Source organism: Nonomuraea sp. NPDC049158 (assembly GCF_040648335.1).
Classification (GTDB): domain Bacteria; phylum Actinomycetota; class Actinomycetes; order Streptosporangiales; family Streptosporangiaceae; genus Nonomuraea.
In genome coordinates this window covers 1-50386 of record NZ_JBEZDM010000058.1, presented here as the reverse complement: position 1 = coordinate 50386, position 50386 = coordinate 1, and the positions used below count along the sequence as shown (strand labels likewise).

The 50386-nt window shown below is 70.4% G+C and carries 48 protein-coding genes and 2 pseudogenes; 28 read left to right on the top strand and 22 right to left on the bottom strand.

The genetic code is table 11. From position 1 onward, the window contains the following. The 6 genes from AB0B61_RS54315 to AB0B61_RS54290 form a co-directional block, all read right to left on the bottom strand. Positions 1–417 (bottom strand): Gfo/Idh/MocA family oxidoreductase (locus AB0B61_RS54315; RefSeq protein WP_358449640.1); only part of this gene is annotated, 417 nt, incomplete at its 3' end. A gap of 147 nt (positions 418–564) precedes the next feature. Continuing rightward, positions 565–1530, bottom strand: a complete 966-nt coding sequence (locus AB0B61_RS54310; RefSeq protein WP_358449638.1) for an aldo/keto reductase — start codon at positions 1528–1530, stop codon at positions 565–567. A 52-nt stretch (positions 1531–1582) separates the two neighbouring features. Continuing rightward, entirely contained in the window at positions 1583–2788 is a 1206-nt protein-coding gene (locus AB0B61_RS54305; protein ID WP_358449636.1) for a mandelate racemase/muconate lactonizing enzyme family protein, read from the bottom strand. 42 nt (positions 2789–2830) lie between these two features. Continuing rightward, the gene (locus AB0B61_RS54300) at positions 2831–3673 is read right to left on the bottom strand and encodes a carbohydrate ABC transporter permease (RefSeq protein WP_358449634.1); all 843 of its coding nucleotides are present in this window, start codon (positions 3671–3673) and stop codon (positions 2831–2833) included. Then, on the bottom strand, positions 3670–4479 hold the full coding sequence (locus AB0B61_RS54295) for a sugar ABC transporter permease (protein ID WP_358449632.1): 810 nt from the start codon (positions 4477–4479) through the stop codon (positions 3670–3672). The genes AB0B61_RS54300 and AB0B61_RS54295 overlap by 4 nt, the downstream gene beginning before the upstream one ends. Positions 4480–4550: 71 nt before the next feature. Continuing rightward, positions 4551–5795: a sugar ABC transporter substrate-binding protein gene (locus AB0B61_RS54290; RefSeq protein ID WP_358449630.1), complete on the bottom strand. Its 1245-nt coding sequence runs from the start codon at positions 5793–5795 to the stop codon at positions 4551–4553. 323 nt (positions 5796–6118) lie between these two features. On the opposite strand from AB0B61_RS54290, the gene AB0B61_RS54285 reads away from it, so the two are divergent. Further along, positions 6119–6880 carry a GntR family transcriptional regulator gene (locus tag AB0B61_RS54285; RefSeq protein ID WP_358449628.1) on the top strand — a complete coding sequence of 254 codons (762 nt, stop codon included), beginning with the start codon at positions 6119–6121 and terminating at the stop codon, positions 6878–6880. Positions 6881–6982: 102 nt separating this feature from the next. Here the strand turns inward: AB0B61_RS54285 and AB0B61_RS54280 are convergent, their stop codons facing one another. Both AB0B61_RS54280 and AB0B61_RS54275 read right to left on the bottom strand, forming a co-directional pair. After that, positions 6983–7747 carry a hypothetical protein gene (locus AB0B61_RS54280; RefSeq protein WP_358449626.1) on the bottom strand — a complete coding sequence of 255 codons (765 nt, stop codon included), beginning with the start codon at positions 7745–7747 and terminating at the stop codon, positions 6983–6985. After that, on the bottom strand, positions 7738–8337 hold the full coding sequence (locus tag AB0B61_RS54275) for a papain-like cysteine protease family protein (RefSeq protein ID WP_358449624.1): 600 nt from the start codon (positions 8335–8337) through the stop codon (positions 7738–7740). The genes AB0B61_RS54280 and AB0B61_RS54275 overlap by 10 nt, the downstream gene beginning before the upstream one ends. 224 nt (positions 8338–8561) lie before the next feature. Between AB0B61_RS54275 and AB0B61_RS54270 the strand changes: the two are divergent. Together AB0B61_RS54270 and AB0B61_RS54265 are read left to right on the top strand one after the other, a co-directional pair. Then, a pseudogene (locus tag AB0B61_RS54270) lies at positions 8562–8870 on the top strand (class I SAM-dependent methyltransferase); the annotation flags it as partial. Positions 8871–8913: 43 nt separating this feature from the next. Beyond that, positions 8914–9156, top strand: a complete 243-nt coding sequence (locus tag AB0B61_RS54265; RefSeq protein WP_358449622.1) for a hypothetical protein — start codon at positions 8914–8916, stop codon at positions 9154–9156. 41 nt (positions 9157–9197) lie between these two features. Here the strand turns inward: AB0B61_RS54265 and AB0B61_RS54260 are convergent, their stop codons facing one another. The 6 genes from AB0B61_RS54260 to AB0B61_RS54235 form a co-directional block, all read right to left on the bottom strand. After that, positions 9198–9761 (bottom strand): hypothetical protein, encoded by a 564-nt coding sequence (locus AB0B61_RS54260; protein WP_358449620.1) that lies wholly within the window; start codon positions 9759–9761, stop codon positions 9198–9200. Positions 9762–9902: 141 nt separating this feature from the next. After that, complete coding sequence (locus AB0B61_RS54255) at positions 9903–10160, bottom strand: hypothetical protein (protein WP_358449617.1); 258 nt, start codon at positions 10158–10160, stop codon at positions 9903–9905. Then, positions 10157–10609: a hypothetical protein gene (locus AB0B61_RS54250; protein WP_358449614.1), complete on the bottom strand. Its 453-nt coding sequence runs from the start codon at positions 10607–10609 to the stop codon at positions 10157–10159. The genes AB0B61_RS54255 and AB0B61_RS54250 overlap by 4 nt, the downstream gene beginning before the upstream one ends. Before the next feature lie 21 nt (positions 10610–10630). Beyond that, the gene (cydB, locus tag AB0B61_RS54245; protein WP_358449612.1) at positions 10631–11518 is read right to left on the bottom strand and encodes a cytochrome d ubiquinol oxidase subunit II; all 888 of its coding nucleotides are present in this window, start codon (positions 11516–11518) and stop codon (positions 10631–10633) included. A 1-nt stretch (position 11519) separates the two neighbouring features. Further along, positions 11520–12863, bottom strand: coding sequence for a cytochrome ubiquinol oxidase subunit I (locus AB0B61_RS54240; protein ID WP_358449610.1), 1344 nt, complete (start codon positions 12861–12863; stop codon positions 11520–11522). Between the two features lie 134 nt (positions 12864–12997). Continuing rightward, on the bottom strand, positions 12998–13936 hold the full coding sequence (locus AB0B61_RS54235; RefSeq protein ID WP_358449608.1) for a polysaccharide deacetylase family protein: 939 nt from the start codon (positions 13934–13936) through the stop codon (positions 12998–13000). Between the two features lie 365 nt (positions 13937–14301). On the opposite strand from AB0B61_RS54235, the gene AB0B61_RS54230 reads away from it, so the two are divergent. From AB0B61_RS54230 to AB0B61_RS54210, 5 genes and pseudogenes are all read left to right on the top strand, one after another. Beyond that, positions 14302–14601, top strand: a complete 300-nt coding sequence (locus AB0B61_RS54230) for a hypothetical protein (protein WP_358449606.1) — start codon at positions 14302–14304, stop codon at positions 14599–14601. Beyond that, a pseudogene (locus tag AB0B61_RS54225) lies at positions 14577–14828 on the top strand (hypothetical protein); the annotation flags it as partial. The gene AB0B61_RS54230 and the pseudogene AB0B61_RS54225, both read left to right, overlap by 25 nt. A gap of 9 nt (positions 14829–14837) precedes the next feature. Next, positions 14838–15545, top strand: a complete 708-nt coding sequence (locus AB0B61_RS54220; RefSeq protein ID WP_358449604.1) for a carbon monoxide dehydrogenase subunit G — start codon at positions 14838–14840, stop codon at positions 15543–15545. 182 nt (positions 15546–15727) lie between these two features. Further along, on the top strand, positions 15728–16624 hold the full coding sequence (locus AB0B61_RS54215) for a hypothetical protein (protein WP_358449602.1): 897 nt from the start codon (positions 15728–15730) through the stop codon (positions 16622–16624). Positions 16625–16716: 92 nt separating this feature from the next. Continuing rightward, positions 16717–17388: a DsbA family oxidoreductase gene (locus AB0B61_RS54210; protein ID WP_358449600.1), complete on the top strand. Its 672-nt coding sequence runs from the start codon at positions 16717–16719 to the stop codon at positions 17386–17388. Positions 17389–17433: 45 nt separating this feature from the next. Here the strand turns inward: AB0B61_RS54210 and AB0B61_RS54205 are convergent, their stop codons facing one another. Further along, positions 17434–18303: an LLM class flavin-dependent oxidoreductase gene (locus tag AB0B61_RS54205; protein WP_358449598.1), complete on the bottom strand. Its 870-nt coding sequence runs from the start codon at positions 18301–18303 to the stop codon at positions 17434–17436. A 59-nt stretch (positions 18304–18362) separates the two neighbouring features. Between AB0B61_RS54205 and AB0B61_RS54200 the strand changes: the two genes are divergently transcribed. Then, positions 18363–18767, top strand: a complete 405-nt coding sequence (locus tag AB0B61_RS54200) for a MarR family transcriptional regulator (protein ID WP_358449596.1) — start codon at positions 18363–18365, stop codon at positions 18765–18767. Between the two features lie 84 nt (positions 18768–18851). Here AB0B61_RS54200 and AB0B61_RS54195 read toward each other — a convergent pair whose 3' ends face one another. Further along, the gene (locus AB0B61_RS54195; protein ID WP_225289409.1) at positions 18852–19487 is read right to left on the bottom strand and encodes a thymidine kinase; all 636 of its coding nucleotides are present in this window, start codon (positions 19485–19487) and stop codon (positions 18852–18854) included. A 76-nt stretch (positions 19488–19563) separates the two neighbouring features. Between AB0B61_RS54195 and AB0B61_RS54190 the strand changes: the two genes are divergently transcribed. From AB0B61_RS54190 to AB0B61_RS54165, 6 genes are all read left to right on the top strand, one after another. Continuing rightward, the gene (locus AB0B61_RS54190) at positions 19564–19935 is read left to right on the top strand and encodes a hypothetical protein (protein WP_357941211.1); all 372 of its coding nucleotides are present in this window, start codon (positions 19564–19566) and stop codon (positions 19933–19935) included. Positions 19936–19941: 6 nt separating this feature from the next. Then, positions 19942–21948 carry a hydantoinase/oxoprolinase family protein gene (locus AB0B61_RS54185; protein ID WP_358449593.1) on the top strand — a complete coding sequence of 669 codons (2007 nt, stop codon included), beginning with the start codon at positions 19942–19944 and terminating at the stop codon, positions 21946–21948. Next, on the top strand, positions 21941–23749 hold the full coding sequence (locus AB0B61_RS54180; RefSeq protein ID WP_358449591.1) for a hydantoinase B/oxoprolinase family protein: 1809 nt from the start codon (positions 21941–21943) through the stop codon (positions 23747–23749). Before AB0B61_RS54185 ends, AB0B61_RS54180 begins: the two co-directional genes overlap by 8 nt. A gap of 62 nt (positions 23750–23811) precedes the next feature. After that, positions 23812–24699 (top strand): Gfo/Idh/MocA family oxidoreductase, encoded by an 888-nt coding sequence (locus AB0B61_RS54175; RefSeq protein ID WP_358449589.1) that lies wholly within the window; start codon positions 23812–23814, stop codon positions 24697–24699. A 131-nt stretch (positions 24700–24830) separates the two neighbouring features. Continuing rightward, positions 24831–25835 carry an NAD(P)-dependent oxidoreductase gene (locus AB0B61_RS54170; protein WP_358449587.1) on the top strand — a complete coding sequence of 335 codons (1005 nt, stop codon included), beginning with the start codon at positions 24831–24833 and terminating at the stop codon, positions 25833–25835. Between the two features lie 37 nt (positions 25836–25872). Then, positions 25873–26928, top strand: coding sequence for a dihydrodipicolinate synthase family protein (locus tag AB0B61_RS54165; RefSeq protein ID WP_358449585.1), 1056 nt, complete (start codon positions 25873–25875; stop codon positions 26926–26928). An 86-nt stretch (positions 26929–27014) separates the two neighbouring features. Here the strand turns inward: AB0B61_RS54165 and AB0B61_RS54160 are convergent, their stop codons facing one another. Next, entirely contained in the window at positions 27015–28220 is a 1206-nt protein-coding gene (locus AB0B61_RS54160; protein ID WP_358449583.1) for a hypothetical protein, read from the bottom strand. A 59-nt stretch (positions 28221–28279) separates the two neighbouring features. Here AB0B61_RS54160 and AB0B61_RS54155 point away from each other — a divergent pair, with 59 nt between their 5' ends. The 5 genes from AB0B61_RS54155 (at position 28280) to AB0B61_RS54135 (ending at position 33423) form a co-directional block, all read left to right on the top strand. Then, on the top strand, positions 28280–29428 hold the full coding sequence (locus tag AB0B61_RS54155; protein ID WP_358449581.1) for a DegT/DnrJ/EryC1/StrS family aminotransferase: 1149 nt from the start codon (positions 28280–28282) through the stop codon (positions 29426–29428). Positions 29429–29530: 102 nt separating this feature from the next. Beyond that, on the top strand, positions 29531–30772 hold the full coding sequence (locus tag AB0B61_RS54150; RefSeq protein ID WP_358449579.1) for a sugar ABC transporter substrate-binding protein: 1242 nt from the start codon (positions 29531–29533) through the stop codon (positions 30770–30772). 2 nt (positions 30773–30774) lie between these two features. Further along, the gene (locus AB0B61_RS54145) at positions 30775–31641 is read left to right on the top strand and encodes a sugar ABC transporter permease (protein WP_358449577.1); all 867 of its coding nucleotides are present in this window, start codon (positions 30775–30777) and stop codon (positions 31639–31641) included. Continuing rightward, on the top strand, positions 31638–32447 hold the full coding sequence (locus AB0B61_RS54140; RefSeq protein ID WP_358449575.1) for a carbohydrate ABC transporter permease: 810 nt from the start codon (positions 31638–31640) through the stop codon (positions 32445–32447). Before AB0B61_RS54145 ends, AB0B61_RS54140 begins: the two co-directional genes overlap by 4 nt. 10 nt (positions 32448–32457) lie before the next feature. After that, a complete protein-coding gene (locus tag AB0B61_RS54135; RefSeq protein ID WP_358449573.1) occupies positions 32458–33423 on the top strand; it encodes a dihydrodipicolinate synthase family protein in 966 nt (321 codons plus the stop codon). Here the strand turns inward: AB0B61_RS54135 and AB0B61_RS54130 are convergent. Next, the gene (locus AB0B61_RS54130; protein ID WP_358449642.1) at positions 33408–37397 is read right to left on the bottom strand and encodes a S8 family serine peptidase; all 3990 of its coding nucleotides are present in this window, start codon (positions 37395–37397) and stop codon (positions 33408–33410) included. The two genes, AB0B61_RS54135 and AB0B61_RS54130, sit on opposite strands and share 16 nt — an antisense overlap. 137 nt (positions 37398–37534) lie before the next feature. Between AB0B61_RS54130 and AB0B61_RS54125 the strand changes: the two genes are divergently transcribed. Beyond that, complete coding sequence (locus AB0B61_RS54125) at positions 37535–38503, top strand: helix-turn-helix domain-containing protein (RefSeq protein WP_358449571.1); 969 nt, start codon at positions 37535–37537, stop codon at positions 38501–38503. Between the two features lie 25 nt (positions 38504–38528). Here AB0B61_RS54125 and AB0B61_RS54120 read toward each other — a convergent pair whose 3' ends face one another. The 3 genes from AB0B61_RS54120 to AB0B61_RS54110 form a co-directional block, all read right to left on the bottom strand. Beyond that, on the bottom strand, positions 38529–40499 hold the full coding sequence (locus tag AB0B61_RS54120; RefSeq protein WP_358449569.1) for a hypothetical protein: 1971 nt from the start codon (positions 40497–40499) through the stop codon (positions 38529–38531). 66 nt (positions 40500–40565) lie between these two features. After that, a complete protein-coding gene (locus AB0B61_RS54115; RefSeq protein ID WP_358449567.1) occupies positions 40566–41300 on the bottom strand; it encodes an amidohydrolase family protein in 735 nt (244 codons plus the stop codon). Then, positions 41297–42094 (bottom strand): amidohydrolase family protein, encoded by a 798-nt coding sequence (locus tag AB0B61_RS54110; protein WP_358449565.1) that lies wholly within the window; start codon positions 42092–42094, stop codon positions 41297–41299. Before AB0B61_RS54110 ends, AB0B61_RS54115 begins: the two co-directional genes overlap by 4 nt. 83 nt (positions 42095–42177) lie before the next feature. Between AB0B61_RS54110 and AB0B61_RS54105 the strand changes: the two genes are divergently transcribed. The 5 genes from AB0B61_RS54105 to AB0B61_RS54085 all read left to right on the top strand — a co-directional run bounded on the left by AB0B61_RS54105 (position 42178) and on the right by AB0B61_RS54085 (position 47598). Continuing rightward, positions 42178–44154, top strand: a complete 1977-nt coding sequence (locus AB0B61_RS54105; protein WP_358449556.1) for a hypothetical protein — start codon at positions 42178–42180, stop codon at positions 44152–44154. 10 nt (positions 44155–44164) lie between these two features. Further along, complete coding sequence (locus tag AB0B61_RS54100; protein WP_358449554.1) at positions 44165–44863, top strand: amidohydrolase family protein; 699 nt, start codon at positions 44165–44167, stop codon at positions 44861–44863. Next, the gene (locus tag AB0B61_RS54095; protein WP_358449552.1) at positions 44860–45603 is read left to right on the top strand and encodes an amidohydrolase family protein; all 744 of its coding nucleotides are present in this window, start codon (positions 44860–44862) and stop codon (positions 45601–45603) included. The genes AB0B61_RS54100 and AB0B61_RS54095 overlap by 4 nt, the downstream gene beginning before the upstream one ends. 67 nt (positions 45604–45670) lie before the next feature. Further along, positions 45671–46888 carry a DegT/DnrJ/EryC1/StrS family aminotransferase gene (locus AB0B61_RS54090; RefSeq protein ID WP_358449550.1) on the top strand — a complete coding sequence of 406 codons (1218 nt, stop codon included), beginning with the start codon at positions 45671–45673 and terminating at the stop codon, positions 46886–46888. A 35-nt stretch (positions 46889–46923) separates the two neighbouring features. Next, positions 46924–47598 carry a histidine phosphatase family protein gene (locus AB0B61_RS54085; protein ID WP_358449548.1) on the top strand — a complete coding sequence of 225 codons (675 nt, stop codon included), beginning with the start codon at positions 46924–46926 and terminating at the stop codon, positions 47596–47598. A gap of 5 nt (positions 47599–47603) precedes the next feature. Here AB0B61_RS54085 and AB0B61_RS54080 read toward each other — a convergent pair whose 3' ends face one another. Continuing rightward, positions 47604–48134 carry an AAA family ATPase gene (locus AB0B61_RS54080; protein WP_358449546.1) on the bottom strand — a complete coding sequence of 177 codons (531 nt, stop codon included), beginning with the start codon at positions 48132–48134 and terminating at the stop codon, positions 47604–47606. A 78-nt stretch (positions 48135–48212) separates the two neighbouring features. Between AB0B61_RS54080 and AB0B61_RS54075 the strand changes: the two genes are divergently transcribed. Together AB0B61_RS54075 and AB0B61_RS54070 are read left to right on the top strand one after the other, a co-directional pair. Then, complete coding sequence (locus tag AB0B61_RS54075; protein ID WP_358449544.1) at positions 48213–49370, top strand: CoA transferase; 1158 nt, start codon at positions 48213–48215, stop codon at positions 49368–49370. Positions 49371–49440: 70 nt separating this feature from the next. After that, the coding region (locus AB0B61_RS54070; protein WP_358449542.1) for a carboxyl transferase domain-containing protein at positions 49441–50386 on the top strand (946 nt) is incomplete at its 3' end.

Sequence of the window (50386 nt, the reverse complement as noted above, 5' to 3'; positions counted from 1 at the left end):
TGCGGCGCCATGAAGCGATCGACGTCGGCGGGCAACCACACCCCGATTTTCACCCCAGCAGGGCAAGCGCGCAGCGCTAGGAAAGACTTTTACGGTCAGGGCGAGCGGCTTGTCGACGACGACGTGCAGTCCTTCGTCGAGCGCGCGGCGGGCCAGCTCGACGTGGGTGTCGTTCGGTGTGCACACCACGGCGAGGTCGCAGTCCCCGGCGAGCGCGAACGCCGCATCGGCGTCGGCCACGACTTGGGCGCCGGGATGGGCGGCGCGGGCCGCAGCGGAACGGGCAGGGTCGGACGTCACGATAACGTCGATCGTGTAGTCGCCGCCGGCGGTGAGCAGCGGGCCGTGGAACACCTGGCCCGCCAGGCCGTAGCCGAAGAGCAGGACACGCAGCGGCTGCGCGGGGGCATGGGACATGGGAGTTTCCTCGTCGTCGGTGCTGATCGTCGGAGAACGAACGTCAGGGGGCAGGTGGCCGGGGCTTGAAGTTCGCTAGGCGGGCAGAATGACCCGATCCGGGAGATCGTCAGGAGGGCGGGGAGTGATCGGGTCTCAAGGAGGTCGTCAGGCGGGCAGGGTGGCCGGGTCGATTTGGGCCGTGATGACGTCCAGGTCGGCCCAGAGCGCCTCCGGTATGGCCGTCGACGCGAGCCCGACCGCCTGCTCGACGCGTTCCGGACGCGACGCGCCGATGATGGTGCTGGCGATCCGCCGATCGCGGGTCGAGAACTGGATCGCGGCCGCGGCCAGCGGCACCTGGTGGTCGCGGCAGGCTGCTTCCATCTCCTCGATCGCCTGGAGGAGTTCGGCCGGCGCCTCCCGGTAGGCGTAGCGCTGTGAGGCGGTGGCGCCCGCCGCGAGGATTCCGCCGCCGAACACGGCGGCGTTGACGACTCCGAGCCCCATCGACGTGGCGAGGTCGATGAGCGGCCCAGCCGACCGGTTGACCAGGGTCCACCGGTTGTGCGTGAGGACGACGTCGAAGAACCCGGTGCGGACGTACCGCTCGATCGTCGCGAGCTCGCCGCCGGCGACGCCGATCGAGCGGGCGATGCCGCGCTCGCGCAGGTCCCTCAGCACGTCCACGGGTCCGCCGGGCTCCATGATCTGGTCGAAGTCGTTCTTCTCCGGATCGTGCAGGTACAGCAGCGGCACCTGGTCGAGTCCGAGGCGGGTCAGGCTCTCCTTGATCGACCGCCGGGCCTGCGCTCCGTCGAACGTGCCGGAGTCGAGGTCACGGGCGATCTTCGTCGACAGGACGTACCCCTCGGGCAGGCCACCGGCCTGCCGGATCGCCGCGCCGATGCGGCGCTCCGATTCTCCCGCGCTGTACGCGGCCGAGGTGTCCAGGGCGCGGACCGGTCCCCGGAGGGCGGCCAGTGCCGTGGCGATGCCCGTCTCCGGGGATACGTCGCGGCCGAAGTTGCCCGGCATCGAGCCGAGAGGTGCGCCACCGATCGTCAGCGGCGTGATGTGCAGCCCGGTCGCACCCAGCGGACGGGTGGGGGCCTGGTGGTCGGATTCGCGCATAAGTCTCAGCTCCGTGGGATCCGGTCGAAGTGGTTTGATTCGCGCATAGGGCTCAGCTCCGGGGGATCCAGTCGAAGAAGTGGTGGTCTGCCGGGTCCATGTGGGCCAGCGCCGCGTCACGGTCGATGTCGATGCCGAGACCCGGTGCGGAGCCGACCGTGATGAACCCGTCCATGACGATCGGGTCCGGCAGGCCATGGACGATCGAGTACCACCAGTCCTGGGTCGGGACCGGGTACTCGAAGGCGATGAAGTTGTCCGGGAGCGTCGCGCACACCTGTACCAGGGCCGCCAGCCCGAACAGCCCGCTGCTGACGCCGTGCGGAGCGATCTCGATCCCGTGGAGGTCGGCGTACTCCGCGACCCATTTCAGCTCCGCGATGCCGCCGACGTCGCCGGGATCGGGCCCGATGACCCGTACGGCCTGGGTCGAGATCAGCTCTTTGTAGTTGTTGCGCAGGTAGATCTGCTCGCCGGTGTGTGTCCGTACGTTCGTGGCCCGGGTGATCTCCCGATACTGGGCGGCGTCGACCCAGGGCACGCCGTCGCCGCTGAGCAGGTCCTCGGCCCACACGATGTGGAGCGGTTCGAGCGCCCGCAACACCGTGATGGCGTCCGGGACGGTGAATCCCGGCCCCATGTCGAGCGCCAGACCGCGGCCCTCGCCGAGCACGTCTTTCATCGCCTGGACGCAGGCGACGATGTGAGCGATGCCCTTCTCTGTCAGCATGCCGCGGTTCGGGTGCTTGGGGCCCTCGCGTAGGTCCCCGTAGAAGAAGTCCGACACGTTCGGCGCCATGAAGCCGTGGAAGCCGACGCCCTCCTTGAACAGGGTGAAGCCTTCCGGCGCGGCGGCCATGACGGCCATCGACGCGGCGTAGTCCTCGGGCTCGTGGCCCAGCAGGGGAGGTCGTACGCCTCCGTTGTAGACGCGGACGCGGTCGCGTACCTTGCCGCCCAGCAGCTTGTGCACGGGCAGGCCGGCCGCCTTGCCGGCCACGTCCCACAGGGCGATCTCGATCGCGGAGACGATGCTGCCCCAGGGCTTGAAGCCGCCGAGCCGGCGGATCCGCAGCATGCACCGCTCGACGTCGGTGGGGTCCTGGCCGAGCAGGAGATCCGCATATACGCCGATGAGGTGCTGGATCGGCGGCTTCGAATGCTCGATCTCGCCGAAACCCTCGATGCCCTCGTCGGTGACCACGCGGACGATCGGACTGTCCCCGATGACTGCGCAGCGGACGTCAAGGATCTTCATAAGTGTCAGTGCTCTCTCTTCGAAGCGCGGTTCGGCCGACCGTCAGCCCTTGACCGCGCCGCTGGTCAGTCCGCCGACGAGGTAGCGCTGCAGCGCGATGAAGACGATGACCACGGGAACGGTCAGCACGACGGAGGCCGCCATCGTCGAACCCCAGTCGACGTGGTACTCGGTCGCGAACTCCGTCAACGCCACGGGCGCGGTCCGCGCGGAGTCCGACGCGGCGAACACCGAGGCGAACAGGAACTCGTGCCAGGACTGCAGAAAGGCGAACATGCCCGCGGCGGCCAGCCCTGGCGCGGCGATGGGGAGTGTCACATAGCTCACGGCGTCCAGCCGCGAGCAGCCGTCGATCTCCGCCGCCTCCTCGATCTCGATCGGGATCGCCGTGATCTGGTTGCGGATCATCCACGTCACCAGGGGTACGGTGATCGTGAGGTGGACCAGCGCGAGCCCGATCGTCGTGTCCAGCAGCTGCATCCCGTTGACCATCTTGTACAGCGGCAGCAGCAGCACCGTCAGCGGCACCAGTTGCCCGATGAGGATGAACAGCGCGACGGGACGGGCGGCCTTGAACTTGAACCGGGCCAGCGCGTACCCGGCGCTGAAACACAGGATGAGCGTGGCGCCCGCGACGAGCAGACCCACGACGATCGAGTTCATCAGGGCGTGGGGCATCGACGAGTCCGTGAAGACCTTCACGTAGTTGTCGAGCGTCCAGTGCTGCGGGGTGAGCGTCGGCGGGATCGCGAAGATCTCGTTGCCGGGCTTGAACGAGGTGAAGGCCATCAGGACGATCGGCCAGAGCGTCCAGCCGAGCAGGACGGCGAGCGTGACCCAGGTGAGCACCGCGAGAAGCGGATGCCGGGCGAAGGACCGGGTCATGACAACTCCTCCAGGTCGGATCGCATGGCTCGGGCGTAGATGGCGACGAAGACGGCGCAGATCACCAGCTGCAGTACGGCGATCGCGGAGACCATCGACTGGTCGCCACGCTGGAAGGCCTCGTACAGCAGGATCGGCAGGATCGTCGAGGCGCCGGCCGGTCCGCCGCTCGTCGTGACCCAGATGATGGTGAAGGAGTTGAGCGCCCACGTGACGAGCGTCAGCACCGCGATCCAGGTCGTCGAGCGGATCGCCGGCAGGACGATGTAGGCCAGGATCTGCCGGCCTGACGCGCCGTCCAGCTTGGCGGCCTCGTACCGTTCGGCCGGGATGCCGGTCAGGGCCGCCGAGACCATGAGCATCACGAAGGGTGCCGTGGTCCAGATCTGGATCAGGGCGACGGCATAGAGCACGACGTCGGGGTTGGACAGCCAGGCGATCGGCTGCTGGATGACTCCGGCCTGCATGAGCCAGTGGTTGACCAGGCCGTAGTCGCTGGACAGGCTCCAGCTCCAGACGGTCGCGCCGACGACGCCCGGGATGATCCACGGGATCATGAACAGGCCCCGCCACGCCCCGCGCAGCCGCAGGAACGGTGAGCGCAGCAGCAGCGCCGCCGCGTACCCGATCAGCAGCGCTCCGGCGACGGAGACCAGCGTCCACACGAGGGTGTTGAGCATCGTGCGCCCGAAATTGGGCGCGTCGAACAGCTGGCCGAACGCCTCCGTGCTGGTCAGGGCGCGCTCCAGGACCGCGATGACCGGGACGACGGTCAGGACCGCCATCAGCCCCGCGGCCGGGAGCATGAGCCCGATCCCACGACGGGTCGCCCTCATGTCCAGCCGGCCGGTCCGGCTTATCGTCTCGGCTGTGCTCATCAGGCCGGGCCGAGATTCTTCTTGGCTTCTGTCATGATCGCGGCAGCTCCCTGCTGCGGGGTCTTGGACCCGAGTGCGACCTCCTGGATCGTGTCGTGCACGAACGGGATCATCGCGGTCCAGCGCGGATTGTTGGGGGCGGGGATGGAGTGCTTGGCCAGCTGCTCGCCGTAAGCCTTGCGGACGTCCGTCTTGAACTTGGCGTCACTCGCCGCGCTCACCCGGGCCGGGAAGGTCAGGGTCAGGCTCGCCATGTTCTCGGGGCGCCCGAGGAAGGACGCGAGTTTCTTGGCGCCGTCGATGTTCTTGGCGGCCTTCGGGACGATGTAGGCCCAGCCGACGCCCTCCTGGATGCCGGGGCCGCTCGGGCCGGGGGCGAGCGCGGTGCCGACCGGGAACTTCTGGCGCGCCGCCGTGTCGGCGTCGAAGACGCCGCCTAGATACATCCCGATGCGTCCCTGGAGGAACAGGTCGCGGATGCCCGTGTTGTCCAGCTCGAAGGAGCTCTTCGTGGCGTACCCCTTGGTGACGGAGGTGCCCATGAGCTCCAGAGCCCGCTCGACGGAGTCCTGCGTGAGCTTCGGCGTGCCGTTCTCGAACGTCGTCCCGCCCTGCAGGGCGAAGTCGAGGAAGCGCAACGACAGGTCGCTCGGGTCACCCTGCATCGGCCACGCCGTGCCGGCGACCGTCGACGTGGTGAGCTTCTTGGCGTCGGCGACGAACTCCGCCCAGGTCGTGGGCGGGCTCGCGATACCGGCCTTGGCGAACAGGTCGGTGTTGTAGATGAGGGCGTTGGTCGCCCAGCGGTAGGGCACCGCGTAGGTCTTGCCGTCGACGGCCACCACGTCGGTCAGGCCGGGCGCGAAGTCCGACTTCGGCATCGCGGTGCCGTACAGGCTGGTCAGGTCCGCCAGCTGGCCCTTGCCGATGTAGGTCTTGGTACGCGCGATCGACTCGGTGATCAGGTCGGGCGTGTTGCCCGCGTCCAGCGCGACGGACACCTTGTTCGCGACCGTGTCGCCCGTGGTCTTCACCACTTCGACGCGCAACGACGGGTTCTCGCTCTCGAAGCGCCGCACGAGCGTCGCGGCGACCTCCGAGTCCCAGTCGGGTACCCACCACGTCACCGTGTCGGACGAGCTGGTCGAACTCCGGGTCGCGTTGTGCACGATGACACCCACCACCCCGAGCACCACCACGAGCACCACCGCGAAGAGCGCGGCAGTACGCGGACGAATGGCCATTTTTTGCTCCATTGCTCAAGAGTCGAAGCCCCCGGAACGGGCCGATATGCCACCGGTCCCGCAGCCAGCAGTGTTATCCTGTCCGTACAGGATGTCAACACTCTCGAAACAACTCTGGAACAGATGAGCCAGCAGTAGTCCCAGGTCAGACGGTCGGTGAGGTGCCCGAGATGGTCAGCGCGCGGAGCGGTTCGGTGAGCCGCTCGAGGTCGCCTGTCTCTCCATCGGCCCGACGTTCGAGGCTCTGATGGCCGTGAGTGCGACGGAAGACGTCGCGAAAGGGCGAGTGCCTTGCGGGTAGATCAGGGACTATCGTCGTGACCGTGCTGCCTCCTCCTAGCATCGATCGCGGCTCGGCGTTGCCGTTCTACCATCAGCTCAAACAGCTGATGATCCAGGACATCGCGGCGCGTGGGCTCGAACCGGGTGATCGGCTGCCCGGCGACTTCGAGCTGTGCGAGCGATACGGCGTCTCACGCAGTGTCGTCCGCCAGGCGCTGCAAGGACTCGAGGTCGAGGGCGTCATCTCGCGGGTGAAGGGCCGGGGCACGTTCGTCGCCGACCGCAAGACGTCCGAGGGCTTCGGGCACGCGATGATCGGCCACTTCGAGGAGGATGTCCGCGGCCGCAGCGGCGAGCAGACCATCGCCGTACGGCGGCTGGAAACGGTGCCGGCCAGCACGGCGGCCGCCGCCGAGCTCGGAGTGACGCCAGGCACGACCATCGTCGAGATCGAGCGCCTGCGGATGGTGAACACCGAGCCGTGGGCGCTGACCATCACGCAGTTGCCGTTGTCCGTCGGCAAGCTCATCCTCGACGAGGATCTGTCGAACATCTCGCTGTACGGCCTGCTGGAGCGCAAGTACGGCGTCCAGTTCGCGACCGGGCAGCGGTCGATAGAGGCCGGCATCGCGAGCGAGGCGATGGCCGAGGCATTGCAGGTCCTTCCGGGGGCTCCCTTGCTGATTCTGCGCAGCGTGGCGTTCGACGACGCGGGCAATCCGCTGGAGAGGTTCACCGGGTTCCACCGCGGCGACCTCAGCCGATTCCTCGTCAACGTCTACCGCCATCCCCCCACCGAGTAATCGCTACCGCCTGCCGAGGCGGAAGCCACAATCGCTACCGCCTGCCGGGGCGGAAGCCGCCAGGAGTACGGCTTCCGCTTGGGTGCCTTGCGTGTGCGGTGTCTAGCGGGTGCGGCGCAGGTGGCGGAAGCCCGCGAGCGACACCACCGCGACCGCGACCACGAGCACGACGGGGATCAGCCAGGGCGGCGGTGGCTTCGAAGGTGTCCTCGAAGGCGCGTAGCCGCCGGCCATGCCCTGCCGATCGTAGTCCGAGCCTGCCTGCTTGTCGGCGTACCGGCTGACCAGGCGGGCCTGGTAGTCGGCCACGCTGTAGACCTTCGGCGCGGTCTCGGCGCTGGTCGAGGTGCTCAGGAGGCGGATCTTGCCGCCCGTGATCTCGTACCAGGCGTCGATCTGCGGCTCGTACAGGAGGGACGCGTCAGGGGAGCTCAGACCGGCCGCCATCTGCTCCTCCTGCGTGCCGGAGGCGATCTCCAGCATGCGCCAGCCGCCGTCGTCGGTCATGGCGACGGTCACCGGGGCGCCGTCCCCGGTGCGAGCCGGCACCGCGACGTAGGACAGGCGGCCGACGGGCGCGCCGGTCTCGCCGCGGGCGAACGCCGGAGTGATCTCGTAGACGGGGATCGTCTTCTCCCCGACCGAGGCGGCGGACGGCTGTCCATCGGGCCTCGGCTGAGAGTCGGGGAATCGTAGATCGGCCAGTTTCACCAGCATTTCGTACGTCGCCGCGGCCGCGTGCGCATTCTGCAGATCGGCCGCCGAAGGCGGGTCGGCCAATTGCCCGGATTCGGCGGAGGCGGCCCCTCCCACCAGAAAGAACAGGCCGAATATGGCGGCGACCACCGCGCTCCTGATCACCACCATTTCGTCCTCACTATGTTGTCGAGCGTTCTCGTCCAGGTGTAGGTATCGTTGCCGACGAAATAGCTGTACGGCTTGATTCGGTAGCGCGGCGGCGTCTGCGCCGGGTTTCCGAACATGACCTGGCCGCCGTCGGCTGTGTCATAGCCGTAGACCACCAGCGCGTGGCCCCCGCCCGCCGCCCAGCTGATCCCGGCGTAGAAGGGACGCTCGACGTCGATCTGGCCCTTGAGGGCGGTCCAGCTGATCGAGTTCTCGATGACCTCGCCGGGCCAGTAGAAGCCGCGCCTTTCCAGCGCGTGCTGTACGCGATACGGGTTACCGGCGTCATTGGGGCAGACGCCGGTAACCGGATAGTCCTTGGCCAGGTTGCAGAACGCGTTCTGCGACACGTAGTCGCCGTGGTAGGCGGCGATGGTCGCGCCCGCAGCGGCCCAGCACCAGCTCGTCTTCTCCTGGTGCTGCATCGTGATGTAGAGCACGTGCTGGGTCGACGCGGTTCTCGACGTCGCCGAGGCCGGGGTGACTGAACTGGCCAGGCATAATCCGGCTGCCACGAGCGCCGGAATGGCGCGTAGCAAGTTTCTTGGCATGCGATTCTCCTTTCGGTTCCTGTTGAACAGGGAATTCGGTCCTGTTGGGCCCTGCGGAGAAGCTCCTGTCTTCGTCCCGGACGACGCCCAACCTCGCCGAAATTAAAAGGAAAGCCACTGAATTTCCGTGCAGAAATCCCGAGTGAGGAGAAATACCGGGGTAGGTTGGGCAGCGTGCTGAGACGAATCAATTACGACGACCGCCAGCACCTGGTGTACGCCCGTGGCCGAGCGCTGCCTCCCGACGTCGTCGCCCGGTGTACGGCGTTGAGCCCTCTGTCCGGATGCGTCAGGTAGCGGCGAACATTTCCGCCCACCCGTCGGTCAGCTATCTCGAGGGCGCCGCCGACGAGATCCCGCTGCCCGGCAACGCCTGCGACCTGACTCTGCTCTACTTGGTGATCCACCACATCCAGGACCTCCCGGCGGCGGCCGTGGAGATCGCTCGCGTGCCGGCCCCAGATGGCCGGGTGCTCATCCGCAACGCCTTTGCCGATCGGTCGCCCAACCCGCTGTGGCACCGCTGGTTTCCGCGCCCGGACCATCGAGGAAGAGGTCTTTCCCACCGTCGCCGAAGTGGCGGCGGCCTTCGCCACGGTCAACCTGCGCCCGGTCGCCCTTACCTCGCTTCGGCAGCGTCTCGCGGCCAGCCGTACCGAGTACGCCGCGCGACTGCGGCTGCGCGCCAGCTCGATCTTCGACCACATGACGGAGCGGGAAATCACCGAGGGCTTCGCCGCGCTGGACGCCGACCTCGCCACGCATCCTGACACCGGCCCCGTCGAGGAAGACTGCGACCTGCTCGTGCTGGCCGACTGAGATCGCACAGCAGTCGGCGCGCTTTACGGGCGGTTACGGCATCAGCCGCATCCCTCTTCCATCCTGATCACGCACAGCCAATCCACCACCCAAAGGGCGTGGTCGCGTGAGGCCTGCCCGGGACCGAGCTCTCCGGCCTCGCCAGGCTCGTCCACGCGGTCTCCATCCTTCGTGGCCGAGTCGCGCTTCACGAGCGCCTTGCACGAGTAAGCGGACCACTTCTGTGCTTCGACTCCCTCCTCGCCCCGCTTGGCGCATTCGTCCTGGCTGAACGTGCCGTAGTAGACCTCCCCTCCCAGTCTGCCGGTCCAGGTCGGGCTGGGACGAGATGAAGCTGCGGCGCTCGATTCCGGCGAGGAGGAAGGAGAGGGGACAGACTCCTGCGGTGCCCCTGAAATGTCCGACGGGACAGGCTCGGCCGCTTCCGCGAGTCGAATCCGCTCACCATCACCAGAAGAGACGCCCGACGGTTCGCGGGCCGTCCCTGCCGCGGTGGTGGTCACGATGGCCATGCTGACCACCGCGCTCACCAAGAGGACGAGCATGGCCACGGCGCCGAACGCGACAACTCCGGTACGCTGCCTGTTCTTCCATGGGTGTGCCACATGAGCTCCTGGTGCGACTGACGACGACAACCACGAGAGCCGTGCGCCTCCATTCTTGGCAAGCGATGACCACTGAGCAAGCCAGTACGACCGGACATATTCCGGACATAGGCGGAAGGCGCCCTCTTCCGGTGCGGCTGCCTACCGCCGGTGCCCGCGTAGGTGATCCAGGCGGTGCGGTTGGCGTCGTCCAGCAGGTACCAGATACGTCCGCTGCCGGTCGGGGTTGTCCAGGGCGCGTGGGGTGGCGCGGATTTTCTCGAAGGCGCGGCGCAGGCTGCCGGCCGCGTGGCGGGAGAGGTGTTCCCAGCCGTCGGCGGCTTCGGTGTTGGCGAAGTGGATGTCGTACTCATCGCCCATCGGAGGTGGTGCGGCCCGGGCTCCGCGCTTGGGGCTCACTCACTCACCTGGGGCATGGGGACGGGGCCGAAGTCGCCTTCCGGCTCGCGGGTGAGGATGGCCAGCAGGGCGGGGTCCGCGTAGATCTCCGCGCTGTGCCGCCACTGGGTCAGCAGGAGCGCGATCGGAGCGAGGTTGTCCAGGGCCACCGCTCCGCGTGCCGTGTCCACCAGCTCGGTGAGGAGCGTGTCCACATCCTCGGCGGGCAGAAAGGTGCTCCACGGCAGGGCCTCGGGCAGGGCCTGGCGCAGCGCCTCGATGTTCTCGGTGCGGACCAGTCCGGCGAGCAGGCGTGAGGTGAAGTCCATGACGGTGGCGTCTCGCTCCATCTGGTCGACCCGCATCAGAGCGAGGTCCGCAGCGTCGCGCCGCCGCAGCCGCAACGCGCGGACGGCGTCCAGTCTTCGTGTGGTCGCGGCCGGGTGGTGGAGTAGTTCGCTGAAGGGCACGTCCTCACGAGCGGATGGGCGTCAGTGCGTCAGGGCCACCCGCTTGCGGAACACCCAGTAGGTCCAGCCCTGGTACACCAGGACGAACGGCAGCGTGATCAGACCGATCCAGCTGAGCATCGTCAGCGTGTAGGGTCCCGAGGCCGCGTCGGTCAGCGTGACGCCCGGTAGCGGGGCCCATCGGAGCTCGGCGAACACCGCCACCGAGGCCAGGGCGATGGCGCCGGCGGTGGCGGTGAAGGCCCAGCCTTCCCTGCGGCGGTACGTCAGCGCCGCTCCGGCGGCCAGCGCCGCCATGGAGATCAGGGCGGGAATCGAGCCAAGGCTGGACAGGGCCGCCACGGCCAGCGGCAGGACCACGGCGCTCGCGGCCAGGGCGGTGGCGCGGGCGCGGCGTCGTACGGGGCCCTCGGTCTTGAGGGACAGGAAGACGGCGCCGTGGAGTACGCAGGTCGCCAGGGTGAACAGGCCGCCCACGAGTGCCGCGAGAGCGCTGTCGAAGAGCACGTCGGCGAAGATCGCGCCCCACAGGAACGCCGGGAGGGCGCTGCCCGCCACGATGCCCAGGTCGCACCAGAGCGTGTTGGTCACCTTGCCGCGCCACTCCAGGCCGACGCCGCGCACGATCAGGCCGACCAGGATGAGCACGACCGGGAGGTAGAAGGCGCTGAACATCCCGGCGTACCAGGCGGGGAAGGCGGCGAACATGGCGCCGACCGCGGTGATCAGCCACACCTCGTTGCCGTCCCAGACCGGGCCGATCGTCTCCAGGCTCTGCCGGTGCTGCTCCGGGCCCCTGCTCACGAACGGTGCCAGCAGGCCCACTCCGAAGTCGAAGCCCTCCAGCACGAAGTAGCCGGTCCAGAGGAAGGCGATGATGACGAACCACAGGTTGACCACTGTCTCCACCTCAGTACATCAGCGACGGCTGGAGTCGCTCGGTCGCGGGGACGGGCTCCGTCTGCTCGGGGCCCTTGCGTACGTGCCTGGTCAGGAGTACGGCCTCGGCCACCGCGAGCCCGCCGTACAGGAGCGTGAAGATCGTGAGTGAGGTGGCCACCTCGGCGAGGCTCACGCCGGGTGACACGCTCGCGGCCGTGAGCAGTTCGCCCGTCACCGTCCACGGCTGGCGGCCTATCTCGCTCAGCAGCCAGCCGGAGATCATCGCGAGGAACGGCAGCGGCAGGGCCAGCACCATGATCCGGGCCAGCCAGGGGGGCAGGTCGCGCCTGCGGCGGGTGAGCCAGAGGCCGAGCACCGACAGCGCCACCGTGGTCAAGCCGAAGACGATCATCACTCGGAACGACCAGAACACCACGGTCTGGTTGGGCCGGTAGTCGCCGGGGCCGAACTGCTGCACGAGCCGGGCCTGCAGGTCTTCGGTGCCCTGGACGGTGGCGGTGGGGTCGTGGGAGGCGAGGAGGCTGAGGAGGCTGGGGATCTCGACGCCGGGGACGATGGAGAACGGGGCTCCGGCGGTGTCGTGCTGGAGGCCCTCGGCGGCGGCGAGCTTCATCGGCTGCTGCTCGTACAGCAGCCGGGCCGAGGTGTCGCCGGTGCCCGCGACGACGGCGCCGGCCAGTGCGGTCATGAGCAGCGCGGCCCGGGCGGCACTGCGCCACATGGGCGCCTTCGTCTTCAGCAGCCAGTAGCCGCAGACCGCCAGCACGAACCCGCCCGCCACGATGAAGGCGGCGCCGACGACGTGCGGCACCTGGGCGATCGCGGTGGGGTTGGTGAGCACCGCCCACAGGTCGGTCATCCTGGCCCGGCCGTCGACCACCTCGTAGCCGACCGGGTGCTTCATCCAGGCGTTGGCCGCGAGGATGAAATACGCCGACAAGTTAGACCCGATGGCGGCGGCCCAGATGCACGCCAGGTGGACCTTCTTCGGCAGCCGTTCCCAGCCGAAGATCCACAGCCCCAGGAACGTGGACTCCATGAAGAACGCCAGTAGCGCCTCCATCGCCAAGGGCGCCCCGAACACGTCGCCGACGAAGGTCGAGTATTCGCTCCAGTTCATGCCGAACTGGAACTCCTGCACGATGCCGGTGACCACGCCCATGGCGAAGTTGATCAGGAACAGCTTGCCGAAGAACTTCGTCAGCCGGAGGTACTGCTCCTTCCCCGTCCGGTGCCAGGCGGTCTGGAGACCGGCCACGAAGACGCCCAGGCCGATCGTCAACGGCACGAACAGAAAGTGGTAAACGGTGGTCACCCCGAACTGCCACCGCGCGAGATCGAGCGCGTCCATCTTCCCCCCACCGGGTGCTTAGCTCTACAAGCTGTAGTTCATCTACTTACAGTAGTACTACAGGCTGTAGAGCTCGGCTATGCGATCTTCGTCACAAGCCCGCGGATCGGGGGTCCCACGATGGCGTACGGGGGTCAGCGGGCGGTGGCGGCGTCCAGGTATGCCTGGAGGTTGCCCAGCTCGAAGCCCCGGCGCTTGATCTTGTCGACCAGGATGCGGAAGTCCCTGGCCAGGTTCGGGCGGAAGTGCAGCAGCAGGATGTCACCGGGGCGCAGGCGCTTGTCGGGCACCTGGTAGGCGATCTTGCCGCCCGGCTGCACGGTGGCCGTCCAGAGAAGGACCGACTTCAGGCCGCAGTTCTTGGCGGCCCTGAGCGTGTCGGTGTTGTAGTTGCCGAACGGCGGCCTGAACAGCGTCGGCCGGGTCCCCAGCTGCCTCCTGATGACGGTGGAGGAGCCGCAGATCTCCCGTCGCTGGGCGTCGTAGCCGAGGAGGCGGAGGTTCGGGTGGGTGAGGGTGTGGTTCTCGACGGGTACGTGGGCATCACGCAGCGAGCGGAAATATCCCCATTTCCCGGCTCCTACGAACCGGCCGGGCCCACCGGCGGGGTCGGGCGTGCCCTTGGCCTCCACCGCGTCCCGCATGGCGAAGGCCGTGATCGGGATGCGCTGGTCGCGTACCTGCGCCAGGAAGCCGGGGTCCTGCTCCCACCCGTCGTCGATGGTCAGGAAGACGACCTTGCGGTTGGTGGGGATGGAGCTGATCACCGGAGGTAAGGAGCCCGTGGCCTGGATCTCCCTTACCTCGCCACGTCGGGGCACCGCGCCGGGCGGGCCGTCGAGCGGCCGCGTGGTCGCGTCGGACCTGGGGGCGGCGGTGGTGGCCGTGCTGCCTGGGGCGGCGCCGGTGGTGTCGCCTCCTGGGCCGTCCGCCGTACCGCCTGACCCGCCGTTGGTCGCGCAGCCAGCCAGCAGGACCGCGACCGCCGCCACGGCGGCAACGCGGACGGACCGGAACACAGGGGCCACATCGCCCATCAGGGCCGTTCGGGCCGCATCGGCCACGATCGTCATGTCTTGTCCCCCGGCTCGCCCCTCGCACACCGGTCCCATCCTGCCAGTCTTGATCGCCAGGCGGGCGCATCCGATCGGTGATCTAGGGCGCGGACCCCTGGCTTTAGCCATAGGGGTGAGCAGCGCCGCACCTATCGGCGACGCGGTGCGTTCATCGCCTACCACGAGCAGGCCCGCCAGCTCGCCGAAGCCAAGCAGGAGTTCGCGTGGCCGGGCCAGGCGCCCGGCCACTGCCTTCAGCAGACGTTGATCGACCTGGACCAGGCGTGTTCCCGCCACGGCACGTGGGGGGTCCGCTGGAAGTCCAAGGCCGGGAGCCGCCGTCATTCCGACTTCCTGAGGGCGCCAAGATCGCCATCGAGTGGTTGAACCGGCGCTGGGCGCGGGCGAAACTGCCCAAGTTCGGCTGGGTCCGCTTCCGTATCACCCGCCCGCTGGGCGGGACGGTCAAGAACGCCACCATCAGCCGGGACGGCAAGCACTGGTACATCAGTTTCCTCGTCGAAGACGGCCTGATCGAGCCTGAGCGGCACGCCAACCCGGGCAGTGCGGTCGGTATCGACCGGGGCGTGGCCAAGGTCGTGACCCGTTCGGACGGCAGTCCCGCGAGAGCCAAGCGGTCTTCCGGTGCACCTCGTGCGGACACACCGAGCACGCCGACGTGAACGCCGCCAAGAACATCCTCACCGCCGGGAGGACGGAGCACGCACAGCCCAGATCGGGTGTGCGGGTTGGGGCGCGCAAACCACGCAACCGCGTGGGCCGGAAGGCCAACCGCCAAGCAACAGCAGCCCAGGCCACCGCGCAGACGGAGCCCGAGCCGGCTGGAATCCCCCGACTTCAGTCGTGGGGAGCGCTTCAAAAGGGCAACACTCGCCAGACGGATCCCTAGAGTGGCGGTGTGAAGGTCGCAGGTAGCGCCATGATCGGCGTCGAGAGGCATCGCGTGTGGGACGCGCTTCAGGATCCGGCGGTGCTGGTACGCACCATCCCCGGCTGTGAGCGCCTGGAGGAGACGGGGCCGGACACGTACCGGATGACGGTGACGGCGGGGGTCGCCTCCATCAAGGGCGTCTACCAGGGCGAGGTGTCGCTGTCCGAACCGTCGGCGCCGGAGAGCTTCGTGCTGCGGGCGCGCGGCCAGGGCGCGCCGGGGACGGTGGAGGCCACGGTGCTCGTACGGCTCAGCGAGGTCGACGAGGGGACCCGCGTCGACTATGACGCCGACGCGGTCGTCGGCGGGATGATCGGCGGGGTGGGGCAGCGCATGCTCGGCTCGGTGGCCAAGAGGACGGCGGGGGAGTTCTTCGCGGCCGTCGAGGACCACCTGCGCGCCCCGGAGGGCGGGGCTGAGCGTGGGGCCGGGGTGGACGAGTTGGCCGCCCGGCGAGCCGCGCTGGCGCGTACGGCCGATGAGGTCGCGGAGGGGCGTCGGACGCCCGCTGTGTACGAACGGCCGTCCGGCGTGTACGAACGCCCGCCCAAGAGCCACACCGAGACGAGGCCTTGGGTGATGCTGGCGTCGTTCGGCATGGGGGCGGGCATCGCGCTGACCGGCGTCGCCGTGGGCTGGCTGTTCGGCCGGGCCGGCCGCCGCCCACGTCACTGACCGTTGCCCTTACCGACCCGGCGCGTCGGGCGGCTGGTGTCCGGGAGTGGGCTCAGCGATCTTGGGCGGTCGCGCCGTCGGATTGGCCGATGTCCGAGGGCGGTCGAGGCCGTCAAACGGGCTGCTCATGAGCGCGAGACTGGGCTCTCGCGGAAAAGGATCTCCAGGCGTAGCGTGGCTATATGCGGCAGGCACACGCTGAAGACGCACGAACCGAGGCCCGGCGAGTCATACGCAACCTACTTGGAGAAGAACGCCCGACCGCCGAGGCGTTGATCGGCGACGCGCGCTCCGTGCTCGGTGACGAGCGGGTCGGCCGCTGCCTGAGCCTGGCGCTCGGCGCGTCTCTCACCAGGCGGTCCGCCGAGCTGGCCGCCATCGCCGCGTTGCTGGTCGGTGCGCGGGAGCTGGGTGAGGAGTGGTGGACGCGGTCCAGGGGCGGCAAGCTGCCCGCGCCCGACGAGGTGCTGCGTACGGCCGTCGCGATCGAGCCGTGGACCGACCTGACCGCCCTGGAGATGCTCGCCGCCTGGATCTCCGACGACGCGGCCGACCAGCTGTGGGGCCAGCCCGTCGCCCAGGTGGACCTCAACTCGTGGCAGGCCGAGGACCGCTTCGACCTGCCGGACGGGGCGAAGCCGGGGCAGCGGCTCGTCGTACACTTCGACGCCGGCGGGCGGCTCGACGCGGTGGTCACCCGGCGGCCTGACGAAGATCTGGGGTCGAACCTCGACTTCCACTCACTGCGCTACTCGCGTCCCGCCGAGGCCCAGTGGAGCTGGGGAGTGGCGGCCGGGCTCGGGCCGCACCGGCTGCCGGACGAGGACCCCGACCCGTACGCCCGCGAGGTGCCCACCGCCGCCGCCGGCATCCTGCGCGCCTGGGCGCTACGGCACGGCGCCACCCGCGAGCAACTGGGCGAGCGCTGGCAGACGGTCGGCGACGTGGTGGCGAGCATCGAGCGGGTCGACTGGATGTGGCGCAGCGGGGAGTGGTTCGGCTGGTGGCGCGGCGCCTCCGCCCTGGTGGACGACTCGGCCTACCTCCCGTACCGGCTGGAGGAACTAGCGGCCGGGTGACGGCCCGCCGGGGAACGGCCCGGACAAGGTCACGCGCACATCCGGCCAAGACCGGTGGAATGGGGTCGGGGTCGTAGAGGTTGTGGTCGAGCGTGAAAGTCGAGATATTTTCGGACATCGTCTGCCCCTGGTGTTACATCGGGCACACCCGCTTCGGCCGCGCCGCCGACCGCTTCCGCGCCAAGGGCGGCATCGTGGACATCACCATGCGCCCGTTCCAGCTGAACCCGGACGCCCCCGCCGAAGGCGAGCCGCTGCTTCCGTCCCTGGAGCGGAAGTTCGGTGGGAACGCCACTCAGATGACCTCCCATGTCACCACCGTCGCCGCGGAAGAGGGGCTGGACCTGCGCTTCTCGCAGGCGATCAGCGCGAACACGTTCGAGGCGCACCGGCTGGTCGAACTCGCCACCCGGCAGGGGCGCGGGCTGGAGACGGTCGATCGGCTGTTCCACGCGCACTTCACCGACGGGCTCAACGTCGGTGATCAGGACGTGCTCACGAAGCTGGCCGCCGAGCTGGGCGTGGATCACCCGCCGGGTGAGGGCGCGCAGGAAGTACGCGAGCAGCTCGACCAAGCGCGGGCGCTGGGGATAACGGGCGTGCCGCTGTTCCTGTTCGAGGGGCAGTTCGCGGTGTCGGGAGCGCAGCCGGCGGAGACGTTCGACGCCGCCTTCGACGAAGTGGCGGCCCGCACCGGCCAGACCCCGGTGACCATCCTCGCGCCCCCGGCCGACGGCTGCGACGACGGCTATTGCGCCGTTTGAGAGCCGATGGCGGCTACCGCGCCGCCTTGGCGGGGACGGCGACGGCTACCGTGCCGTGTGAGCGATGATCTCCTCCGCCAGCCATTCGGCCACGTTCGCGGGGCCGGGTAGGCGGACGCCGAGGACGAAGTGTGTCAGACCGGCGTCCGCGAGCTCCCGGACCGTTGACCGGGCGGCGGCGGGGTCTTCGGTGGAGACGACCAGTTGCGTCGAGCGGGTGATCTCCGCCGGATCGCGGCCGATGGCGGCGCACTTCTCGTCGAGCACCTTGTTCCGTTCCCGGATGAACTCGATCGTGTTGTGCGGCGGCCCCGGTACGTTCCAGATGTCGGCGTGCTCGGCCACCACCCCGAGCGTCCTGTCGCCCCACCCGCCGATCAGCAGCGGTGGCGGGACGGCCGGCTTCGGCGCGCACACCACCTCGCGCAGCTGGTAGTAGCGGCCGTCGAAGTCGAAGCGGTCCTCGGTCCACATCCGCTTGATGATCGCGCACGACTCGGCCAGCCGGGCCACGCCCTCGCCGGGTGAGGCGATGTGCAGTCCGTACGCGTTGTACTCCCTGGGCACGAGCGTGTCACCCGGCTGGTGCGTGCCGCCGACGCCGAGGCCGAGGACCAGCCGGCCGGGCGCGATGGCGTCCACGGTCGCCGCGATCTTGGCGAGTACGGCCGGCGGCCGGGTGAGGTTGCTCGTCACCATGAGCCCCAGCCGGAGCCGGGAGGTCCGCGCGGCCAGGGCGGCGAGCATCGTCCAGCCCTCGTGGATCGGCGCGTCCACCGGACCGAACAGCGGCAGCATGTGGTCCCAGAGCCAGGCGTGCTCGATGGCGGGCACCGCGTCGGCCTGCTGCCAGGTGCGCAGCAGCGTGTCGTACGTCACGCCGACGGGGACGGTCTTCATTCCGAAACTCAGCATATAACAGCTCCACTGATTGTCAGCACTGCTGACGATTAGGCTAGTGCGAGAATCGGGAGGTGTCGAGACGCCGCCTTGGATACCTGCTGAAGCACGCCAACCTGCGCCTGGCCCAGCACACCGGCCCGGCCCTGGAGCCGTACGGCGTCGACGGCCGCGAGCTCGCGGTGCTCAACGTGCTCGACTCGGCCGACCCGCTGTCCCAGCAGGAGGCCGCCACGCGGCTGCGGATCGACAGGACGACGATGGTCGCGATGATCGACACGCTCGAGGGCAAGGAGCTGGTCAGCCGCCGGCCGCATCCGGACGACCGGCGCAAGAACATGGTCGAGCTGACCCCGCGTGGCCGCGACACGCTGCGCGACGGCGGGCAGGCCGTGGACGAGGCGGAGCAGGCCTTCCTGGCGAAGCTGGCGCCCGACGACGCGGCCCGCCTCAGAGAGCTGCTCGACAAGCTGATCTAGACAGTGACCCCCGCTGGGGGGCGAGGGTAGACGGTCTGTGGTGGCTGGGGTCCCTTCAAGGGCTGTGGAAGAAGACGGTCAGGCTCAGACAGTGCCCTCGCCCAGGAGGCCCGAGCGGTGGTGGCGGCGGCAGAGGACCTGGTAGCGGACCGGTGACGCGTCCGTGTCGCCGATCACGACCTGCTCGCCCGTACGGACCAGCTCCCCGCCCACGATCCGCCCGTTGAGCTGACCGGGTCGCCCGCACCAGCACAACACCTCGACCTGCAACCGGCACACCTCGTCCGCCAGCTCGAACAGCCGCTGCGCCGCCGGGAACATCACGGATCTGAAGTCCGAGGCCAGCCCGAAGGCGTAGACGTCGATGCCGTGCTCGTCCACCAGGTCGGCGAGCTGCTCGATCTGGTCGACGGTGTAGAAGCAGACCTCGTCGCAGATCAGGTAGTCGATCCTGTCGTGCCCGGTCACGAGCGTCACCAGATCGAGGGAGTCCACGACCTCGATCGCGTCCAGGCCAAGCCCTATCCTGCTGGTGACCTGGGGTCCGCCCGAGCGGTCGTGCTTGGTCAGGACCAGCCCGCGCCGGCCCTGGCGGCCGTGGTTGTAGTTCATCTGGAGCGCGAGCGTGGACTTCCCGCAGTCCATGGGACCGAAGTAGAACTTCAGTACGGCATCACGGGCGCCGGACGGGACGGCGGACAGGGCAAACGTGTCGGTCACAGGGGGCCACCTTAGCGGCTTGGCTTGTTACCTGACCTCGTGGGAGATTTCTCCCCTGGAGTTATCAGGAGGAACCGTGGTCACAGAGAAGCCCCCCTCGCTCGACGCGATGATGACGACCGACGACCTCACGGCGGCGCAGGCCGACGCCACGAGGTGGCGGTACGGCTTCCTTGTGGTCGTGGTGGGAATCGTCGCGGTGCTGGTGGCCTTCGGGGCCGCCGTGTTCGCCACGAAGGAGTTCGCGGCGTTGTTCGCGGGCGTGGCCGGGGTGGTGGGCACGATCATCGGTGCCTACTTCGGCGTGCAGGCGGGACAGTCGGGTAAGGCCAGGGTTGAGGCCGAACTTGCCAGGTCACAGGAGCTAGTGGTGCGCTTGGCCGCCTATGTTGGCACTGAGAACGCGCCCCGGGTCATCGATGAAGTGCTCGGCCGGCGCCGAAGCTGAGGAGCCATGCGTAGCGTCCGTATTGGAGTCGACACCGGGGGCACGTTCACCGACGTGGTGGCCGTGGACGACCAGACCGGTGAGATCGTCACGACCAAGACCCCCTCGACCCCCGCGAACCCGGCCGACGGGTTCGTCAGGGGCATCGAGAAGCTGGGGCCGCTCGACGCGAGTTCCGTCGTGCACGGCACCACTGTGGCCACCAACCAACTGCTCGAGGACCGGATCGCGAACCTGGGGTTCATCACGACCGAGGGCTTCGAGTTCATTCTGGAGATAGCCAGGCAGAGCGTGCCCGACGGCTATGGCAACTCCTATTTCTGGGTCAAACCGCCGCGGATCGTCCCGATCCACCTGGTCAAGACCGTCGGGGGGCGGCTGGACCACACCGGCGCCGAGGTACGCCCGTTCGCCGAGGAGCAGGCCGCCGAGGTGGCCCGCTGGCTCAAGGCCAAGGGCGTCACCGCGATCGGCGTGTGCTTCCTGCACTCGTACGCCAATCCGGACCACGAGCGGCGCATGCGGGACGTGCTGGCCCGTGAGCACCCCGAGGCGGTGGTCTCGCTGTCGAGCGACGTGCTGCGCGAATACCGCGAGTACGAGCGGTCGGTCACGACCCTCGTGGACGCGGCGGTCAAGCCGACGATGCGCCGCTACCTGGCCAACCTGTCGGCCCGGCTCGGCATGCCGTTCTCGGTGATGAAGTCCAACGGCGGCGTGCTGTCGGCCCGCGAGGTCGTCAACCAGCCGATCACCACGGTGCTGTCGGGGCCCGCGGCCGGGGCGCTGGGGGCGGCGCTCATCGCGTCCACGGCGGGGCACCCATCGGTGATCACCCTGGACGGCGGCGGCACGTCCACCGACGTCGCCGTGGTGGTCGACGGCGAGCCGTCCATCACCACCGAGGGCGTCATCGGCCGCTACCCGTGCAAGATCCCGATGATCGACATCGTCACCGTCGGCGCGGGCGGCGGCTCGATCGCCTGGATCTCGCCCGAGGGCACGCTGAAGGTCGGCCCCAAGTCGGCCGGGGCCGACCCTGGGCCGCTCTGCTACGGCAGGGGCGGCACCGAGGTGACGGTCACCGACGCGCACGTCTTCCTCGGCCGCATCCCGCCGCACCTGCTCGGCGGGGAGATCCCGCTCGACGTGGCGGCCGCGCGCACCGGTATCCAGGCGCTGGCCGACAAGCTCGGGCTCAGCGCCGAGCGGACCGCGACGGGGATCCTGGAGATCAGCGCGTTCAACCAGAGCAACGCCATCCGTCAGCTGACCGTCAAGCGCGGGCTCGACGTGCGGGACTTCCCGCTGGTGACGTTCGGCGGCTCGGGGCCGCTGCTGGCCTGCCGGCTGATCGACATCCTGGGACTGCCCGCGGTGGTCGTCCCGCCCGATCCGGGCAACGTCTCGGCGTTCGGGCTGCTCACGGTGGACGTCAAGAACGACTACGTGCGTACGCACGTCACCCGCGACCTGTCCCTGGAGACGGCCGGAACCATCTTCCGCGACCTGGAGGAGCAGGCGGCGCAGGCGCTCGACCGGGAGGGCTTCGACGAGCCGGTCTACGCCCGCAGCGCCGACCTGCGTTACTACGGCCAGGCGTACGAGGTGCGCGTGGCCGCCCCGGCCGGCGAGGTGGACGAGGAGTGGCGCCGGGAGGTGCTGGACCGCTTCCACCAGGCGCACGAGAAGCTCTACGGCTACGGCTACCGTGACGACGAGCGGCACGGCGTCGAATGGGTCAACCTGCGCGTCTCCGGCATCGGTCCCATCACCCGCCCGGCCATCCGCCGCAGGGAGCCCAGCGACGGCGAGCGGCCCGCGGCGGCGACCAGGAGCGTGCACTTCGACTCGGCCGCCGACACGCCGATCCACCAGCGGTCCGACCTGGATCCGGGCACGGTGGTCGAGGGTCCGGCGGTCATCGAGGAGTACGGCTCCACGATCCCCATCCATCCCGGCTTCACCGCCCAGGTGGACGACTACGGCAACGTGGAGGTGCGGCGTGGCTGACCCGATTCTCGTCGAGATCGTCGAGGGCACCCTGGCCTCCGTGGAGAAGGAGGTCGAGACCGCGATCGCGCGTACGGCCCGCTCGCCGATGATCCGCGACGCGCACGACTTCCGCGCGGGCATCCACGACGCGCGGCTGCGCAAGCTGACCGGCCGCTCCTACAGCGCGCTCGTCCAGCCGATCGTCCGCGACTTCCCGATCGAGGAGATGAAGCCCGGCGACGTCTACTTCCACAACGATGTCTACCTGTCAGAAGGCGGGATCGGCCACCTGCCCGACCTGTGCGTGACCGTCCCGGTCTTCCACGAGGGCGCTGTGGTGGCCTTCGTGCAGGCGTTCGGGCACCACGACGACATCGGTGGCTCCGTGCCCGGCTCGATGCCCTCGCACGCGCGCAGCGTGTACGAGGAGGGGCTGATGGTCCCGCCGATCAAGCTGTGGGACGCGGGCGTGCCCAACGAGGCCGCGCTGCGCATCATGACCCGCAACTCGCGCATGCCCGACTCGCTGGCGGGCGACCTCGACGCCGAGTGCTCGGCCTGCCTCATGGGGGCGCGCCGCCTGGGCGAGCTGTTCGACAGGTACGGCCGGACCGAGGTCGAGGAGTGCTTCGACGCGATCATCGGCAAGACGACGGAGACGTTCCGGCGCGAGCTGCTGGCCAAGATCCCCGAGGGCACCTACACCTGGGAGGACTACGCCGAGCACGACGGCGTGGACGAGCCGCGGCTGCACGCCCAGCGGATCACGCTCACCGTCGACCACGCGGCGGGCGCCCCGCTGAAGATCGACTTCACCGGCACGTCGCCGCAGGCCAAGGGGCCGATCAACCACGCGGGTGACTACGCCGACGGCGTGTTCCTGAAGAAGTGGCTGGCCCCCATCCTGCGCAACCTCGCCGACACCCCGGAGCGCATGGCCGAGCTGGACGTCAACGAGGGCGTCGTCCCCCTGATCGAGATGGTCTTCCCGGAGAAGGGGACGCTGCTCACCCCGATCTTCCCCGCGCCCACCAACGCCCGGACGTTCGTGATCCTGCGCCTGCTCGGCGTGCTGGCGGGCGTGCTGGCCAAGGCCACCGGCGGCCGCATGCCGGCCGACCAGGAGACGATCCGCTACACCGGCGTCCACGGCGCCGACGCCGACGGCGTGCCGTACCTGATGAGGGAGGTCCTCGGCGGCGGCTCCGGCGGGCGCTGGTACGCCGACGGTGAGGACACCATCCACGTGGTGCCCGACTCGCGCAACATCCCGGTGGAGTTCGCCGAGGCGCGCTGGCCGTTCCGGGTCGAGCGGCTGGCGCTGGCCTGCGACTCGGGCGGGCCGGGCATGTTCAGGGGCGGGCTCGGCTACGACAAGCACATCAGGATGCTCAGGGACGCCTCGTACATGTCGATCGCCGACCGGTCGATCCTGTCGTGCTGGGGCGTCAACGGCGGGCTGGCCGGGCGGCCGTTCCGGGTCGAGATCGCGGGCAAGGAGATGGAGGGCCTGGTGGACGACCACCAGGTGCAGGCGGGCGAGACCATCCGCATCCGCACCACCGGGGGCGGCGGCTGGGGCTCACCCTACGACCGGGACCCGCGCGCCGTGGCGGCGGACGTCCGCGACGGCAAGGTGTCGATCGCCGGCGCCCTGGGCGACTACGGCGTGGTGCTGGACGGCGACCGCATCGACGAGCAGGGCACCGCCGAGCTCCGCGCCAACCTGCGCCCGCCGGCGGGCCGCTTCTTCGACCGCGGCCCCGGCTACCCGAAGCTGTCGGGCGGCCGCTCCCACGCGGAGGTGGACGAGCTCTAGCGGATGCCATGATGGGCTCCATTTCCTGAGATTTCCTGACATGTCGCGAAATGGAGCCAGCCATGCGTGTCGCCCTAGCCGGTCTCGCCACCAGCCACCCCTTCACCGACGCCCGTACCCTGGCCCGCCACGCGGACCTGCTGGTGTGGGAAGAGGACCCGGAGCGGCTGAGCCGCTTCACCGAAGAGCATCCCGGCGCCAAGGTGCTGCCGAGCCTGGCCGCGCTGCTGGCCGCCGAACCCGACGGCGTGGTGCTGACCGTGCCGAGCCCGCGCGTGCCCGGGGCGCTGGCGGCCGTGCTCGACACCGGCGCGGCCTGCTTCGTGAACAAGCCCGCCGTCGCCACCCGCGCCCAGCTGAACGAGCTGGACCGGCTGCGGATCCACGACCGCGTGCTGTCCAGCTCGGTGCTCCGCTTCGCCCCGGCCTTCGCGGGACTGCGGGTGGACCCCGCCGAGGTGCTCGCGGTCCGGGCCACCGTACGGCATGACGTCGGCCTCTGGGCCGGCGGCTACAACGCCTGGCAGGACACCCCCGGCGAGGGCGGCGGGACGCTGGTGACCATGGGGATCCACGGCGTGGAGCTGCTGGTCGCGCTGTTCGGCCCGGACGTACGGCTGGCCGGCGCGGCCTCGGCCACCAGGCACTACGCGGGCCTGCGGTCGGAGGACACCGGCGTCATGGCGCTGCGCTGGGACAGCGGCGTCACGGGCACGGTCGAGATCCTCGGCGTCTCCGACGAGGAGTCCTACGCCGTCACCGTCCACCGGCGCGGCGGCACCGACACCGTGGTGATCGAGGGCGGCGACGACCACGTCAAGGGCCTGGGCTACGAGGGGACGATCGAGGCGTTCCTGGCCATGATCGGGGGCGCCCCGAGCCCCGTCCCGTGGGCGCAGACCCGGGCCATCCTGGAGGTACTGGTCGCGGCCCGCGAAACCACCCAATGAGCGGCGCGTGAGAGCGCCCAACGACCAGCGCGCGAACCACCCGTTGACCGGCGCACGAGGGTGCCCATTGACAGCTGAACTCCGCCGCAGTTACGGTCTGGACCGTAAATGACGTAACGGAGGTAGACCGCGTGCGGACCACAGCGGAACTCGAGGAACGGCTGGCGCGGCCGAGCGCCGCCCTCCTCGACGACCTGAGCAGGCTCGACGGCGACATCCTGATCCTCGGCGCGGGCGGCAAGCTCGGCCCGAGCCTGGTCCGGCTGGCGCTCAACGCCACGCGCGGCGACCGGCGGATCATCGCGGTGTCCCGCTTCTCCGAACCCGGGCTGGCCCGGGCACTCCAGGACGACGGCGCCACCGTGGTCGCCGCCGACGTGGCCGACGAGGGGGCGCTGCGCGAGCTGCCCGACGCGCCGAACGTGGTGTTCCTGGTCGGCGCCAAGTTCGGCACCGAGGGCCGGGAGCACGCCACCTGGTTCACCAACACGTACCTGCCGGGCAGGGTCGCCGACAGGTTCAGGGACGCCAGGATCGCCGCCCTGTCCACCGGCAACGTCTACCCGCTGGTCCCCGTCGGCGGCGGCAGCACCGAGGGCTCACCGACCGGGCCCGTCGGCGACTACGCGATGAGCTGCCTGGGCAGGGAGCGGGTGCTGTCGCACTTCGCGGAGGCGTACGGCACCCGCATGTCGCTGCTGCGGCTCAACTACGCCGTCGAGCTGCGCTACGGCGTGCTCGTCGACCTGGCCGGGAAGATCCTGGCCGGGGAGCCGATCGATCTGGCCACCGGCCAGGTCAACGTGGTCTGGCAGGGCTACGCCAACGAGGTCGTGCTCCGCTCGCTGCTGCTCGCCGAGTCGCCGCCGTACGTGCTCAACGTGACCGGGCCCGAGCTGGTCTCGGTCCGGCAGGCGGCGCTGGACCTCGGCGCGGCGCTGGGCAAGGAGCCGGTGTTCAGCGGCGAGGAGGCGCCCACGGCGCTGCTGTCGAACGCCGGCAAGTGCCACCGCCTGTTCGGCTACCCCGAGCTCACGCCCGCCGAGCTGATCGAGCACACGGCGCGCTGGGTGGCCGACGGCGGCCCGTCGCTCGGCAAGCCCACCAAGTTCGAACGCCGTGACGGCCGCTTCTAACCGCGTGCCCGGCCCATTGACCCTAGGGGGATCCGACGTGCTCAGCACGATTCCAGAGGCGCAGACGTCCGTGCGCGAGCTGTTCAGGCGCGGCCTGGTGATTCCGGCGCACCCGCTGGCGCTGACCGAGGACCGGAAGCTGGACGAGCGCCGGCAGCGGGCGCTGACCCGCTACTACGTCGAGGCGGGCGCGGGCGGGCTGGCGGTGGGCGTGCACACCACGCAGTTCGCCATCCACGGCACCGACCTCCTGCCGCCGGTGCTGGAGCTGGCCGCGCGGACCGCGGGGGAGTACGAGCGCGAGGTGCTCCTGGTGGCGGGCGCTACCGGGACCACGCGGCAGGCCGTGGCGGAGGCCGAGCTGGCCAGGTCGCTCGGCTACCACATGGTGCTGCTGAGCCCGTGCCGGGAGCTGGACGAGGACGGGCTGATCGAGCGGGCGCGGGCGGTGGGCGAGGTGCTGCCGGTGATCGGCTTCTACCTGCAGACCGCGGTCGGCGGACGCCCCTTGTCGCGGAATTTCTGGACCAGGCTGGCGGCGATCGAGTCCGTGGTGGGCATCAAGGTCGCCCCCTTCGACCGCTACCGCACGCTCGACGTGCTGCACGGCGTGGTCCGGGCCGGCCGCGCGGCCGAGGTCGCCCTCTACACCGGCAACGACGACCACATCCTGGCCGATCTCGTCACCACCCACCGGGTCGTCGTGGACGGGCACGAGGTGGAGATCGAGTTCGTCGGCGGGCTGCTCGGCCAGTGGGCGGTCTGGGTACGGCGGGCGGTCGAACTGCTGGAGGAGGCCAAGCTGGCCCGCTCGGGCGACGACGCGGCCATGCGGCGGCTGCTCACCCTCGACGGCCACCTCACCGACGCCAACGCCGCCATCTTCGACTCGGCCAACGGCTTCCACGGCTGCATCCCCGGCATCCACGAGGTGCTGCGCCGCCAGGGGCTGCTGGCGGGCCGCTGGTGCCTGGACCCGGCGGAGGAGCTCTCGCCAGGGCAGCTCGCGGAGCTCGACCGGGTCTGGGCCGCCTACCCCTGGCTTCGGGACGACGACTTCGTCAGCGCCGGCCTGTCCCGCTGGCTCGCCTGATCCTCATGCGAGCCAGCGGCACCGTCCTCGAGGCGGCCGTCCCCGAACCGGCCGCCCCCGAGTCAGCCGTCCCCGAGCCCGCCGCCTCAGAGTGTGAGGCGGTACAGGGTCAGGGGGCGGCCGCTGGAGCCGCTGGTGAGGTTGCCCGTGCGCTCGGCCAGCCCGGCCAGCTCCAGCCGGTGCAGCATGCGCCGGGCCGTGCGCTGCTGGACGTCGAGGCGGTCGGCGATCTCCCGGGTGGTGAGCGGCTCGTCGCCGGCCGCCGCCCGCGCCTCCAGCAGCCGCTCGATCGTCGCCACCGACAGGCCCACGCGGCGGGCGATCACCGAGAGGTTGCGCTCCGACTCCGGGACACCGGCGACCGACTCCAGGACGATGTCCGTGTCGGCGCGCAGCGACAGCACCGCCGCGATGTCGCCGATGCGCCGGGCGCGGGCCAGGGCGCGGCGGGCCAGGCTCTCCGCCTCCGCCGCGCTGCGGCCCAGCCCGAAACCCACGCGTACCACCTGATTCTGCGCCGCGAGGCGGCCCAGCATGGGCAGGCCGGTGAAGCCGCCCGTGGCGTCGTGCAGCGGGCCCCGGGTGGTGACCAGGAGATGGGTGCCGCCCCGGAAGGCGGCCAGCGTGCCGCCCAGCGCGGTGGCCTCGCGCAGCAGCCCCTCCTCGTTCTCGACCTCGATCAGCCCGAGCGCGATCTGCGCGTCCTCCTGCGCCTGCCCCTCGGCGGTCAGCAGCAGCTGGCGCAGCGCCACCCGGACCGAGTGGACGGAGGGCGCCAGCCGCAGCACCTGCATCTCGCCGCGCAGCGCCTCGTGCACCGAGCTCAGGCAGGTGATCACCGGGTGGGCGGGGCCGCGCCGGTGGAAGGCGATGGCCTTCTTGGAGGTCATCTCCGGCCGGTAGGGCAGCGTCCTGAGGGTGTCGGCGGGCAGCCCGGCCTCGGCGAACGTGGCCGCCACGTCGGCCGCGGACAGCGTGTCGATCGACAGCCCGGTGACGTCCTGGCCCTCGTACTGCAGGCGTACCAGGGCGCTGAGCAGCGTCGCGCCCGAGTAGTCGACGAACGCGGCGGCCCGGTTCAGCGCCTCGGCGTCGCGGGAGAGCATGTACGGGACGATGCCGGTGAACAGCCACCCCTCCACGGCGGCGGAGTGCGCCTCGACGATCGCGGGCGCCTGCGACTCGTGGTCGTAGTCGAGGCGCAGCGCGGTGACCCCGGGCTGCTCCTCGCAGGTGGCCGCGACGTCGTCGACCAGATCATGCGGGCCGACGACCCCGATGACGATTCCCACCTACGCCTCCCTCTCGCTCATTTCGGTCAAGACCGCAATTGTATCCTGTGAGGTGCCCTGTGAAGTTCCCGTCCATGGCCGAGGCCGCCGGCCGTACGCTCGGCGACGAAGAGGTGGCCGCCGCGGCGCGGGTGATCCGCTCGGGCATGCTCAGCTCCGTCTGGGGGACCGAGACCAGAGCGCTCGAACGCGAGGTCGCCGCCTTGTACGGCGTGCGCCACGCGGTCGCGTGCGGCTCCGGCACCGCGGCCCTCCATCTGTCGGTCGTGGCGGCTGCGCCGGATCCCGGAGACGAGATCATCACGACGCCGATCACCGACTTCGGGACCGTGGCCCCCATCCTGGCGCAGAACGCGGTCCCTGTCTTCGCGGATGTAGATCCCTCGGACGGCAATATCGACCCCGGAGCGGTGGCCAAGCTGATCGGCCCGCGGACTCGGGCGATCATGGCCGTGCACCTGTTCGGCGCGCCCGCCCGCGTGGCCGAGCTACGGGAGCTGGCCGACGAGCACGGCCTGGCGCTGATCGAGGACTGCGCCCAGGCGTGGCTCGCCGAGCTGCCGGACGGCCGGCCGGCGGGCACGGTGGGCGACGTCGCCACCCTCAGCCTGCAGCAGTGGAAGCACATCACCTGCGGCGACGGCGGCCTGGCGCTCACCGAGGACGACGAGCTGGCGCGCCGGATGCGGCTGTTCGCCGACAAGGGCTGGGACCGCGCGGCCGGGCGCTCGCACGCCGGTTTCGGCCTGAACTACCGCATGACCGAGCTGCAGGCCGCCGTGGCGCGGGCCCAGCTCGCCAAGCTGCCGGGGGTCGTCGCCTCCCGCCGGAGCACGGCCGTACGGCTGCTCGACGCCCTTCAGGGCCTGCCAGGGGTACGGCTGCCGCGACCGGAGGGGCACGCCTGGTGGCTGTTCCCCCTCGTGCGGCCCGGGGGTGACGCCCGGGAGCTGGCCGCGCACCTGGCCGCGGCCGGGATACCCGCGCGGGCCGGCTACCTGGAGGAGCCGCTGAACCGCGCCCCGCTGTGGGAACGGCCCGTCTATGGCTCCTCGCGCTACCCGCTCGACGGCTACGTCCCGAACCCGTGCCCCGAGGCCGAGCGCCTGGTCGCCGAGACGCTGTTGATCATCGACTGGAACGAGAACTACACGGCCGAGCACGCGGACGCCGTCGCCCGAGAGATCGCCCGATTCACCGCGGGCTGACGGCGAAGGCCGTAGTTACGTTCAGGTATCGCCCATTGACCGCACGAGGTCCTCGTCATTAGGTTTCGGTCAGGACCGGTATTACTCGAAAGGAATCCGCCGATGAGGAAGACAGCGGCACTCGGCCTGGCGGCCACCCTGGCCCTCGCCGCCGCCGGGTGCGGATCCAGCGGCTCGGACAAGAGCACCGTGACCCTCTGGATGTACCCCGTCATCGGGGACCAGGCCAAGAGCCAGGCGTTCTGGGCCAAGGTCGAGAAGGACTTCGAGGCCAAGAACGCGTCGATCGACATCAAGATCGACCAGCAGCCGTGGGAGGGCCGTCAGGAGAAGGTCACGACGGCACTGGTCTCGAAGAAGGGCTTCGACCTCGTCGTCCTGGGTCCCGACCAGATCCCGCAGTACGCCCAGCAGGGCACCGTCGAGGCCGTCGACGACGTGGTGGGCAAGGACAAGGCGACCTACCTGCCCAGCGCGCTCACCGCGCTGACCGTGAACGGCAAACTGTACGGCGTGCCGATCTACCAGACGATCACCGCGCCCATCTACAACAAGAAGCTGTTCGCCGAGGCGGGCGTCGAGAAGGTGCCCGAGACGCTGGCCGAGCTCAAGGCGGCGGCGCCCAAGCTGGCCGCCAAGAAGGTCGCCGTGCTCGACTACCCCGGCAAGCCCGAGGTCAGCCTCAACCAGAGCTTCTATCCCATCCTGTGGGCCAACGGCGGCAGCGTCTTCGCCCCGGACGGCAAGAAGGTGGCCTTCAACAGCCAGCAGGGCGTCGACAGCCTGCAACTGCTGCTCGACCTGAAGGCCGCGGGCGGCCTGCCCGAGGACGCCGCCAGCAAGGGCAACGAGATCGAGGGCGGCGCCCTGGCCAAGGGCAAGAGCGCGATGTACCACGCGGCCACCGCCCTGCAGGCCACCCAGCTCGGTGCCGCGATCGGCGCCGAGAACGTCGGCATCGGCCTGCCGCTGGAGGGCACCAAGCGGGTCGCGTTCGGCATCCCCGGGGCCCTGGTGCTGGCCAAGCACGCCGAGAACAAGGACGCGGCGAAGAAGTTCGCCACTTACCTGTCCTCGCCCGAGGTCGCCGCCAGCCTGGCCGCGGAGTCGGGCTTCTTCCCCGCCCGTACCGACGTGACCGTGCCGGGACAGTCGGCCGCGGCCACGGAGTTCGCCAAGTCGCTGCAGTACGCCTTCCCCGGTGACACCCACCCGAAGGCCCGCCAGGTGATGGGCGTCATCGCCCCGCACATCCAGGCGGCCCTGCTCGGCAAGGAGGACGCGAAGACGGCGCTCGACGCGGCGGCCAAGGAGGCCGACGCGCTGCTGGGCAACGGCGGATAGGGATGCGTCAACGCCTGCGTGACCCGGTCACGGGCCTGCTGTTCGTGCTGCCCGTGCTGGTGCTCTTCCTGATCTTCCGGATCTTCCCCGCCCTCGGCGCGGCGGGGATGAGCCTGACCAACTGGAACATCGGCGGGGAGTGGAGCTTCGTCGGCGCGGACAACTACGCCCGGCTGCTCGACGACACGATCTTCTGGACGAGCCTGCGCGTGACGCTCGTGTACGTGGCCATCTACGTGCCGCTCACCCTGCTCGTGTCGCTGGGCACGGCGTTGCTGCTGAACCAGGTCGTGTTCCTGCGCGGCCTGTTCCGCGGCATGCTGTTCCTGCCGTACGTGACCAGCTTCGTGCTGGCGGGCGTCATCTGGCGGTGGATCTACGAGTTCGACGGCCTGATCAACGGCGTCCTGGGCAAGGCCGGGCTCGGCCCGGTGGCCTTCCTGGAGCAGTCGTCGCTGGTGCTGCCGGCCCTGGCCGTGGTATCGGCGTGGAAGGGCTTCGGCTACTCGATGCTGATCCTGCTGGCCGGGCTGAAGGCGATCCCCGGCTCCTACCTGGAGGCGGCCCGGGTCGACGGCGCCTCGGCGTGGCAGCGCTTCCGCCGGATCACACTGCCGCTGCTGAAGCCCGCGCTCTTCTTCGTCCTGGTGATCGAGACGATCAGCGCCTTCCAGACCTTCGACACCGTCTATGTGATGACCGGTGGCGGTCCCGCCAGGGCCACCTACACCCTCATCTACGGCATCTACGACCACGGCTTCAGATCCTTCGACTTCGGCTACGCCGCCACGTGGGGGATGGTCCTGTTCGCCCTGGTGCTCATCGTGTCGCTGATCCAGCGCCGCTTCCTGGACCGGGGGAACACATGACGCGCACGCGGCGGAGATGGCCGCTCGTCGCGCTGCTCGGCGTGCTGTCGGTGCTGACCGTCAGCCCGTTCGCCGCCATGCTGATCGTCGCGCTGTCGCCCGCGGGCGCCCCGACCCTGCCCGCGCAGTGGCCGGACTCGCTCACGCTCGACAACCTCACGCGGGTGCTGTCCGCCTCCGGCTTCGTGGGGTGGACGGTCAACTCGCTGGTGTACTCCGTGGTCTCGGTGGTGATCATCCTGCTCACCGCCTCGATGGCCGGGTACGCCTTCGCCAAGAAGCGCTTCCCCGGCCGCCAGGCGATGTTCTGGACCTTCCTCGCGACCATGATGGTGCCCTTCCAGGCCACCCTCATCCCGACGTTCGTGCTGGTCAACAGCCTGGACGGGGTGGACACGTTCTGGGGGCTGATCGTGCCGACGCTGGCCAACTCGCAGGCCGTGTTCCTGATGCGCCAGTTCATCATGGGGCTGCCCGACGAGCTGTTCGACGCGGCCAAGGTGGACGGCGCCTCCGAGCTGCGGGTCTACTGGACGATCGTGGTGCCGCTGACCCGGCCCGTCCTGGCCACGCTGGGCGTGTTCGTGTTCCTGTGGCACTGGAACGACTTCCTGTGGCCGCTGGTCGTGGGGCAGAGCGACGCCACGCGTACGCTCACCGTCGGCCTGACCACGCTGCGGACCGAGGAGATGCAGCTGTCGGTGCTGATGGCGTCGGCGGCGATCTCCGTGGTGCCGTGCCTGCTGGTCTTCTTCCTGTTGCAGCGGTACCTGGTCAACAGCATCGCGATGACCGGGCTGAAATAAGCTCTCTCGGGTGGATATTTCGGCACAAGTCCTCCGTGATCGTCTTCGCGGCACGCTGCTCGCCGCCGCGGCCACCCCCATGACGGAGTCGGGCGAGGTGGATCTCGGCGTGGTGTCGCGCTACCTCGCCGGGCTGGTCGAGGACGGTGCCGACGGGCTGGCGGTGCTCGCGCACACCGGCCGCGGGCCGTACCTGACGCCGGACGTACGCGCCGCCGTGATCGAGCGCGCGGTCGCGCTCGGCGTGCCGGTCATCGTCGGCGTCGGCGGCGCCCCCGAGCCGTCCGGCGCCCCCGAGCCGTCCGGTTCGCCCGAGTCGTGCGGGACGGCGTCGTCCGGGGCGGCCGGGCGTTTCGCGCGGGCCGTGGCGGAGGCCCAGATGGCCGCGAGGCTCGGCGCGGATGGCGTCCTGGTCTTCCCCGCCGAGGGCGACCGGCTGGGCGGCCACGAGGCGATCTGGCGGGCGGCGGGGATCCCCATGATCGCCTTCGACCTCTACACCCGGCCCTGCCCGGCCGACACGATGCGGGACCTTCTCCGGCATCCCGGCGTGGCCGGGATCAAGACCGCGCTGCTGTCCGACGCCATGGGCTGCCAGCGCGCCATCACCCTCGCCAGGCAGGCCGGCCGGCTGGCCATCACCGGGGAGGACCGCATGTTCGGCCCGTCGCTCCTGTGGGGCGCCGAGGCCGCCCTGGTGGGCCTCGCGGCCGCGTCGGTGGAGGTGACGGTCGCGGTCATGGACGCCTACCAGGGCTCGGACCTACGGGCCTTCGACGCGGCGTCGGCCCGCCTGGACCGTCTGGCCACGGCCACCTTCACCGAGCCCATGGAGGGCTACGTGCAGCGCATGCTGTGGCTGGCGGCGGCCGAGGGCCGGATCCCGGAGTCCCACGCCCACGACCCATACGGCCCGTCCCTGCCGGAGCAGGAACGGGCCGCGGTGGCGAGGGCGGGGGGTTACCTCGCCATGTAGGCGTCGGCGACGGTCTGCGTGACGGCGCTGCCGTCCTTGCCCTTCGCCTCGGCCTTGATCGTGATGCTGCCGGCGGGGTTGACCGCCAGGACCTTGAAGGAGCCGCCCGGCGCCGGGAGGACCACGGCCGGCGTCCAGTGGGCGCCCTTGTCGGCGGAGGTCCAGACCCGCAGCGCGGACGCGCCGCCCTCGGTCTTGACGGTGAACGCGAACGGCCGGCCGGCCGCCACGGTGTCGTTGCCCGGCAGGTTGAGCTCGTACCGGAGCTGGATCAGCGGCAGCCGCGCGCACGGCTGCTTGTCACCGAAGAGCAGGCCGTCCAGGCACTGGTACGGGGCGCTGTCCTTGGCCGGGCGGGCGGATCGGAACGTCCAGGTGGACTCGACGCTGGTGCCCGCGTGCTTGCCGGTGAACCCGTCCTTCCACACATTGGTCAGCCGGTACGTGCCCGACCCGGCCGGCACGCCGTAGTAGGGCAGGCCGATCTCGTCGTACTGGGGCTGCACCTCCGTCTCGCCGCTGAACAGGTGGGTCTGCTCGTCGCCCGGCGCCCCTACATAGGTGTGGCTGGGGTCGGAGGCGTCGGTGTAGTAGCCCAGGCCGAACGGCACGAGCGCGCGCACCCGCATCCGGTCGCCCTGGCGGCAGCCGTCGCAGAAGATCCCCGGATCGACCCAGTCCGGCCGGTCCGGCCCGGTGGTGATCTGGGTGGGCATGAGGGCTTCGTTCCACTCCTCCCGCTCCTGGGTGGCGCGGGTGAACCCCCGTTCGGACATGGCCAGGCGAGTGGTGTCCGTGGCGGGGTCGCGGAACTGGTAGCCGCGCTGCCACAGCACCTCGCTGCCGGTCGTGTTGTAGTACTCGGTCCGGGTCACGGGCGCGTTGAAGAGGTGCGAGCCGCGGACGCTGAGCGGCTGGACGGGGATGTAGGTGTGGTCGACCTCGTTGAAGTTCGGGTACGGACCCCACCTTCCGGCCTGCATGGGGAACTGGGCGTGGTAGGTGGTGTCGATCGCGGTCAGGTCGCGGGCCTTCGGGGCGAAGGTCAGGCGGCCGGCGGTGGCGCCCTTCACGTAGTAGGCAAGCTTGTACTCGAACGGGCTGGTCGGCTGGACGGTCAGCTTCCCGGCCGGGTACGGCTTGCGGGCCATGGCCTTGCCGAGGGCGTCGGCTTCGGCGCTGTCGAGCCACAGGAGGGGCAGCTTGTTCTGGTCGAGGTAGGCGTCGGCGCTGAGGATCCAGGCGAATCGGTCGTTGGTGATCACACCCGCGGCCCCGCCCTTGATCGCCGTCTCCATGTCGGTCAGGAGGAGCTGCAAGGAGTTCCTGGCGGGGAGATAGACCAGCTTGCCGCGTATGTCCGCGCCGATGGTGGTCAGGCTCAGCCGCTGGTCGGCGGCGAACTTGGGCACCAGGGCGTCGTGCTCACTGACGTAGCGCGGATGCAGCGACAGGCCCGGCACGCTCAGCGAGACCTCCGGCGCCCGGCGGATCTGGTCGAACACGAACGTGAAGGTGCCCACGGTCGGCTTGGACGTGACCGGTGTGACCCAGTAGTTTCCGGTGATGGCCGGTTCGTAGCTCAGCAGCGAGGCGCCGGCGTACATCCGCCCCGAGGCGGTCGTGCGGACGTTCATCGTGTTCAGGAACACCGGCTCCGACTCGCGCGGCGTGCTGATCCGCAACTGCTCGGTCTTCGTCGCGTCCAGGGTGATCGTGGTCTCGCCGGTGAGCTTGGTCTCGGGGGCGATCAGCAGGCCGTACTGGAGCTGGCGGGCCGGCATGGTGTACCACCACGGCTGGGTGCTGATGGAGTAGACGCCGCCGTGGGCGAGCTTCACGTCCACCTGCACCGTGCCGGGCACGTCGGTGGTCCGCCAGTTCTCGGTGACCACGGTGAGCGGCTCGCCGGCCAGGAGCGGATCGGTGTCGCTGACCCTGATCACGGCCAGCGGTCCGGGGTTCAGCCTCGCCCACTCGGGCTTGCCGACGAGCTTGACGTGCACCGTGTCCATCTGGGCCTGCTTACGGAAGGCGATGGGCGCCGTCAGCCGGTCGGTCCCGGCCGTCGCCGTCAGCCGGCCCTCGTACCAGCCGGGCTCGCCGAGCTTGGGCTCGATGGTGAGGTCCGCCGAGGCGGTGCCGCCCGCGGGCACGGTCAGCGACGACGGCGTGATCGAGGCCATCCCGGCGGGCGCCTGCGCCTCGCCGCGCGCCAGTGCCAGCGACAGGGACAGCGTGACGGGGTCCTTGCCGGTGTTGCGGTAGGTCACCTTCTTGGTGAGCGTCTGGCCGGTGTAGGGGTCGGTGAACCCGGCCGACACCGCCGACAGGTCGTCGAAGACCTGCTGGGTGACAGCCCGGCCGATGTCCAGCCGACCGGCGCCCTGGTCGTACGGCGAGGTGGCGTCAAGGGGCTGCGCGGTGCCCACCAGGCCGGTCTTGAGCTGGTCGGGCGTCCAGTCGGGATGCTGGGCGGCCAGGATGCCCGCCGCGGCGGCCACGTGCGGCGTGGCCATCGAGGTGCCGGACGCCGCCGTGTAGTTGTCGTCGATCGGGCCGCCGCCCGGGACGCTGCTGCCCTCGCCGAGCGAGGTCCCGGCCGCGCGGGCCGCGATGATGTTCACGCCGGGCGCGGTGATCTCCGGCTTGATCGCGAAGTCGTCGCTCAGGCGCGGGCCGCGGCTGGAGAACGACGCGATCTTGTCGGCGGAGTCGACCGCCCCGACCGTGAGGGCGGAGGTCGCCGCGCCGGGCGCGGCCACGGTGAACCGGTCAGGGCCCGAGTTGCCCGCCGCGACCACGAACAGCGTGCCGTACTCGGCGGTCAGGTCGTTGGCCGCCTGGCTCAGCGGATCGGTGCCGTCGGTCGCGCCGTTGCTGCCCAGGCTCATGTTGACCACCCGGGCGTGCTCGGTGGCCGCCTGCCACTCCATCGCCGCGATGATCTCGGAGTTGTTGCCGCTGCCGGTGTCGTCCAGCGCCTTGGCGATGGTCAGCCGGGCACCGGGCGCGACGCCCTTGTAGCGGCCGTTGGACGCGGCGCCGCTGCCCGCGATGATGCCCGCCACGTGGGTGCCGTGGCCGAACTTGTCGGAGACGTTGGCCGGGTCGCCGCCGCCGGGCCTGCCCGCCGGGACGAAGCTGCGCGCCTCGGCGATCCTGCCCTGAAGGTCGGGGTGCTGGGCGTCGATGCCGGTGTCGATGATGCCGACCGTGGCGCCGGTGCCGTCGAACCCTGCGGCCCACGCCTTCGGCGCGCCGATCTGCGGGTTGCTGACGTCGTCGAGCGCCTTGGCCTTGCCGTCGAGCCACACCTTGCGCAGGCCGTTCTCGAGGGCGGGGGCCGCCTTCGCCTTGGCCTCCGACGGGGTCGTCTCCCCGGTCACGGACTGCCAGAACGTTCGGGCCTGCTTCTTGTCGACCTTCAGCGCGGCGCCGTCGATGCTCTTCAGGACCAGCGCTTCCGCGCCGCCCTTCAGCGCCCGGGCCTTGCCCGCGACGTCGCCGGACTTCACCTGCGGCTGGTACTGGACGATGAGGGGCAGCCGATCGGCCTTGGCGTCGCCGTACCCGTTGACGGCCAAGTAGTCGACGTTGAACAGCTCCTTGTCCAGCAGGCCGCTGCTGACGTAAGGCCCGGCGTCAGCGGGGATCACGTAGTAGCCGTGATCGTCCTGCTGGGCCTGGTAGTTCGTCGCCTCATGGCCGTCGCGGGGGTCCACGACGACCGCCGCGCGGCCCGCGGCGTCCTTGGAGTAGGTGACGGTGTCCCCGGTGACCAGGGTGATCTTGACGGGCGCCGTACCCCGCGCCTTGACGGCGGCGGGCGCGTTGGCGGACCCGTTGGCGGGCGCCTCAGCGGGTGCGGCGGCGGGCGCGGCGGTGGCCGGTTCGGCTACGGCGACCAGCGGCACCGCCAGCGCGAACGCGAGTAAGGCCCCGAGACCGCGGCGCCGGGGGGTGGACAGCATGCGCACGGCACTCTCCTGTGCGGTGGAGATCGTTTCCTCGCTGACCTAATCTGGGATTCAGTCAGGGCACAAGTACGCCGGAGGGGCCAAAACCCGCCAGGTGGCGGTATCCCGCCATCGGTCAGAAGGGTGCCGCCATGCTCGAAGCCATCGGCCTGTCACCGGCCGAGAGCCGCCTGTACACGATGCTCGTCGAGAATCCGCGGTCATCGGCCGCCGAGCTCGCCACGCACTGCGGGGTGTCGACGCCGCTGGCCGCGCGCACGCTCGCCGGATTCGCCAGGCGCGGGCTGGCCAGCCGGCTGCCCGGCCGCCGCGCCCGGTACGTGGCGGTCGCGCCGGACATCGCCATCCGGCCGATGCTCAGCCGCCAGGAGGAGGAGCTGCACCAGGTACGGACGGCCATCCACGAGCTCACGACGTCGTTCCAGCGGGCCTCGCGCTACGCGGCGCATCCGGCCGAGCAGGTGGAGGTGGTCATGGGCACCGACAACATCATCAGCCGGGCGTACGCGCTGCAGGAGAGCGCGCAGAGCATGTTCCGCAACATCGACAAGCCCCCGTACGTCATGCCGGACCTGTCGGGCAATACGGAGCGCGAGCTGCGGATGCTCCAGGCGGGGGTCGACTACCGCAGCGTCTACGACCTGGAGGCGCTGGCGATGCCGGGCCGGCTGGAGTTGATCCAGGCCGCGGCGGCGCGCGGGGAGAAGGTGCGCGTGGTGGCGGACGCGTCGGTGAAGATGTGGATCGCCGACGACGCGCTGGCGCTGATCCCCATCCGCAGCGGGGCGTACTCGATCGACGCGGCGTTCATCCTGCACCACTCGGCGCTGCTGGACGCGCTGATCGCGCTGTTCGAGCGGGAGTGGCTGCGCGGCTTCCCGTTACGCGCGGCGCCCCGGCCGCCCGCCGACGGTCCGGACGAGCTGGCCAGGGACCTGCTGGCGCTGATGGCCGGGGGACTGACCGACGAGGGCATCGCGCGGGCGCTCGGGCTCGGGCTGCGTACCGTGCAGCGCCGCATCCACGACCTCATGCAGGACCTCAACGCCATCACCCGCTTTCAGGCGGGGATGGCGGCGAGGGAGCGTGGGTGGATCTGACGGTTTCAGCGCTTGTTCTGACGGCTCAGCGGCGGCCTGAGATGGCGATGCGGACCAGGTCGCGGCCGCGCACGCCGTACAGGGCCTTGCCGGAGGGGTCCAGGGCCAGCTTGGGCTCGCCGCCGAACCACTGACCGGCCAAGCCCTCGACGATCGTCTTCGCCGTGAACGTGACCAGGTCCAGCTTGTACACCTTGTCGCCGTCGGTGCAGTAGGCGACGCGGCCGGTGACGAACAGCTCGCCGCCCTTGGCGCCCACCTTCAGCGTCCTGGTGACCTTCTTGCGGATCAGGTCGAACTCGAACACCTCACCCGTGCTCGCCATGCCGTACAGGGTGATCGGGCCCAGCGCGAGGGAGGAGATGTACCGCGCGCCCGCGATCGGCTCGATCTGCCACAGCAGCTTCCGCTTGACCAGGTCGAACGCGGCCAGCCTCGCGCTGGTGGTGACGGGTGGCATCCCGAGGCCCTCTTGGGTGGTGGTGCCGAGGTAGGCGGTGCCGAGTCGGGTGGCGACGGAGTAGACGGTCTGCCGCTCGACGGCGGGACGATAGGTCTCGTACGTGCCGGTACGCGGTGAGTAGAGGGACAACGCGCCGTTCATGTGGCCGGGCTCCGGCTGCGTGGGCATCACGACCAGGCCCGTGCGCGCGTCGTAGGCCAGGTCGCGCGGCCGGTCCTGCTGGTTGCCGGTACGGGCCAGCAGCTTCGGCTCCGCGTCGCCCGGCCGGTAGGAGTAGAGCGCGGCCTGGGTGTAGACGCCGAGGTACGTGGTGCCGCCGACGGTCAGCAGCGTCTTCGGCTCGCCCGAGATGCCCAGCCTGCTCACCTTGCCCGTGGCCAGGTCATGGATGTCAGCGCCGCCTTTGCCGCCCACGTAGACGCGGCGGCCGTCGGAGTGGACCGACATCGGCTCCTCCGGCGCCGCCTTGAGCCCGCGCTGCACCAGGTTGAGGTAGTCGAGGGTGCCCGTCGCCGGGTCGTACACGAAGACCGCGCTGTCCTGGATGCCGTAGACGCGCCCCTCGTGGGCCAGCAGCCGGTGCGTGAGCGCCTCGAAGTACGGCACGCCGAGCACTTCCAGCTTGCCCGTGGCCAGTTCGTAGCGGTAGAAGGTGCCCGAGGGGCGGCCGGAGAAGTAGACGTGGCCGTCGTGGATCAGCACCGCGACGACGTACTTCTCGCCCGGGGCCGTGGCCTTGACCAGCTTGTAGTCGCCCGGCGCGGCCTTGTCGAGGACGACCAGCTCGGCGAGGGAGTTCATGCCGCCCGCGAGGTGCGTGTCGGAGATGTTCATGCTCGACACCCAGTCGCGGTCGGCCAGGGCGGCCGGGAGCAGCTCCCGCTTCTCGCCGGTCGCCCGGTCGATCGCGATGAGGTGGGCGTGGGAGCCGACGCCCGCGTAGACGTACTTGTCGTCGGCCTGGATGCTGCGCACGTACGCCTCGCCCGGGGCGGGCTGGCCCAGGTCGCGGCTGGTGCCCGTGGCCGGGTCGTACTCCCAGACGCGGCCCGGCTCCGACGTGCCCATGTAGACCTTGCCGTCGGGGGAGGAGGCCATGGTCCAGATGTAGTGGTCGGGATATTCGGCGACCTTCGTCACCTGTCCCGCGACGGTGTCGATGCGGTAGAGGTCGGAACGGGCGTGCGTGCCCACATAGACGTCGGTGCCCACCCGGCACATCGCCCAGACGCCCACGCCGGTGGGGATGTCGAAATGGGTGGTGACCGCATCCTTGGCCAGGTCGTAGGCGCCCACCACGTTGGGAGACAGGCCGCGGGAGCCCACGTACAGGACGCCGCCGACGAACTCGCCGTTGCCCAGCGGGCTGGCGACGCTCGCGGGCCCGAGGCCGGTGACGGTGCCCTCGGGCTCGCGGCCGCTGTTGGTCTCCTCGCCGGACCTGGCTTCGGCGGCCTTGGCCTGGATGACCGGTACGGCGGTGAGGGAGGCGGCCGCGGCGGCCGCTCGCAGGAAACGACGACGGGGGATCATGTGCGGCTCCCTTGGTGAAGTTGCGCCGCACGCTATAACGGACCGGGCCGTAATGTCCAGATCGCGTTATGCGGTCTCCAGGCCGAACAGTTCCGCCGCGTTGCGCCACGCGATCCGCTCGGCCGTCTCGCCCGTGAGGTTCGCCGCGGCGACCGAGCCGAAGGCCGACGACGGGTCGATCAGCGTCGCGTCGGTGCCGAACAGCAGTTGCCGCGCGTCCACGTTCGCCGCCACCTCGGCGATGCGGCCCGCCGGGGCGTGGGACCAGCAGGGCTCCAGGTAGAGGCGGTCGCAGGCGCGGGCCGCCTCGATCGCGTACCGGAACCCGTCGGCGCCCATGTGCCCGGCGATCACCCGGAGCCCCGGCGTGTCGAGGCAGACCTGGGCCAGGTCCAGCACCGAGGGGCCCCAGGTGTGGACCAGCGCCGGGCAGCCCGCCGAGGCGACCAGTTCGAGGGCGGCGCGCAACTGGGGCGAGGTGGCGGGCGAGCCCGTGTAGTCGGTGTGGATCTTGACACCGACGAACCGGCCGGTCGGCAGGTATTCGGCCAGGTCCCGAACCGCCTCCTGAAGCCTGCGCGGGTTGATGGTGACATAGCCGTACAACCGACCGCTGTTTTCCTGGTCGTTCAGGGCCGTGGCCAGGGCGCGGTTGCCTGCCGGGGCGTCGTAGATGACCGCCTCGGTGGACGACACGATGGCTTGGTCGATGCCGTAGCGGTCCATGGTGGCGAGGGTCGCCCCGGCCACGTCCATGGTGAAGAACCAGGGACCCCAGTGGGCGTGCACATCGATGATCATCCGAGTAGCCTCCTGGCGTTGCCGCCCGCGACGGCGGCCACCTCGTCGGGCTTCAGGCCGCTGGTCGCCAGCCTGAGCAGCGGGACAAGGGGTTCGTAGTGGGGGGTCCGCGAGCCGTACAGCAGTCGCTCGGCGCCGATCTCCGCGGCGACCGTCTCCAGCGCGTCGGGGGAGTTGAGCAGGCGGGTGGAGGTGTGGAAGCCGGGCTCGTCGGCGGCGGCCACCAGGAAGTCGCCCAGGTGGTAGAAGTGCGTGTCGAGGAAGACCACCCTGGCCTCCAGCCCGGCGAACGGCTGCCAGAACCTGCGTACGTCGCCACCGGTCAGGACCGTCATATCCAGCCGCGCCGCCCGCCGGGCGACATGCCGGACCGACGGGAAACCGGCCTCCACGCCCTGCTCGTCCGGAAACAGCCGGACCGCCCGGACGCCCGCGGCCGCGAGACGGTCCATCTCGCGCCCCGCACCCACGGGATCCCGCAGATCCACCACCCCGACCGGCACGAACCCCACCGGCGCGCCTCCACCGGATGCCGTCAGGTCATCGGGCGCGGCCAGGGCGAGGGTCGCGTCGTTGCCCGAGCGTACGTCGAAGAGCGCCGCCCGCAGACTCGCCACCGCCCCCGCCCGGATCCGGTGCGCCGCCAGCATCGCCCGTACGGTAGCCGGAGTCCCGGGTGGCCCGTCGCGGTCCGGGTAGGCGCCCACGAGCACGTCGACGTCCAGGGCCACCTCCAGCCCACCGATCAGCTCCCAAGCGTCGAACGCCATACCGGCCTTGTCCCTAATCGCCATGCGGCCAATCATGCCATTGACGAACGGCGCGCATAAGATTACGGTCGGGGCCATAATTGCTCAGAAATGAACGCGAGGCCCACATGCTCCGCTCGCTCATGGTCGTCGTGGCCGGCCTGTTACCCGCCCTCCTCACAGCCCCCACCGCCGAAGCCGCTGCCGTCGCCGATTGTGCGAGCCCGGCGGTGGAGACGTTCGGGCCGGCGTCGGTCACCGGCGCGATCGTCGGCGCCGTCGTCCACGAAGGACACGCCTACGTCGTCGAACGTGGACCCAAGCCGCCCGTGCTGGCGGAGATCGACCTGGCCACCCGCAAGGTCGTCAGAAGCGTCACGCTCCCCGACGGCCCGGCCGCGGGTGAGGCGGAGGGCGGCTGGGCCACCGCCGTGTCCGGCGGCAAGATCTATGTCGGCACGTACCCGGTCCCCGACCTCTACAGCTTCGACCCGGCGACGGGTGAGGTGAAGCGCCTGTACTCGTTCGGGAAGAACGGCGGCTTCGTCTGGAGCCTGACCGCGGCGCCCGACGGCACTCTCTACGCGGGGACGTACCCGGACGGCAAGGTCTGGGAGTACGTCCCCAGCACCGGCGCGGTCCGGAACTTCGGCGTACTGGCGCCCGGTGAGCGTTACGTCAGGGCCATCGCCGCGGACGCCGACCACGTCTACGCCGGCCTGCTCGACAAGGCCCAGCTCATGTCGATCGATCGGGCAACCGGCACGGCCACGCGGCTCGCCACCGGCCCCACGGGATTCGGCGCCGTCGTGGAGCACGGCGACCGCGTGTACGCGGGCAGCGGCGGGACCCTCATCGACGTGCGTAAGGACGGCACCGACCTTCGGCAGCCCGCCCTGGCGGAGGGCAGCCTCGACATGCTCACGGTGGTCGCCGACGGCACGCTCTACGCCACCACCCGCCCGGACGGCGCCGTCTACCGCTACCGGACCGGCGACGCCGCGTTCACGAAGATCGCCGACCCGCCGTCCCCCGGTGACGAGACCAGGCGGCTGCAACTGCTCGACGACAACACCCTGTTCGGCGTCTCGGGCAGCGGCGGCATGTGGTGGCTCGACCTGCGTACGGGCAAGTCGGAGTTCGTGGACCTGGTCGAGGCCGGCATACCCGCCGGCGCCGAACGGCCGCAGAGCATGCTGCTCGTGCCCAACCGCGCCCTCTACATCGGCGGGCACTTCTCGATGGAGGTCCGCGACCTGCGTACGGGCGCCAAGCGCAGGTTCCGTCTGCCCGGCGAGCCCAAGGACCTGGTGCGGCGCGGCAACAAGATCTACGCGGCGATGTACCCCAGCGGGCAGATCCTCTCCATCGACATCCGCACCGACCAGGTGCGCGGGCTCGGCTACCTGGGCCACGACCAGCAGCGGCCATGGGACATCGAGTACGACCCGCTGACCGACAAGCTCCTGGTGGCCTCCGCGCCGCTCGGCGCCAAGCTGTCGGGCGCCCTGTCCGTGGTCGACCCGGACACCGGCAAGATGGACGTCTACGTGGACGTCATCCCCGGCCAGAGCCTGATGAGCCTCTCGCTGGGCCTCGGCGTCGTCTACCTGGGCGGCGACGTGCTCGGCGGCGGCGGCACTCCGCCGGTCAAGACCTCGGCGTCCGTGGCCGCCTTCGACCTGAGGAAGCGCAAGGTGCTCTGGCAGGTCGATCCGGTCGCCAATTTCCGTACGTTCCAGGACATCAAGGTGCACCACGGGCTCTTGTACGGGGTGTACAAGCGCGACTCGGGAGCCTGGATCGCGCTGGACCTGGCCACCAAGAAGGTGGTCAGCCAGGGCAAGCTCGCCGGCTACGGAGAGCTGACCGTGCATCGGGGCAAGGTGTTCGTGTCCACCTTCTTTGGGGGCGGCAACGCCTACGAACTGGGCACCGAAGCCAAGCTGCTGGCCACCGGCCTGGGTGACGAGTGGTACACCAACCCCCAGCTCCACTTCGAGCCCGGCAGCTGGCGTGCCTGGGCCCTGGTGGGCCGGAACCTGGCCAGGATCAGGCTCGACCCCGCCTGCCCGCCCTTGACCATCCCGGCGACCGCTGGCTAGATTTCGGTCTGTGCCGAAATCAGTGATCGATGCCCACCGGCTGATCGGTCCCGTACCGTTCGACGACCTGCCGTCGGACCCCGGGCCCGAGATGGACCGGCTGGGCATCGACCGGGCCTGTGTGACCCACACGCTCAGCCTCTACTCGGACGCACAGGCGGGCAACGAGGCCCTCCTGCGGCTGGACGACCCCCGGCTCATCCCGGTGCCCGTCGTGGTACCCGGCGTGACGGGGGCGTCCGCGCCGGCCGAACTGCACGAGGTGCTGGGGTGGAACGTCCGCATGATCAGGCTCTGTCCCGAACGCCACCGCTTCGACCTCACCGGCCCGATCGCCCTGCGCTGGCTGGCCGCGCTCGGCCTGCCTGTCGCGATCGACCTTGAGGAGACGTCGCCCGCCCAGCTCCGCACGCTGATGGAGCGACTGCCAGAGCAGCGCGTCCTCCTGCTCAACCCGGGCTACCGCCGCCTGCGCGCGGTGGCCGAACTGATGGCGGAGACCCGCCGCCTCTGGCTGGAGATCGGCACCGTCAACACCCAGGGCGGCGTCGAATGGCTCGCCCACCGATTCGGGGCGGACCGGCTGATCTTCGGCACGGGCGCGCCGATCGCCGACGACTGCGGCCCCCGCTTCCTCCTCGACCACCTCGACCTGGAGCCGTCCGCCGTCGACCTGATCGCCGCCGGCTCCCTGAGCGAGCTGATGTGACCCTTCCTCCTGAGCGGGCTGATGTGGTCCTCGACGCGCACGGTCATGTCGGCGGCTGGCCCGACTTCCTCATCCCCGATCCGTCCGCGGCGGGCCTGGTGGCCACGATGGACCGGATCGGCGTCACCGCGATGGGCATCAGCCACCTGCTCGCCGTCGGCCCGGACGCCGTACGCGGCAACCGGCTGGCCGCCGAGATCGCCGAACGCTTCCCCGGCCGGTTCGGCGTCTGGCAGGTCTACAACCCGCACCACCGCACACCCCTGACGCTGGAAGGCGTGTGGGGCGTGAAGCTGCATCCCGACGTACACCAGTGCCGTCTGGACGACCCGCTCTACGAGCCGGTGTGGGAGCTCGGCCTGCCCGTTCTTGCCCACGCCCAGACCGATTCGCCGTGGAGCGATCCCGCCCAGTTCGCCGCCATCGCCGCCCGCCATCCGGCGATGCCGCTGCTCATGGGGCACACCGGGCTCTGGGCGTACGGCTTCGCCCGCGCCGCCCGGCTGGCGGCCGACCACCCGAACCTCTACCTGGAGATCTGCGGCTCCAAGATGACCGGCCGCTGGATCGCCCGGCTCGTCGACATGATCGGGGCGGACCGGGTGGTGTTCGGGTCGGACGCCTGTTTCCTGGACCTGCGCACCGGTTTCGGCCGCATCGCCCGCGCCCCGCTCACTGACAGGGACCGCGCCCTCGTACAGGGCGCCAACCTCGCCCGCCTCCTCGCTCCACCCATCTGACCTCAACCCGCCAGCCCTCCTTGACGCTCCCAAACTGCTCCAAGTCACTTCGAAAGGGACGCTCCCCGTGACACTCGCCCTCCACGGTGGTACGCCGGTCCGCTCGGCGCCCTGGCCCGCGTGGCCGCCGCCGCTCGACCCGGCCCAGCGCGCTCTCGTCACCGAGGTCCTGGAGAGCGGCCAGTGGGGCGCCACCCAGGGCGGCTCCACGGTCGCGGACCTGACCGCCGCGTTCGCCCACAGGTCCGGCGTGCCGTACGGCGTGGCGGTCGGGAACGCGACACTGGGCCTGTTCGCCGCGCTGAGAGGTCTGGGCGTGGGACGGGGCGACGAGGTGATCGTTCCGGCCTACACCTTCGTCGCCTCGGCCACGGCGGTGCTCCTGGCCGGTGCCACGCCCGTGATCGTCGACGTGAACCCGGTGGACCTGCACCTGTCACCAGAGGCCGTCGAAGCGGCGCTGACGGACAAAACGGCCGCCATCATGCCCGTCCACCTGGCAGGCAGCCCCGCCGACATGGACCCGCACAACGCGCTGGCGGCCCGCCACGGCCTGGTCGTGGTCGAGGACACCGCCCAGGCGCACGGCGCGACCTACAAGGACCGCCCGGTCGGCGGCCTGGGCGACGCCGGGGTGTACAGCTTCCAGGCGAGCAAGGCCCTGACGGCGGGCGAGGGTGGCCTGATCGTCTGCCGCGACGAGTCCGCGTACGAGGCGATCTGGTCGGTCTGCAACCTCGGCCGCAGACTCGGCGGTCAGTGGTACGGCCACCCGTCGGTCGGCTGGAACCTCCGGCTCACCGAGATCCAGGCCGCCCTCCTGCTGCCCTGGCTCGACCGCCTCGACGCCGAGATCGACCGCCGCGAGGCCTTCTGCGCCGCCGTCGAACGCGAACTGACCGCCGGGCGAGGTGCGGCGCACAGCGGTGAATCGGTGGTTGCGGGTTCGGTGAATGTGGTTCCGCGGCCGCCTGGTACCACCCGGGACTCTCGGCACCTGCTCATGCTCCGCTTCCACGAGCCGGTGGACCGGGAGTTCCTGCTGGCCGCGATGGCCGCCGAGGGGGTGCCGCTCGAAGGCGGGTACCCGCCGCTCGGGACGATGGCGGCGCTCACCCGGGAGGGTGCTCGGGCGGAGCCGTGCCCGGCCGCCGAGGCGGCGGCTCGGGAGGTGGTCTGGGTCCGGCAGTCGATGCTCATGGACGATCCCCGCCACGCCACCCACCTGACCGAGGCCCTGGCCAAGGTACTGGCCGCCATGCCGCGACACGGATCTACTTTGTAAAGGCGCGCCGCCGCGACTATGGCACCATGCACTGCATGGGACCGTCACGGATCCTCGCCGTACGACACGGCGAAAGCGAGGCGAACGCCGCCTACCGGGAGGCGGGCGACACGCCGCTCGTCTACGAGCGCGGCGATGACGAGGTGACCCTGACGGCCCTGGGGCGGCGGCAGGCCGGGGCGCTCGGGCAGTTGCTGGGGGCGCTGCCGGAGGAGGAGGCGCCCGAGGTCGTGTGGTGCTCGCCCTACACGCGTGCGCTCGACACCTGGGCGAGCGCCTCCGAGGTGTGGCGGACGTTGCCGGTCACGACGGACGAGCGGCTCAGGGATCGGGAGCGGGGGATGCTCGCTCTGTACAACGAGGCGGAGATCGGGCGGCGCCATCCCGAGGAGCTGGCGCGCCAGCGGGCGGCGGGGGACTACGACTATCGGCCGCCGGGCGGTGAGTCGGTGGGTGATGTGGCGGTCCGGGTACGGGCGGCGGTCGGTGACCTGGGCGCCGGGGCCGAGGGGCGGCGGGTGCTGATCGTCGCGCACGACACGGTGGTGCTGGCCCTGCGGCATGTGATCGCCGAGACGCCCGACGCCGACCTGGCCGCCATGGATGAGTTCGCGCCGGTGCTCAACGCCTCCGTCTCGACGTGGGAGGCGCTGGACGGCCGTCTTGAGCTGCTGTCCTTCAATGACGTCGACCACTTGCGGTCCTTATAGCGACCTCAACCACTCTTGATGAGATCGGCCCGACCCCGCGTGTCGTCGGCGTCGAACCAGGCCTGCTCCGTGGCGAACCACACGCGCCACCTCGGCTCAAGCTCCGGCCCGTCGCGCTCGAGCACCCGGCGCAGCCGCACCTCTTCGGGGGCCTCCACCCAGATGGTGAACGCCAGCAGGTGGGCCGCCGATCTGCGGGCCGTGCCCACGCCTTCGATGATCAGGACCGGCGCGGCAGGAACCGTGATCAGGTCGGTGTACTCGCCGCGTACCCAGTCATAACGGCGGAACGCGCCCGGGAGTCCGCGCTGGAGCGGGCGGAGCACCTGCGTGTCGAGGGCGTCGAACCAGCCGCCGGGGCCCTCGTCCCACGGGACCGGGAAGTCGTCGCTGTGCACCACCTGGCAGCCGAGTTCGGCGGCCAGTTCGCCGGCGAACGTGGTCTTGCCCGACCCGGCGGGGCCGTCGACGGCGACCAGCCGGACCGGCCCGCACGACGGATCGAGCGCCTGGATGCGGCGGGCGGGCGATTTCACGGCTCCCAGGGTAGGTGAAGGAGACACGGAGCCTGAAAGACTACTCTTTCGCCACGAACGCAATTCTGGAGGCTGGCCTTGCTCGGACCCCTTGGTGACATCGTGGTGCTGGATCTGTCCAGGGCCTTGGCGGGCCCGCACGCGGCTCAGATGCTCGGCGATCTCGGCGCGCGGGTGATCAAGGTGGAGCATCCGGACGGAGGGGACGAGTCTCGAGGCTGGGGGCCGCCCTTCGTCGGGCCTGATCATGATATTTCCACCTATTTTCTGGCGGCGAACCGCAACAAGCAGTCCATCGCCATCGACCTGAAGTCCGCCGACGGCAAACAACTCGTCGAGCGCCTGGTACGCCAGAGCGACGTGCTCATCGAGAACTTCCGTACCGGCGTGCTCGACCGCCTCGGTTTCTCCGTCGAGCGGTTGCACGAGCTCAACCCGCGCCTGGTCATCCTGTCGATCACCGGCTTCGGCCATGACGGGCCCGAGGGCGGCCGGCCGGGCTACGACCAGATCGCCCAGGGCGAGGCCGGCCTGATGTCGCTGACGGGCCCCTCGCGCGACGAGCCGTACCGCGTGGGCGCGTCCATCGCCGACCTGCTCGCGGGCATCCACGGCGCGTACGGCGTGACCGGCGCTCTGTACGAGCGCGAGCGGACCGGCAGGGGCCGGGTGGTGCGTACGTCGCTGCTGGCCGCCGTCACCGGTGTGCACTCCTACCACGGCACGGCGTGGACCGTGGGCGGCCAGGTGCCCGGCGCGAACGGCAACCACCACGCCTCGATCGCCCCCTACGGCGCCTTCCACTGCGCCGACGGGATGCTGCAGATCGCGGCGGCCAACGACGGCCAGTGGAAGAAGGTGGCCGCCCTACTGGGCATAGACCCAGATGTGGCTAAATATGCGACTAACAGGGAGCGATTCGCGCATCGGGATGAGTTGATCGCCGACATGGAGAAGGCTCTGGCCGCGCACGACCGTGGCCACTGGCTGGCCAGGCTCGGCGAGGCGGGAGTGCCCGCGGGCGCGATCCGCTCGATCGACGAGGTCTACTCCTGGGAGCAGACCCGCTCGCAGGGCCTGGTGATCGAGGTGGACCATCCCGTCCTCGGCCGCATCGAACTGCCGGGACCCCCACTGCGTTTCGAAGACGGCCCCGAGGTGGCGCACACCCCGCCGCCCGCCCTGGGCCAGGACGGCGACGCGGTGCTCAGCTGGCTGGAAGAGCGCGAGGGGTGATGCGAATCCGATGGCACCGGCGGGCGCTCTCGTGCGTCAACATTCCGACATCGCCGGTTAGTAGGGAGCCATGGTGAGCCGTCCGGACGCGCGCACACTGATCGAAACGGTCCTTGACGCGGGATCGTGGAAGTCGTGGGACGCGCCGCCCGCCGATCCGGTGGCGCCGGGCTCCTCCTATGCCGACGAGCTGGCCGCGGCCCGCGCCAAGTCCGGTTACGACGAGTCCGTCGTCACCGGTGAGGGCCTGCTCGACGGGCGCCGGGTGGCCGTGGTGGTCTCGGAGTTCTCGTTCATGGCCGGGTCGATCGGGGTGGCGGCGGCCGAGCGGGTCGTCGCCGCGGCCGAGCGGGCCACCCGTGAGCGGCTGCCGCTGCTGGCCGCGCCCGCCTCGGGCGGCACCCGGATGCAGGAGGGCGCGCTCGCGTTCGTGCAGATGGTGAAGATCACCGCCGCGGTGCAGGCGCATCGCGGGGCGGGCCTGCCGTTCGTGGTGTATTTGCGGCATCCGACGACCGGTGGGGTGTTCGCGTCCTGGGGCTCGCTCGGGCATGTCACGGCCGCGGAGCCGGGGGCGCTGATCGGATTCCTGGGGCCGCGGGTGTTCGAGTCGTTGCACGGTTATCCGTTCCCCGAAGGCGTACAGGTGGCGGAGAACCTGCACGAGCACGGGCTGGTCGACGCGGTGGTGTCGGCCGACGACGCGCGGGGGGTGGCGATCAGGGCGCTGTCCGTGCTGTGCGCCGAACGTAGCGGGCTGGTCGCCGGTGAGCCGCCAGAGGAGGACCTGCGGCCGGTGGAGGCGTGGGAGGCGATCACCCGCTCGCGCCGCGACGACCGTCCCGGCGCGCGCACGCTGCTCAAGCTGGCCGCCACCGACGTGACCCCGCTCACCGGCAACGGCGCGGGCGAGAACGAGCCGGGCCTGCTGCTGGCGCTCGCGCGGTTCGGCAGCGCGCCGGCCGTCGTGCTCGGCCAGGACCGGCGGCGAGCTGGGCCGCGCCCGGCGCCGGTCC

Coding starts and splice junctions, on each gene's coding strand:
- AB0B61_RS54125 (WP_358449571.1), top strand. CDS start 37,535: ATGCTCGAAGCCATCGGCCTGTCACCGGCCGAGAGCCGCCTGTACACG.
- AB0B61_RS54175 (WP_358449589.1), top strand. CDS start 23,812: ATGCGTGTCGCCCTAGCCGGTCTCGCCACCAGCCACCCCTTCACCGAC.
- AB0B61_RS54085 (WP_358449548.1), top strand. CDS start 46,924: ATGGGACCGTCACGGATCCTCGCCGTACGACACGGCGAAAGCGAGGCG.
- AB0B61_RS54115 (WP_358449567.1), bottom strand. CDS start 41,300: ATGATCATCGATGTGCACGCCCACTGGGGTCCCTGGTTCTTCACCATG.
- AB0B61_RS54145 (WP_358449577.1), top strand. CDS start 30,775: ATGCGTCAACGCCTGCGTGACCCGGTCACGGGCCTGCTGTTCGTGCTG.
- AB0B61_RS54205 (WP_358449598.1), bottom strand. CDS start 18,303: ATGCTGAGTTTCGGAATGAAGACCGTCCCCGTCGGCGTGACGTACGAC.
- AB0B61_RS54240 (WP_358449610.1), bottom strand. CDS start 12,863: ATGGACGCGCTCGATCTCGCGCGGTGGCAGTTCGGGGTGACCACCGTT.
- AB0B61_RS54305 (WP_358449636.1), bottom strand. CDS start 2,788: ATGAAGATCCTTGACGTCCGCTGCGCAGTCATCGGGGACAGTCCGATC.
- AB0B61_RS54295 (WP_358449632.1), bottom strand. CDS start 4,479: ATGCTCCCGGCCGCGGGGCTGATGGCGGTCCTGACCGTCGTCCCGGTC.
- AB0B61_RS54140 (WP_358449575.1), top strand. CDS start 31,638: ATGACGCGCACGCGGCGGAGATGGCCGCTCGTCGCGCTGCTCGGCGTG.
- AB0B61_RS54300 (WP_358449634.1), bottom strand. CDS start 3,673: ATGACCCGGTCCTTCGCCCGGCATCCGCTTCTCGCGGTGCTCACCTGG.
- AB0B61_RS54150 (WP_358449579.1), top strand. CDS start 29,531: ATGAGGAAGACAGCGGCACTCGGCCTGGCGGCCACCCTGGCCCTCGCC.
- AB0B61_RS54185 (WP_358449593.1), top strand. CDS start 19,942: ATGCGTAGCGTCCGTATTGGAGTCGACACCGGGGGCACGTTCACCGAC.
- AB0B61_RS54130 (WP_358449642.1), bottom strand. CDS start 37,397: ATGCTGTCCACCCCCCGGCGCCGCGGTCTCGGGGCCTTACTCGCGTTC.
- AB0B61_RS54110 (WP_358449565.1), bottom strand. CDS start 42,094: ATGGCGATTAGGGACAAGGCCGGTATGGCGTTCGACGCTTGGGAGCTG.
- AB0B61_RS54310 (WP_358449638.1), bottom strand. CDS start 1,530: ATGCGCGAATCCGACCACCAGGCCCCCACCCGTCCGCTGGGTGCGACC.
- AB0B61_RS54215 (WP_358449602.1), top strand. CDS start 15,728: ATGCGGCAGGCACACGCTGAAGACGCACGAACCGAGGCCCGGCGAGTC.
- AB0B61_RS54105 (WP_358449556.1), top strand. CDS start 42,178: ATGCTCCGCTCGCTCATGGTCGTCGTGGCCGGCCTGTTACCCGCCCTC.
- AB0B61_RS54235 (WP_358449608.1), bottom strand. CDS start 13,936: ATGACGATCGTGGCCGATGCGGCCCGAACGGCCCTGATGGGCGATGTG.
- AB0B61_RS54120 (WP_358449569.1), bottom strand. CDS start 40,499: ATGATCCCCCGTCGTCGTTTCCTGCGAGCGGCCGCCGCGGCCGCCTCC.
- AB0B61_RS54280 (WP_358449626.1), bottom strand. CDS start 7,747: ATGGTGGTGATCAGGAGCGCGGTGGTCGCCGCCATATTCGGCCTGTTC.
- AB0B61_RS54290 (WP_358449630.1), bottom strand. CDS start 5,795: ATGGCCATTCGTCCGCGTACTGCCGCGCTCTTCGCGGTGGTGCTCGTG.
- AB0B61_RS54275 (WP_358449624.1), bottom strand. CDS start 8,337: ATGCCAAGAAACTTGCTACGCGCCATTCCGGCGCTCGTGGCAGCCGGA.